General features: G+C 73.0%; 43 protein-coding genes, 3 tRNA genes and 1 pseudogene (2 of these 47 running past the window's edge). 21 read left to right on the forward strand and 26 right to left on the reverse strand.

The window, feature by feature from the left end:
- Nucleotides 1-644: the final stretch of a TIGR03013 family XrtA/PEP-CTERM system glycosyltransferase gene (locus WMF17_RS18525; RefSeq protein ID WP_437650622.1), read on the forward strand. Its footprint begins 718 nt before the window's first position; the window shows 644 of its 1362 coding nt (coding positions 719-1362); its start codon lies beyond the left edge, outside the window; it ends in the stop codon at nt 642-644.
- Between the two features lie 117 nt (nt 645-761).
- A complete protein-coding gene (locus WMF17_RS18530) occupies nt 762-2300 on the forward strand; it encodes a hypothetical protein (RefSeq protein ID WP_437650623.1) in 1539 nt (512 codons plus the stop codon).
- Nucleotides 2301-2327: 27 nt separating this feature from the next.
- Here WMF17_RS18530 and WMF17_RS18535 read toward each other — a convergent pair whose 3' ends face one another.
- Nucleotides 2328-3029: a PA14 domain-containing protein gene (locus WMF17_RS18535; RefSeq protein ID WP_437603404.1), complete on the reverse strand. Its 702-nt coding sequence runs from the start codon at nt 3027-3029 to the stop codon at nt 2328-2330.
- Nucleotides 3030-3377: 348 nt separating this feature from the next.
- On the opposite strand from WMF17_RS18535, the pseudogene WMF17_RS18540 reads away from it, so the two are divergent.
- Nucleotides 3378-3641, forward strand: a pseudogene (locus tag WMF17_RS18540) (hypothetical protein); the annotation flags it as partial.
- 14 nt (nt 3642-3655) lie between these two features.
- Complete coding sequence (locus WMF17_RS18545; RefSeq protein WP_437604275.1) at nt 3656-3961, forward strand: ATP-binding protein; 306 nt, start codon at nt 3656-3658, stop codon at nt 3959-3961.
- Here the strand turns inward: WMF17_RS18545 and WMF17_RS18550 are convergent.
- The 3 genes from WMF17_RS18550 to WMF17_RS18560 form a co-directional block, all read right to left on the reverse strand.
- Nucleotides 3920-3996, reverse strand: a tRNA-Asp gene (locus WMF17_RS18550). The genes WMF17_RS18545 and WMF17_RS18550 overlap by 42 nt on opposite strands.
- A 150-nt stretch (nt 3997-4146) precedes the next feature.
- Nucleotides 4147-4223, reverse strand: a tRNA-Asp gene (locus tag WMF17_RS18555).
- Between the two features lie 44 nt (nt 4224-4267).
- Nucleotides 4268-4339: transfer RNA gene (locus WMF17_RS18560), tRNA-Val, on the reverse strand.
- A gap of 368 nt (nt 4340-4707) precedes the next feature.
- Between WMF17_RS18560 and WMF17_RS18565 the strand changes: the two genes are divergently transcribed.
- Genes WMF17_RS18565 through WMF17_RS18575 form a run of 3 tightly spaced genes read left to right on the forward strand, consistent with a single transcriptional unit; the run spans nt 4708 to nt 7653 of the window.
- On the forward strand, nt 4708-5691 hold the full coding sequence (locus WMF17_RS18565; protein WP_437603405.1) for an ATP-grasp domain-containing protein: 984 nt from the start codon (nt 4708-4710) through the stop codon (nt 5689-5691).
- On the forward strand, nt 5688-6815 hold the full coding sequence (locus tag WMF17_RS18570; protein ID WP_437603406.1) for a carboxylate-amine ligase: 1128 nt from the start codon (nt 5688-5690) through the stop codon (nt 6813-6815). Before WMF17_RS18565 ends, WMF17_RS18570 begins: the two co-directional genes overlap by 4 nt.
- 43 nt (nt 6816-6858) lie before the next feature.
- Nucleotides 6859-7653 carry a hypothetical protein gene (locus WMF17_RS18575; RefSeq protein WP_437603407.1) on the forward strand — a complete coding sequence of 265 codons (795 nt, stop codon included), beginning with the start codon at nt 6859-6861 and terminating at the stop codon, nt 7651-7653.
- Between the two features lie 42 nt (nt 7654-7695).
- On the opposite strand, the gene WMF17_RS18580 is transcribed toward WMF17_RS18575, so the two are convergent.
- Both WMF17_RS18580 and WMF17_RS18585 read right to left on the reverse strand, forming a co-directional pair.
- Nucleotides 7696-9123 (reverse strand): serine/threonine protein kinase, encoded by a 1428-nt coding sequence (locus WMF17_RS18580; RefSeq protein WP_437650624.1) that lies wholly within the window; start codon nt 9121-9123, stop codon nt 7696-7698.
- A gap of 173 nt (nt 9124-9296) precedes the next feature.
- Nucleotides 9297-9428, reverse strand: a complete 132-nt coding sequence (locus WMF17_RS18585; protein WP_437650625.1) for a hypothetical protein — start codon at nt 9426-9428, stop codon at nt 9297-9299.
- Nucleotides 9429-9622: 194 nt separating this feature from the next.
- Between WMF17_RS18585 and WMF17_RS18590 the strand changes: the two genes are divergently transcribed.
- Both WMF17_RS18590 and WMF17_RS18595 read left to right on the forward strand, forming a co-directional pair.
- Entirely contained in the window at nt 9623-11269 is a 1647-nt protein-coding gene (locus tag WMF17_RS18590; protein WP_437650626.1) for a hypothetical protein, read from the forward strand.
- 73 nt (nt 11270-11342) lie between these two features.
- A complete protein-coding gene (locus WMF17_RS18595) occupies nt 11343-11930 on the forward strand; it encodes a GNAT family N-acetyltransferase (protein ID WP_437650627.1) in 588 nt (195 codons plus the stop codon).
- A gap of 671 nt (nt 11931-12601) precedes the next feature.
- On the opposite strand, the gene WMF17_RS18600 is transcribed toward WMF17_RS18595, so the two are convergent.
- The 6 genes from WMF17_RS18600 to WMF17_RS18625 form a co-directional block, all read right to left on the reverse strand.
- A complete protein-coding gene (locus tag WMF17_RS18600) occupies nt 12602-13873 on the reverse strand; it encodes an outer membrane protein assembly factor BamB family protein (protein WP_437603411.1) in 1272 nt (423 codons plus the stop codon).
- Nucleotides 13860-15215 (reverse strand): tetratricopeptide repeat protein, encoded by a 1356-nt coding sequence (locus WMF17_RS18605; RefSeq protein ID WP_437603412.1) that lies wholly within the window; start codon nt 15213-15215, stop codon nt 13860-13862. The genes WMF17_RS18600 and WMF17_RS18605 overlap by 14 nt, the downstream gene beginning before the upstream one ends.
- On the reverse strand, nt 15184-18408 hold the full coding sequence (locus WMF17_RS18610; RefSeq protein ID WP_437650628.1) for a sulfatase-like hydrolase/transferase: 3225 nt from the start codon (nt 18406-18408) through the stop codon (nt 15184-15186). Before WMF17_RS18610 ends, WMF17_RS18605 begins: the two co-directional genes overlap by 32 nt.
- Nucleotides 18409-18710: 302 nt before the next feature.
- Entirely contained in the window at nt 18711-19187 is a 477-nt protein-coding gene (gene greA, locus WMF17_RS18615; protein ID WP_437603414.1) for a transcription elongation factor GreA, read from the reverse strand.
- 111 nt (nt 19188-19298) lie between these two features.
- A complete protein-coding gene (locus tag WMF17_RS18620; protein ID WP_437650629.1) occupies nt 19299-19607 on the reverse strand; it encodes a hypothetical protein in 309 nt (102 codons plus the stop codon).
- Nucleotides 19604-20464 (reverse strand): outer membrane protein assembly factor BamD, encoded by an 861-nt coding sequence (locus WMF17_RS18625; RefSeq protein ID WP_437603416.1) that lies wholly within the window; start codon nt 20462-20464, stop codon nt 19604-19606. The genes WMF17_RS18620 and WMF17_RS18625 overlap by 4 nt, the downstream gene beginning before the upstream one ends.
- A gap of 116 nt (nt 20465-20580) precedes the next feature.
- Between WMF17_RS18625 and WMF17_RS18630 the strand changes: the two genes are divergently transcribed.
- Complete coding sequence (locus WMF17_RS18630; RefSeq protein WP_437603417.1) at nt 20581-22089, forward strand: sigma-54-dependent transcriptional regulator; 1509 nt, start codon at nt 20581-20583, stop codon at nt 22087-22089.
- 55 nt (nt 22090-22144) lie between these two features.
- On the opposite strand, the gene WMF17_RS18635 is transcribed toward WMF17_RS18630, so the two are convergent.
- A complete protein-coding gene (locus tag WMF17_RS18635; RefSeq protein ID WP_437603418.1) occupies nt 22145-23689 on the reverse strand; it encodes an ATP-binding protein in 1545 nt (514 codons plus the stop codon).
- A 224-nt stretch (nt 23690-23913) separates the two neighbouring features.
- Here WMF17_RS18635 and WMF17_RS18640 point away from each other — a divergent pair, with 224 nt between their 5' ends.
- The 5 genes from WMF17_RS18640 to WMF17_RS18660 all read left to right on the forward strand — a co-directional run bounded on the left by WMF17_RS18640 (nt 23914) and on the right by WMF17_RS18660 (nt 33423).
- Entirely contained in the window at nt 23914-24564 is a 651-nt protein-coding gene (locus WMF17_RS18640) for a transaldolase family protein (protein WP_437603419.1), read from the forward strand.
- 6 nt (nt 24565-24570) lie between these two features.
- A complete protein-coding gene (locus WMF17_RS18645; RefSeq protein ID WP_437650630.1) occupies nt 24571-26130 on the forward strand; it encodes a methyltransferase domain-containing protein in 1560 nt (519 codons plus the stop codon).
- 148 nt (nt 26131-26278) lie between these two features.
- Entirely contained in the window at nt 26279-27280 is a 1002-nt protein-coding gene (locus WMF17_RS18650) for a hypothetical protein (protein ID WP_437603421.1), read from the forward strand.
- A 104-nt stretch (nt 27281-27384) separates the two neighbouring features.
- Nucleotides 27385-31536: a hypothetical protein gene (locus tag WMF17_RS18655; protein ID WP_437650631.1), complete on the forward strand. Its 4152-nt coding sequence runs from the start codon at nt 27385-27387 to the stop codon at nt 31534-31536.
- Between the two features lie 168 nt (nt 31537-31704).
- Complete coding sequence (locus WMF17_RS18660; RefSeq protein ID WP_437650632.1) at nt 31705-33423, forward strand: hypothetical protein; 1719 nt, start codon at nt 31705-31707, stop codon at nt 33421-33423.
- 25 nt (nt 33424-33448) lie between these two features.
- Here WMF17_RS18660 and WMF17_RS18665 read toward each other — a convergent pair whose 3' ends face one another.
- The 3 genes from WMF17_RS18665 to WMF17_RS18675 form a co-directional block, all read right to left on the reverse strand.
- Nucleotides 33449-33691 (reverse strand): hypothetical protein, encoded by a 243-nt coding sequence (locus WMF17_RS18665; protein WP_437581061.1) that lies wholly within the window; start codon nt 33689-33691, stop codon nt 33449-33451.
- 53 nt (nt 33692-33744) lie between these two features.
- On the reverse strand, nt 33745-35037 hold the full coding sequence (locus WMF17_RS18670; RefSeq protein ID WP_437650633.1) for a hypothetical protein: 1293 nt from the start codon (nt 35035-35037) through the stop codon (nt 33745-33747).
- 138 nt (nt 35038-35175) lie between these two features.
- The gene (locus WMF17_RS18675; RefSeq protein ID WP_437650634.1) at nt 35176-36543 is read right to left on the reverse strand and encodes a hypothetical protein; all 1368 of its coding nucleotides are present in this window, start codon (nt 36541-36543) and stop codon (nt 35176-35178) included.
- A gap of 294 nt (nt 36544-36837) precedes the next feature.
- Between WMF17_RS18675 and WMF17_RS18680 the strand changes: the two genes are divergently transcribed.
- Entirely contained in the window at nt 36838-38757 is a 1920-nt protein-coding gene (locus WMF17_RS18680; RefSeq protein WP_437650635.1) for a L,D-transpeptidase, read from the forward strand.
- Nucleotides 38758-38941: 184 nt separating this feature from the next.
- Complete coding sequence (locus WMF17_RS18685; RefSeq protein WP_437603427.1) at nt 38942-39967, forward strand: tetratricopeptide repeat protein; 1026 nt, start codon at nt 38942-38944, stop codon at nt 39965-39967.
- A gap of 84 nt (nt 39968-40051) precedes the next feature.
- Here the strand turns inward: WMF17_RS18685 and WMF17_RS18690 are convergent, their stop codons facing one another.
- From WMF17_RS18690 to WMF17_RS18725, 8 genes are all read right to left on the reverse strand, one after another.
- Nucleotides 40052-40531: an ATP-binding protein gene (locus WMF17_RS18690; protein WP_437603428.1), complete on the reverse strand. Its 480-nt coding sequence runs from the start codon at nt 40529-40531 to the stop codon at nt 40052-40054.
- Entirely contained in the window at nt 40528-41112 is a 585-nt protein-coding gene (locus tag WMF17_RS18695; protein ID WP_437650636.1) for a SpoIIE family protein phosphatase, read from the reverse strand. Before WMF17_RS18695 ends, WMF17_RS18690 begins: the two co-directional genes overlap by 4 nt.
- Entirely contained in the window at nt 41109-41894 is a 786-nt protein-coding gene (locus WMF17_RS18700) for an anti-sigma regulatory factor (protein ID WP_437603430.1), read from the reverse strand. The genes WMF17_RS18695 and WMF17_RS18700 overlap by 4 nt, the downstream gene beginning before the upstream one ends.
- Complete coding sequence (locus tag WMF17_RS18705) at nt 41875-42270, reverse strand: STAS domain-containing protein (RefSeq protein ID WP_157906757.1); 396 nt, start codon at nt 42268-42270, stop codon at nt 41875-41877. The genes WMF17_RS18700 and WMF17_RS18705 overlap by 20 nt, the downstream gene beginning before the upstream one ends.
- 23 nt (nt 42271-42293) lie before the next feature.
- Nucleotides 42294-43643, reverse strand: a complete 1350-nt coding sequence (locus WMF17_RS18710; protein ID WP_437650637.1) for an STAS domain-containing protein — start codon at nt 43641-43643, stop codon at nt 42294-42296.
- A gap of 546 nt (nt 43644-44189) precedes the next feature.
- Nucleotides 44190-44873: a hypothetical protein gene (locus tag WMF17_RS18715; protein ID WP_437603432.1), complete on the reverse strand. Its 684-nt coding sequence runs from the start codon at nt 44871-44873 to the stop codon at nt 44190-44192.
- Nucleotides 44874-45078: 205 nt separating this feature from the next.
- A complete protein-coding gene (locus tag WMF17_RS18720; protein ID WP_437650638.1) occupies nt 45079-47442 on the reverse strand; it encodes a DEAD/DEAH box helicase in 2364 nt (787 codons plus the stop codon).
- A gap of 120 nt (nt 47443-47562) precedes the next feature.
- The gene (locus tag WMF17_RS18725; RefSeq protein ID WP_437603434.1) at nt 47563-48096 is read right to left on the reverse strand and encodes a hypothetical protein; all 534 of its coding nucleotides are present in this window, start codon (nt 48094-48096) and stop codon (nt 47563-47565) included.
- 227 nt (nt 48097-48323) lie between these two features.
- Between WMF17_RS18725 and WMF17_RS18730 the strand changes: the two genes are divergently transcribed.
- The gene (locus WMF17_RS18730; protein WP_437651360.1) at nt 48324-49799 is read left to right on the forward strand and encodes a hypothetical protein; all 1476 of its coding nucleotides are present in this window, start codon (nt 48324-48326) and stop codon (nt 49797-49799) included.
- A 15-nt stretch (nt 49800-49814) separates the two neighbouring features.
- Here the strand turns inward: WMF17_RS18730 and WMF17_RS18735 are convergent, their stop codons facing one another.
- Entirely contained in the window at nt 49815-50693 is an 879-nt protein-coding gene (locus WMF17_RS18735) for a hypothetical protein (protein WP_437603435.1), read from the reverse strand.
- Between the two features lie 325 nt (nt 50694-51018).
- On the opposite strand from WMF17_RS18735, the gene WMF17_RS18740 reads away from it, so the two are divergent.
- The 3 genes from WMF17_RS18740 (at nt 51019) to WMF17_RS18750 (ending at nt 55793) form a co-directional block, all read left to right on the forward strand.
- On the forward strand, nt 51019-52449 hold the full coding sequence (locus WMF17_RS18740) for a TolC family protein (protein ID WP_437650639.1): 1431 nt from the start codon (nt 51019-51021) through the stop codon (nt 52447-52449).
- 134 nt (nt 52450-52583) lie between these two features.
- Nucleotides 52584-54173: a 3,4-dehydroadipyl-CoA semialdehyde dehydrogenase gene (locus tag WMF17_RS18745; RefSeq protein ID WP_437650640.1), complete on the forward strand. Its 1590-nt coding sequence runs from the start codon at nt 52584-52586 to the stop codon at nt 54171-54173.
- Between the two features lie 63 nt (nt 54174-54236).
- Nucleotides 54237-55793: a protein kinase domain-containing protein gene (locus WMF17_RS18750; RefSeq protein WP_437603438.1), complete on the forward strand. Its 1557-nt coding sequence runs from the start codon at nt 54237-54239 to the stop codon at nt 55791-55793.
- Between the two features lie 28 nt (nt 55794-55821).
- Here WMF17_RS18750 and WMF17_RS18755 read toward each other — a convergent pair whose 3' ends face one another.
- A protein-coding gene (locus tag WMF17_RS18755) for a dynamin family protein (RefSeq protein ID WP_437603439.1) crosses the window boundary here: on the reverse strand, nt 55822-57671 show its 3' portion. The gene runs 856 nt beyond the window's last position; the window shows 1850 of its 2706 coding nt (coding positions 857-2706); its start codon lies beyond the right edge, outside the window; it ends in the stop codon at nt 55822-55824.

Genomic DNA, 57671 nt, shown 5'->3' on the forward strand with positions numbered 1-57671 from the left:
GCGTGCGCGAGCTGAAGCCGAGCCAGATCATCTTCTCTCACGGGTTCAGCGTGCGGCGCCGGACGCTCGTCGCGAAGCGGATCTTCGACGTCGTGTGCGCGACCGCCGGGCTCGTGATCGCATTGCCGCTGATGGCGCTCACGGCCATCGCGGTGAAGCTCGATTCCAGCGGTCCGGCGCTCTACTCGCAGATCCGGACAGGCGCCCTCGGGAAGCCGTTCAGGATCCACAAGTTCCGGTCGATGCGCACCGACGCCGAGAAGAACGGGGCCGCGTGGGCCATCGAGAACGATCCGCGCGTGACCCGCGTCGGGCGGTTCATCCGGAGGACGCGGCTCGACGAGCTGCCGCAGCTCTGGAACGTGCTCGTCGGGGAGATGAGCATGGTCGGGCCGCGGCCCGAGCGCCCCGAGTTCATCGAGGCGCTGGAGAAGCAGATCCCCTTTTTCCGGCAGCGGCTCTGCGTGAAGCCGGGAGTGACGGGGCACGCGCAGGTGCGCTGCCGTTACGGCGCGTCCGCCGAGGACGCGCTGGAGAAGCTCCAGTACGATCTCTATTACATGAAGAGCTTCTCGCTCTGGTTCGATATCTCCATCCTCATCGACACCGTGAAGGTCGTGCTCTGGCGCATCGGCGCGCGGTGATTGCTCGGGCTGCCACCGCGTGCAATGGCTGCGCTCTTTACCGCCGAGGCCGGTGGCGCGGCCTCTGCAGAGAACACCCGAGGGATCGGCGAGCGTCGGTCTGCGGGGGGATCAGCGATGAAGACGCAGATGAAGGCGAGCCTCGTGAGCTCGGTATTCCTGGTCCTGGGCTGCGCGGAGCTCGACCGCGCGCCGGAGGAGAGCGTCGCCGTCGCGGCGAGCACCCTGAACGGCGCGACCTTCCGGTTCATCGAGGGTGGGCCCGTGCCCTACGTGCTGGGTTACTCGCCCGAGACCGGCCAGATCCTCGGCGGCTCCCACCAGCTCCTCCTCCCCGGGCACGGCGCCCGCGAGGCGATCGACGGCGCCAACCTGCCCTTGCACCTGCACCCAGAGCTCCAGGGCGCCCGGCTCCGGCTCGACTCGACGCTGCTGGGAGGCGAGGCGCAGACGAACGCGTTCGCCTCGAACTGGTGGCCCCAGCGGCAGAACGGCATCGCCGACCGCTGGAACTCGACCATCAAGAACTACTCGGATCGGACCTCCGACCCGGACAACCTCTCTCCCGTCGAGAAATACGACGTCCTCTTCCACCCCGGGCAGACTGAGTCGCTCGCGAGCATCGCCACGTGGAGCACGGACGATCTCCGGAGGCCCCAGTACCTGCGCAACCCTCCTTATATCCAGCCGGCGGTGGTCGTGGCCGGTCCGGCCACGCGCTGGGAGCTGCAGCATCACGGGCTCTACCAGGGCGTCTATCCGGAGTACTGGTGGGGACACTGCAACGGGTGGTCGGCCTACGTCGCCGCCGAGGACGCCGTGCCGCGCCGCGACGTCCGCGTGAAGCTCGTCGGCTCCAAGGTGACCGAGTGCGCCGCGGCGGAGACCGACTGCGTCCTGTTTCGCATGGCGGACATCGAGGCGCTGATGAGCGAGCTCTACTTCAGCGACGCGGTGACCTTCTCGGGGCGCCGCTGCGAGACGCGGGCGGATCGGACGGCGCGCGACGTCTACGGCAGGCCGATCGACCCCGCCTGCCGCGACCTCAACCCCGCCACGATGCACGTCGCCATGACCGGGCTGCTCGGGGTCGGCGCGAAGCCGCTCGCCGGCGAGTCGACCCAGAAGCAGCGGCTCATGTTCATCGTCGACCACACCTGGGACTGGGAGGTGTGGAGCTTCCCCGTCAAGCAGTTCGCGATCGACACCATCGAGGAGGTGGACCCACAGCAGGCCGCGCGGCTCATGTGCGGCGGCGCCTATATGGGCGCCGACTGTTACAATTACCGGTTCAACCCTGACGCGAGGCGCTTCGTCCGCGTGGCCGCGCGCTTCTGGATGATCTCCGATTCGGTCACCGGCGAGACGCTCCTCCGCCCGCCCGCTCAGCGCGACGTCCCGCTCTCCGTCTCTGAGCTGCACTACGTGCTCGAGCTCGACAACGACCTCACGATCCTCGGGGGCGAGTGGATCAAGAACCCGTCGCTCGTCAACGGGATCAACGGCAGGGAGCTCCACCCGGATTACCTGTGGATGCCGATCCGGGCCCAGGGCGCGGGCGAGGACACCGACGATCTCGGGGGCGAGGAGGACAACCCCTACATCTCGTACGCGAAGGTCAAGGCGCTGCTCGCGCTCGCGCAGCGCGGCGGCTGAGGGGGCGCGGCCCCGCCCGCGAGGGGCTCAGAGCACCCGGGAGATGTCGAGGATCTGCCGCGCGCCCTGCGGGGGCGTCACGAAGAGCTGCAGCGCGATCTCGAAGCGCGGCCCCTGGAAGTAGCCGACCCGGATCCGGTGCTTGCCAGGCTGGAGCATCACCGAGCCCTGCGCGCTCTGCGGCTCGTGCCGGCCGTCGTTCTCGACCACCAGGTGATCGTCGATGAAGAGCCTGGCGCCGTCGTCCGAGAGCAGCTCGAACTGGTGCGCTCCGCTGCGCGCGGTCACGAACTCTCCCTCGTACGCGATCTGGAACCACTCGTTGCGGCCGCCGGGCACGCCCGGGAAGCCGCTCTGCCAGGAGCGCGGCGAGATATCGAGCCGCGACGTGTAGAGGACCGCGACCGGGCTCAGCGAGGCGGTGTTCAGGAGGTGCGACGTGCCGTTCGGCACGAAGTACACGAGGCCGCGCAGCGCGTTCACCCCGGAGGCATGGGGCCCGCCGAAGTCCGTCGCCTGACCGACCACGACGACCCCCGGCGGCGCGGCGGGCACCACGTCGATCGTGATCACCGCGCCGCTCACGAGGACCGGCTCGGTCGGCTGCGGCTGCGTCACAGCGCAGCGCCCGACGAGCACCGCGGCGCCCAGGGTGACCACCACGACGCACGCCGCCGCGGCCTTCACCGTGACGGATGTCGCCTTCCACCAGATAAGAGATCGACTCATCAAGCGCTCCGTGTCTCGGCGGCCGAGCCGGCCGCTCGGCGGCTATGCACGCGAAGACGATGTGACTTGTCAAGGAGAAGCGTCGCATTCGCGTCCGCGAAATGGATTGCGGCGGATCGAGCCACAGGCGCTGTCAGGCGGTCGTGCCACAGGAGATGACGGTCGGGCAGATCCTTATCTGCTCCCCTGGCGCGCTCTGTGCCGACGTTCTCTGGGTGTTGTCCCGGACGTGTACGAAACGTCGAAGCGCTTTGGTGCGAAGTGAAGGTGAGAGCCGCGATGCCGTGACGGGGCCCCAGCGAACGCAGCTGTCCAACGGCCTCATCCTCGCTCTCGGAGCGTCGGCGGGCGATGCGCGTGCTGGAGGCGGCGGACGGGCTGCCGATCGAGCCCAACCACGTCTACGTCACCCTGTCGAACGCCACGCCGATGATCCAGGACGGCGTCTTCCGGCTGAGCAGGCTCGTGGATCCGCGCGGGCATCGCGCGGCGATCGACGCGCTGCTCGAGTACGCGCGGCGCCTCCCCGTGGAGGAGGATCGCGCGAACCTCGTCGACGAGCGGCTCCTGCGCGACGAGATCAGCGACTTCGTCTCCTGGTCCTGGACCTGAAGGTGGTCATCGAGGTGCGGGATCAGGGCGTCGGCATCGAGCCCGAGGTCCTGCCGCGGATCTTCGACGCCTTCGAGCAGGGCAACGCGGACACGACGCGGCACTTCGGCGGGCTCGGCCTCGGGCTCGCGCGCCATCGTGCAGCTGGTGCGCATCGCCCGGAGCGTGCGCTCGGCGCTCGACCTTGTGAGCTCCGCGCGCCGGGACGTGGTGCGCTCCGCGCCTGCGGTCCAGCCGATGGCGGCCTGACGGTCGAGCGTCGGAGATCCGAGACGTGCTGGCGGGGTGGACGGGACTCGAACCCGCGGCCTCCGGCGTGACAGGCCGGCGTTATAACCAACTTAACTACCACCCCAGATGTCAGTGATCCGATCGCCCAGCGCACACCGGCGCTGCTCGGTGCGCGCTGCCCACGTGCCAGATCTCGTCGTCGCCCTGCATCGAGCGATGCAGGGCGACCGAGGGAAGCTCAGGTGAGCGGCAGCTCGGAAATACGGAAGAAAGCTGGCGGGGTGGACGGGACTCGAACCCGCGGCCTCCGGCGTGACAGGCCGGCGTTATAACCAACTTAACTACCACCCCAGACTGAACTCATCACAGCTGCCCCGGGGCCCTAACCCAGGGGGTGGGCGGGACAGGGGTCGAACCTGCGACCATCGGCTTGTAAGGCCGACGCTCTGCCGCTGAGCTACCCGCCCCGTCGGAGAGGTGCGCGACTCTACTTGCCGAACGGGTTCCGTCAAGATTTATTTTCGGACGGCCTCCGTCCCTGGCGAATCCCGTGGCCGATCGAGCCTGGGTTTGCCGCCCGAAGTCGAGCGCCTGCGAGCGCCGCGCATCCACGCGCCGAGCTCGCGGAGACGCGAGCGTTCCCCCTGCTCGTCCCGCGCACGGCCCCTGCGACCTCCATGGCGACACACCGGACGGGCGGGCGGACAGAGCCGTTGGCCGGTTCGAGCGGTCGGTTCGCGGATACAATTATAGCATAAATTTCCTGAGTATCCGCGCTACGCTGCGCGTCAACGGCGTAGCCGCGAAACTGTGTGGTGGGAGGAGACAGCAACGTATGGCGGACAAGATCGGCATCCTCGTTGGCTGGGAGCAATCGTTCCCGCAGGCCTTCCTCGAGAGGTGCAACAAGGTGCCGGGCATCCGGGCGGAGATCGCGACGATCGGCGGGACGCCCGAGCGCTTCGAGAGCCCCTACCGGGTGCTCATCGACCGGATCAGCCAGGAGGTGAAGCACTACCGCTTCCACCTGAAGGCGGCGGCGCTCGGCGGGGCGTTCGTGATCAACGACCCGTTCTGGTGGAGCGCGGACGACAAGTTCTTCGGCTACTCGCTGGCGTCGCAGATCGGGATCGCGACGCCGCGCACCGTCATGCTGCCCCAGCGCGACTACATCCCGGGGATCGTCAAGGAGCGCAGCCTCCGCAACCTCGAGTACCCGCTCAACTGGGAGGCGATCATCGACTACGTGCGCTTCCCGGCCATCCTCAAGCCCGCGGACGGCGGCGGCTGGAAGGACGTGTCGGTGGTGCGGAGCCAGGAGGAGCTGCTCGCCGCCTACAACGGCTCGGGGCAGAACGTCATGACCCTGCAGGAGTTCATCGACTTCGAGGACTACGTCCGCTGCATCTGCGTCGGCAAGGATCGCATCCTCCCGATCCAGTACGACCCGAAGGCGATCGGCCCCACCGGGCTCCGCGGCTGCTACGTGCAGCACGAGGACGAGCGGTGGCTCCCGAAGCGGCTGCACGATCGCATCATCGAGGACGCGATCAAGATCAACAGGGCGCTCGGCTACGACATGAACTCGATCGAGTTCGCGATCCGCGACGGGGTCCCGTACGCGATCGACTTCACGAACCCGGCGCCCGACATGCACATCGAGCACCTGCGGGAGCGCTACTTCAACATCGCGGTCGACTGGATGGTCACGTTCGCCGTGGAGTGCGCGCGCGGCGGCCGGCGGACGCGCGACGACTACGCGTGGTCGAGGCTGGTCCGGCCTTCCGTGCAGAAGGTGCGGCTCGGGGCCTCGTCGTGACCGCGGCCCTGGGGCTCCTCGACGGCCAGTTCACGCTGGGCATCGAGGAGGAGTTCCAGATCGTCGACGCCGAGACGCGCGAGCTCAAGTCGTACGTGAGCCAGCTGCTCGAGGGGGGGCAGGGCCACAAGCTCCTGCGCGAGCGCGTCCGCGCCGAGATGCACCAGTCGGTCGTCGAGACGGGCACCGGCATCTGCCAGGACGTCCGGCAGGCGAGGGGAGAGCTGACCGAGCTGCGCGGCAGCCTGAGGGCGCTCGCGCAGCAAGGCGGGATGCGCATCGTCGCGGCGGGGACGCACCCGTTCAGCGACTGGAAGAAGCAGGAGATCACCGACGGCGAGCGCTACCGGGGCATCGTGGAGGACCTGCAGGACGTCGCCCGGGCCAACCTCATCTTCGGGCTGCACGTGCACGTGGGCGTCAAGGACCGCGAGGTGGCGATGGCCCTCGCGAACCAGATCCGCTACTTCCTCCCGCACATCCTCGCGCTGTCGACGAGCTCGCCGTTCTGGCTCGGCCGGTGCTCGGGCCTGAAGAGCACGCGGAGCGAGATCTTCAAGCGCTTCCCGCGCACCGGCATCCCGGGGCTCTTCGAGTCGTACGGCCACTTCCAGCGCTTCGTCGACCTGCTCGTGAAGACGGGCTGCATCGACAACGCGAAGAAGATCTGGTGGGACGTGCGCGCCCACCCGTTCTTCGACACGGTCGAGATCCGGATCTGCGACATGACCACGCGCCTCGACGACACCGTCGCGCTGGCGGCGCTCATCCAGGCCGTCATGGGCAAGCTCTACCTGCTCTACCGGCGCAACCTCGGCTTCCGCGAGTACCGGCAGGAGCTCATCGAGGAGAACAAGTGGCGCGCGGTGCGCTACGGCATCGACGGGCAGCTCATCGATTTCGGCAAGCAGGAGCAGGTCCCCGTTCGCCTCCTCGTCGGCGAGCTGCTCGAGTTCGTGCAGGAGTCGGCCGAGATCTTCAGGTCGCAGGACGAGCTCGAGCGGATCCGGGCGATCCTCCACGAGGGGACGAGCGCGGATCGCCAGCTCGCGGTCTACGCCCGGACACCGCGCTTCGAGGCCGTCGTCGACGACCTGATCGAGCAGTCGAGCCTCGGCCTCTAGACGAGAATTTCTGCTCGCGCGCCGGCTCTGCTACCGTGCGGCCGTGGGAATCGCTCCGCGCCGCTGCGCTTTCGCTCTCTCGGTGGGCTGCCTGGTCGCGCTGTCTGTCACCGCGGGCTGCGCGTCGACCGAGTACGTCAACGAAGGTCCGGGGCAGCCGACGCCGCGGGCCTCCGGCGCGCTGCCCCCCGGCTCGACGGGCGTCTGCAAGCAGCCGCAGACGAAGCGGCCGCCCATCGTGAGCGAGGAGCTCTGGGCGCACACGAAGCCGTGCACGCCGCGCACGCCCGCCTCGTACATCCGCCTCGGCTACGCGAAGGACGGCGCGGCGGGCGCCGACCCGGAGGCGGAGCAGCTCGTCGAGCGGGTGCTCGCGGCGCTCGCCGAGGGGCCGAAGCCCGAGGACGGCAACAACCAGGTCACGAGCGCGATCCGCGCCGTGCGGGCCTACGCGGCGAGGAAGGACGAGCTGCGCGCCCGGATCGTGCGGGAGTCGGCCGCCGGGCAGGCGTGCGACGTGACCTACCTGCTCAACACGATGTCCGCGGCGCGGAGCAAGCTGTCCGGGGGCGAGGCCTGCACGGCCGAGGTGTTCGACCCGGAGACGCGCGGCGACGCGTGCCTCTTCGACACGAAGCGGCCCGAGGGGCTGTGGCTCTCGAGCGGCTGGTCGTGCATGACGTTCACCGGCGCGCTCGGGAACGAGGCGTCCTGCCATCAGCTCTGCGGCTACGACGACTACTGCGCGCGGCAGGTGTACTGCGCGGCCGGCGACGTCAACCTCCTGCTCTGCACGCTCGGGGTCTGCCTGCCCGAGCCGTCCGCCGGCATCAAGTGACGGCGGACGGCCGGCCTTGACCGAACGCCCGGCGGGCCGGAGCTAGTCGGCCAGGAGGGCGCTCAGCCGCTCGAGCACGCCGCGGAGCAGGTCGCGCGCGCCGCGCAGGAGCGAGCGCCCGTCGCGCAAGACGTCCTGCACCTCGCTGGGTACGGGCAGGAGGCCTGCGCGGGCGGCGAACGCCGCGCCCGTCAGGAGCAGCAGGATCGCGAGCAGGGCCAGAAAGGCGCGGCGGCGCCACGTCCGCCGGGCGCGGGGCGCCGGGGTGACCAGGGACGGCGGCGCGGACGCGACCGGCCGGGCGAGGCTGGAGGGCGGCGACTGCGACGAGGGCTTGGAGGAAGGCTCGTCGAGGGAGACGGGGAGGATGCCGGCGAAGGTGGCGGGGAGGGGCGTGTTCCCGGCCGGCGGCCGCTTGGAGCGCCGCTCGCCCCTCACCGAGGACGCGGTGCGGCTCTCCCCGCGCGACGACATGCGGCTGTCCGCGAGCTGGATCGCCGTCGCGAGCTTCTTCCGGCGCTCGGACACGATGTCCCCGAGCGTGTCGCGGACGAAGTGGCCGACGTCGCCGTCCGAGACCGCGATGCCGAGCGAGATCGCGATCTGGTCGATCGTGCGCTGGAACGAGGCGCAGTCGTTCCAGCGGTCCGCCGGATCCTTGGCCAGCGCGCGCTCGATGGCCACCGCGAGATCGAACGGGACGTCCGGCACGAGCTCCCGGAGGGGGACCGGGGCGAACCGCAGGATGTTCTCCATCGTCTTGGCGTCGCTCCGGCCGCGGAACGGGTGGTAGCCGCTGAGGGTCGTGTAGAGGAGGACGCCGAGCGAGAAGATGTCGGAGCGGCGATCGACCTTGCCCGACGTGAGCTGCTCCGGCGAGAGGTACGGGATCTTGCCCTTGAGCTGGCCGGCGACGCGCGTCTCGTGCAGCCGGCCCGTGGCCTTGGCGACGCCGAAGTCGACGATTTTTACGATGCCGTCGAACGACACCATGACGTTCTGGGGCGAGATGTCGCGGTGCACGAGGTCGACGAGCTTCCCGTCGTCGTCGCGGAGCTCGTGCGCGGCGTGGAGGCCGGCGCAGATGCTCGAGGCGATGCGCAGGAGGATCGGCAGGGGGACGCCCCCGGCCGATTTGACCTGCTTGTTCAGCGTGGAGATCGTGTCGCCGTCGACCCACTCCATCACGATGTAGAGCACGCCGTTCTCGTCGCCGAGCTCGACGATCTCGACCGCGTGGGGGTGCCGGATGCGCGACGCGAGGCGCGCTTCGTCGAGGAACATGGCCTCGAAGGCCGGGTCGTCGCCGAACTCCGGCAGCATCGTCTTGATGGCGACGATCTTCTGGAAGCCGCGGGAGCCCACGAGGCGCGCCGCCCAGACGGCCGCCATCCCTCCACGGGCGACCGGCATGAGGATCTCGTAGCGGCCCAGCGTGTCTCCAGGCTTGAGGTCCGACAAGAGCTGCACGCGGTGATCCTAGATGGGGAGGCGGAGTTTTGGAGGGGTGGGGCTCGAGTGCCGCCGTTACGTTCGTGGAGGCACGCAGCCTCGACGTCTGCCGGAGCGACGCAGCGCCATCGCGCTCGCACGTCACGAAGGAGGTCCCGCGAAGCCAGGGTGCCACGAAGGGGACACCGACCTCAAGTTCGGGGGCGCCAGCGCCCGAGCGGAATGATCTCCGGCGCCCGGCGGGCAGGAGCGCAGGCGCCGAGGAGGCGCGACGCGGCCGCGCGGAACGGCGGCGGCGGGTGCACGGCGCGAGAGCGGCTCATCGCAGCGGATACTACGCGAGCACGGTGGGGCAGGAAGAATGCAGCGAGCGCTGCCGGAGCATCGATGGGGCGCGCCGAGGAGAAGCGAACCGCGCGAAAGGGAAGGATTCGTAGCGAAGAGTGCGCCAGATCGCGCTGGAGACGCGGGCGCTGGAGTCGTGATACACGGGGAGCGACCCGCTCGACGAGGCCTCATGGAAGCCAATCTGCGCCCGATCCCGCCGCCGCACGACGAAGACGACGAAGATGTGCACTGGGCGCTGTCGACCGCGACGGCCCTGTGGGGGCGCGGCGAGCGTGATGAAGCGCTGAGATGGCTGCGCCGCGCCGCGGAGCAGGCCTCGGATGCCAACGCCGACCTGCGCGCCCTGGAGCTCTTCAAGGCCGCCGCGGAGGTCGCGCAGAAGATCGCGGCGATCGACGCGGTTCCGGGCTCGGCCACGGCGACGGACTCGCCGCCGGCGATCGCGGGCGCGGCGCCGAAGACGCCCTTGAGCGCGCCTCTCCAGGCGTCCGGCGCGGCGCCTGCCACGGCGAGCGCGCCGCCGCCCAGGCCGAGCGCGTCGGGGGCCGGGTCCCTCGCGACGCCGTCGCGGCCGCCGGGCGTGGAGGGAGGCCGGACCGAGCGCGGCGGCGCGGGCACGAGCGTGCCGCCGGCCGCCGCGACGCGGGCGCCCTCGGTCCGCGCGCCTGCCGACGACGCGCCGGTGGGGCCGATGACCTCGGCGATGGCGTCGTCCCGCGACGCCGGCGCGTCCAAGCCCGTCGGAGGGCTGGGCCGCGCGGTGCCGCTCGCGCCGGGGCGCGCGCCCGCGCCGGCGAGGTCCGTGGCCGTGCGCGAGGTGACCCCCACGCAGCTGTCGCCGGCCGCGCGCATGGCCGGCCCCGCGCCGGGGCTCCCGACGCGGCCCGCCGCCGGACCGCAGGCGCCCGAGGCGGCCGGCCGTGCTGTCCCGGCAAAGGCGCGCCCGATCGCCAGCTTCACGGCGACCCACTCGAGGGTGTCGTCGACCACGGCGGTGACCGAGGAGGTCCCGGCGGTCAAGCTCCCGGCCGCGGGCGCGCTCGCGGGCCAGGAGCCGGGGCAGGGCGCGTCCGGCGCTGCGCCCCGGAGCACGGCCGGCGAGCAGCTCCCGGCGGACGGGGACCCCCCGCCCGATCAGCGCGAGACGGTGCCTACGGCCATCGCCGTGGCATCGACGCGGCGGCAGGCGGTCCCGCTCGGCGCGAGCTCGTCGCAGGAGGCGACCGAGCGGCGCCCGCGGCTCTGGCCGGATGACGAGGGCACCATGCGCCGGCCGCTGACCGCGCAGGAGCAGCGGGTGCTCATGGAGCACCGGCTCGAGGACCTGGACGAGGAGACGCCGACGCTCGGCCTGGAGCAGGCGGGCGACGACGAGCCGTCCGCCGCGGCTTCAGCGGAGGCGCCGGCGGGGGCCCACGCGTCCGACGACCGCGCCGACTGGACCGACGCCGAGCCGGACGACGACGATGCGAGCGTCGCCTCTGCGGATCCGCAGGGAGACATGACGCTGGCGGCGGCGCCTTCGGGGGCGATGCAGGCGCGGCCGTCCGAGGGGACGGGGGTGGACTCGGCGTGGAGCGATCCGCCCTACGAGGGCGAATGGCAGGCGCCGCCGCCGCGGCTGCCCGCGTCGCAGATCGAGCCGCTGCCGGCGCTGCGGATGGCGGTGATCGGCATCTCCAGCACGGGGGAGCTCCGGCTCGTCCCGATGGATGCAAGGAACGCTCCGCCGCGGGGCGCGGCGCTCGGGATCCTCGTCCCGCTGAGCCCCGGGGACGGCGAGACGATCGCGCGGTTGCTCCAGCTGCGCGGCTGAGGCGTCGCGGCGCTGCGACGCGCGGGATCGGCAAGAAGTGGGGCATCCCGCGCAATGGCGGTAGCCTCGGGGGATGCATGACGAACGGACCGCCCCGAAGCGCATCCGCGTGACAGGACTGCAGGAAGCCCAGCTGCCGGCGCTTGTCGCGACGGAGCAGGCCTGCACGGCGATGTACCACGAGATCGGCGTTGACGCGGCGGAGGTCCCGGCGCGGACGCACTCGGACATCATCGCGCTGACGCGGCAGCACGACGTGCGCGTGGCGGAGGCGGACGAGGAGGTGGCCGGCTACCTGGCGTGGCGCGACGAGGCGCCCGGGGTCGCGTACCTGGAGGAGCTCTCGGTGCATCCGGACCACCAGCGGCGAGGCATCGCCACGCGGCTGCTCGCGGAGCTGGAGGAGCGGGCGCGGGACCTCGGCATGGAGCAGATCGTGCTGCGATCCCGGGAGAGGGCGAGCTGGGCGCAGGCTTTCTACAAGAAGGCGGGCTTCGCGCCGCTCGGTGACGACGCGCCCGCGAAGGTCCGCGCGTGGCGGAGCGAGCAGGAGGCCGTCGGGAGGCCGCTGACGCGAAGCGGCGAGGTCGCCCTGTGGGCGGCCATCCCGCCGAAGGCGGCTGATGCGCAGGACGAGGACGAGGCGCTGGGCGACGGCTGAGCCTTGCCGGAGGCGGCCGGTGGAGGGCCGCCGTGGGGCGGCGTGCGCCCGACGGGAAGGTGCGCGGCGGGGAGCGGAGCGCGGGCGGTCGACCAGGGTCGCCGCGTTGCCGAGCGTGCGTCCGTCGGCGGGGTTCGCTGGGTGGGGCTGACCTGGGTTCGGACATCGGCGGGGGCGCCGTGAACTGGCGCGGGTTTGCCGACGGCGCGGTGGACCGACCCAGGTTCGCCGACGGGGCGCGCTCGGACGGGTTTGGCTCTGGCCGAAGGTCAGCCCAGACGCCCGACGGCGCGAGTTGACATAATGTTTCTTATGCGATCCAAGACCGGTCCAGGGGCAGGGGGACCAGACCTTGGTTTCACGAGTAATTTCATGGCCTCAACCCAACCCGGGTCGGCGCTGGCCTGGACCCAACCAGGGTCGGCTTCGCAACCCAACCCGGGTCGGTCTCGTCGCAACCCAACCCGGGTCGGCTTCGCAACCCAACCAGGGTCGGCTTCGCAACCCAACCCGGGTCGGCGCTGGCCTGGACCCAACCAGGGTCCGCTAAATATGTGGGCCTAGCTCGCCTTTGGCGCACAACATGGGCGTACGTCGCAGGCATTTCCTGAGACGCCTGGACGCCCTCAGCGCGCCGGCTTCAGAAGAGCGCCCCGGAACTGAACGAACGCTCAGCCCTTCGGGAGCGGCGGCGTCTCGACGTCCAGGCTGAGCAGCGCGCCGCCGTTCGTCAGTACGAACGCCCGCCGACCGTAGGCCGCCGGCGTCATCGCAATGCCGCCGCCGGTCTCGATGCCGTCGATCACGGCCCCGTCCAGCGGCGAGAACAGGAAGACCCCGTAGCGCGTGGTCGTCACCAGCACCGCCCCCGCGAACGGCACCGGGGCCGAGATGCCACCGTCCGGCAGATCCCGGCGCCAGATCGTTCGGCCGTCCTCCGGATCCAAGGCCCACAGGCCGGTCAGGCCCGAGGACGCGAGGAGCACCTTCCGCTCGGGCACGATCGGACCGCCTCCGCTCCGAGGCTGGTGCGCAGGCTGATGCCACAGCACAAGCTCGGTGACGCCGACCGCCGCCTCGTTCACCCAGGCCCGGGTCCCGTTCTCGGCGTCGAGCGCGAAGATACCGCCCGCATAACCCGCCACGAAGACCACATCGCCCGAGGCAATCTGGCCGAAGACCGGCGTGGTGTCCGTGTCGAGGTACTTCGGCGTCTGGCCACCCGCGCTCTGCTCGGCCTCGGCAGCCAGGTCGACGAGCGCCCACTGCTCGGACCCGTTCTTGAGATCGTAGGCCATCACGACCCCGTCGGAGAACGCGGTGTACACCTTGTCCCGCCCGAGCGCCGGGCCGGCGTGCCCGGAGATCTCCATCCCGAACGCCGGCGTCCGGTGCTGGTGCCAGCGCATCGCGCCCGTCGCCGCGTCGAGCGCGATCAACGTGTCGTTCGAGTTCGTCACGTAGAGCACGCCATCGCGCAGCACCGGCCGCCGCGAGACCTTGGCGTTGGTCATGAAGCGGTAGAGCAGCTGGCCGTCCGAGGCGCGCACCTTGTAGAGCGCGCCGTCGTTCGAGCCGAAGTAGACCGCGTCCGACACCGCGTCGTAGAGCGGCTCGCTCTGCACCGGGCCGAGCGTCTCGAACCGCCAGATGACGTCGCTCGTGTCGGCGCGCACCGCATACAGGCCGTGATCGCTCGACCCGACGAAGACACGCCGGTGCGCCGCGTCGATCTCGGGACGGCCGCGCTCGTAGGCCTCGCCGACCTTGCGCGTCTCGGCCGTGAGGTCGCGGCGCATCGTGATGCCCAGCGCGCTCCCCGGATGGTGCAGCCAGAGCGGCGCGTCGGGCGCCGCGGCGACGCCCAGGTTGCCGCAGCCGCCGAGCGACGCGAGCGCCAGCCCGAGGAGCGCAGCGCCCACAGCGCGGCTAGTGCGGCGCATCGCCCGCCTTCTTCTCCGCGTTCTCGCGCGCCCGGCGGATCAGCTGCTCGATCTCCTCCGGCGTCATCGTCTGGCCCTTCGGGCCGCCGAACGCGGCGCGAGGCGGCACGGCGGCCGGATCGATCTTGCGCAGCATCTCCTCGACGACGGCCTCGAGGAACTGGAACGAGCGGCCCTCGGCCGACGGCGCCTGGAGCTTCTCGTGCGCGCTCTTGAGCAGCTCCTTCGCCTTGTCGCTGTCGCCCTTGGCCAGGTGGATCCGCGCCTGGTGGTACAGCGCGAGCTCCTTGTAGCCCCTCATGTCGATCGCCTCGAGCTCCTTGAACGAGGCGAGCGCTCCGTCGAGATCGCCCTTGCCCTCCCGCGCGAACGCGATGCCCTCGATGGCGCGCCCCTTCACGTCGGGATCGGCCCCCGCGAGCGGCGACGAGACCACGGCGCTGTACGCGTCGAGCGCGTGCGCGTAGTCCTTCTTGTCGAGCAACACCCCGGCCTGCCCGAGCTTCGCCAGGATCGCCGCACCGGTGCCGCCGTGCTCGTCGATGACCTTGTTGTAGGCGGCGAGCGCGGTGTCCGACCGCTCCTCCGCGGTCTTGAAGGTCCTCGTGGCGTCGAGCTCCTTCTCCTCCTCGCTGCGCGTGTCCTCGGCGACCACCCTGCCCCGATCCGCAGCGACGGCCGCCACGAGCGCCGACGACGACACGGCGTCCCTCTTCTCGGCCCGCGACAGGTAGAACAGCAAGCCGCCGGTCGCGACCACCGCCGCCAGCGCGCCCCACTGGACGATGTGGAAGTTGCTCTTGAGCCACCGGCCGGCGCCGCTCGTCATGCGGCTGAGCGCGTCCTCGACCATCTCGCCCGGCAGCAGCTGGACCGGGCGACGCCCCGCAGCCTGCTCCCTGCGGCGCGCGAGCAGCTCCTTCGCGCGGGCGTTCTTGTCCTTGGGCAGATCGTCGCCGGCCGCCTTCTTCTTGCGACGGCGCACGGTGGCCTCGTCGCGGCGACGGGCCGCGCGGTTCGGCGCCGCCTCGACCGCCGCCTCGCCCGCAGCCTCCGCCGGCGGCGCCTCGTCCGGCTCGTTGACGCCGAGCGCATCGGCGACGCGCTGCGCGGCGTCGTCATCGCCCTCGCCGCCGGCCTCCTTCACCGGAGCGTCGCGCGGCGGCCGCTCCGGAGCCGCCTCCGCAGCCCCGACCTCGTCGCCATCGCTCCGCGTGGCTTCGTCCTTGTCACTCCCCGCGGATTTCTCTTCGGCCTGCTCTCGGTCCTTGTCCGACACGCGGCGGACTCTAGTCTCGCGGCTTGCGGCGTCAATCTGGCCGGTGAGCGGCAGGCGCTTCATCCCCCGAGCGCGGCGGCGGCGCTCGCCGATCGCGGGCGTCGCGGGCGCCGCCGGGCGACCAGGGCGCAGGCGGCGGGGGCGGGATCTCGTCGCTCAGCGGGACGACGGCGCACGCGAACACCTCGACGTTCTGGGTCGCGTACACCACGAAATCGGCGTAAGAGCCCGGCTTCGCGCCCACGGCGAGCGGCAGCGTCGCGAACGCCTCGGTCGGCTCGCTCCCCGGCGGGATCACGAGCGTGACCGCGCGCTCCGGATCGAGCTCCGGCGCGCTCGCCGGGACGAGCGACGCGCCGTCCCGCTTCGGCGGGCGCGCGCCGCGCCTGGGGCTGCCGAACCGCACCTCGCCGGGGCGGCCATCGTCGGTCCGCGCGCGGCAGAGGACGCGCACGCCCTTGCCGTTGCCCGCCTTCGGGATCACGACGCCGAGCCCCACCCCGCTCTTCGCGAAGCGGCGCAGGCGGCCGAGATCACGCTCCCGCGGCCCGCCGAGCAGGTCGAGGATGTCGGCCCGGAGCGCGAAACCAAGCCCCCCAGGCAGCGGATCGGGCGTGCCGAGCATGCGCAGGAGCGGCGTCCACAGCTCCGGGCCGGCGCCGAGCTTCACCAGCGCCTCCGCGATCGCGACGCGCGCGGTCTGGTAAGGCTCCTGGCTGAGCCGCTCGGCGAGCGCCGGCCGCGCGGCGTCCTCGCCGATCGCCGCGAGCGCGGCGGCGGCGTACGGGCGGAGCCGCACGTCGCCGAGCGCCGCGATGAGCGGCGGCAGCGCGGCCTTCACCCGGATCTTGGCGAGCGCGTCGACGATCTCGCGCGCCCGCTCGAACGACGTCGTCTCGCCAGCGTCGGCGCCGCCGTCCTGCTCCGGGCCCCGGACCACCTGCCTGAGCCACGCCACGAGCACGTCGTCGCCGCGGCGATCCCCCGCCTCGGCGAGCGCGAGCGCCGCGAGGCGCCGCCACTTGCGGTCGCGATCGACGACGAGATCGCGCGTGAGCGGCGCGCCCTCGCCGAGCCGCGTGAGCGTGAGCGCCGCCCACCGCCGCACCTCGTCGTCCTCGTCGCGCACGAGCGCGAGCCGGAGCGACGGCGCCGCCTCGGAGCGGCGCAGATCGAAGAGCACCTCACCCGCCTTGCGGCGGATCGCCACGTCGGCGTCGTCGAGCAGCGCCGCGACCTCCACCACCGCGTCGGCGTCGCCCGCGATGCCGCGGCGGAGCGCGTCGGGCCAGCCCTTGCCCTCCCTCCGGAGGCCGCGGACCTCGTAGCGCCCGTGTGACGCCTCGACGGCGCGCAGCTCCGACCGCATCGCGCCGAGCTCCGCCGGACGCAGCGCGGAGATGTCCTGCCGCTGGCCCGGATCGGTCGCCACGTCGTAGAGCGCGCACGCGCCGATCTTGCGCGCGCAGACGAGCCGCAGCGTGCCCTTGGCGAGCAGCGTCTGCGTGTCCGTCTCGGCGAACGCGAAGCCCGGGAGCGACGGAGGCCCGCCCGGCGACGCCTCGCCCTGCTCGGCCGCCGCGTCGCCGGAGGCGAGCAGCGGCCCGAGATCGGCGCCGCGCACGCGCGCGGGCCTCGGGATGCCGAGCCCCGCGAGCACCGTCGGCAGCAGATCGACGAGCTGCACCGGCGCCCGCACCACGCGGGGCGAGAGCAGGCCGGGCGCGCTCACGATGAGCGGCACGCGCGCCTGCTCCTCGTACACCGTCGTGCCGTGGTAGCGCCCGCCGTGCTCGCCGAACTCCTCGCCGTGATCGGCCGTGACGATCACGACCGCGTTCGGCCGCTCCTTGCGGATCTCGTCCACGATCGCGCCCACGCCCGCGTCCGCCACGGCGATCTCGGCGTCGTAACGGTCGATGTCGCGGTCGCCGAGCGGGTGCTCCGGGTGCGCCTCGTACGGCTCGTGCGGCTCGAAGAGGTGCACCCACATGAACGAGCGCTGCTCCGGCCCGAGCCCGGCGAGGTAGCTCCGCACCTGCTCCAGCCTGAGCTGCGCGCTCGCGAACTCGATCTTCTGGTACTCGAAATCGAGCGCCCGATCGCGCAGCGCGCCGAAGCGCTCGCCGTCGATGAAGAACACCGCCGGCGGGTAGAAGCCCGCCGTCTTGTAGCCGTAGCGGCGGAGGTGCTGCGCGAACGTCTCGGAGTCGTCCCCGAGCCCCTGCAGCACGAGCGGGCGGATGTACTTGCCCGTCATGAGCGACGAGACCGCGTACGACGTGTGCGGCGTCGGCGTGTACGCCGCCTCGAAGCGCACGCCGTCGGCCGCGAGGCGATCGAGGTTCGGCGTGATCTTCCTGTCGTAGCCGTACGCCCCAACGTGATCGGCGCGCAGGGCGTCGATGCTGATCAGCACGATGTCCCGCCCCCGCAGATCGATCGCGTGCCCGCTCGCGCGCTCGTCGAGCGGCGCGGCGTCGAGCGGCTCGGGAGGCGACAGCACGGCGGCGAGCTCGACCACGTGGCCGAGCAACGGGCCGTGCGTCGCGTAGATCAGCCGGATGTTGTCCGCGAGCGCGAGCCGATCCGCCGCGCCGGGCGCGAGCGCGGCGCCGAACGCGAAGAGCACGAGGGCGAGCGCCGCGCGCACGAGCCTCGGCGAGCGCCGCTCGCGCCCGTCGCCCTGGCGGGCCGCCCGCGTGGGCAGCGCCGGCGTGGCGAAGGTCGCCGCCGCGAGCGTGAGCGCCGCGAGCCCGAGGTGGAAGGCGAGGTAGAGCCGCGGCAGGATGCGCACGTTCGCGACCTCGAGCAGGACGACCGCGCAGGCCGCCGCGAGGACGAGCCACCTGCCGGCAGTCGCGGAGCGCGCTCGCTTCAGGGCGCGGGCCACGGACGGCGCCGCCGCGAAGGTCACGCCGGCGGCGAGGAGCGACAGCGCCGCGACGAAGGGCGCGCGCCGGCCGCCCTCGAGCATGCGCCCGGCCGAGACACCGAAGGCCACCGCGCCGCCGAACGCCCCGGCGAGCAGCGCCGCCGCGGCGCGGAACCCCGTGCGCTCGGAGCGCGTGACGATCTCGAGCACCGCACCGAGGAGGGCGGCGCACGGCGCCGCGGCCGCGAGCGCGAGCGGCAGGAGGTCGCGCACGGCGCGGCCGAGCTCGTAGAGCCCGAGGAGCTCACGCCACCGCAACGCCCCGACGACCAGGAGCTCGGCGAGCGCGAGCGCCGCGAGCGCGAGGTAGGCGTCCGCCATGCGCCATCCGACCTCGGTCTCCAGCTTGCGCGGAGGAGCGTCGGAGCTCCCGCTCGGGAACGTCGCGCGGCTCGGCGCCGGCGCCGGCGTGGACGGGCGCGCCGGCCCGGACTGAAGGCGCGGCGCCGAGGGAGCCCGGTGCCCCGGCGCTCCCGGCGCGACGCCCGCGAGCCCGTCCGCGGCGGCGGTCGAGTCGGGCCGGCTCCCGTGGGCGGATCGACCGGGGGCTGCGGACCCCCCGGGAGGCCGGCTGGAGCCCCCATGGCCCCGCGGGCGCATCGGAGCCGCCCCGTTGCGATCGGTCATGCGTAGGAGACTTCGAGGATCTCGTAGGTGCGCGGCCCGGCCGGCATCATCACGCGGACCTCCTCGCCGACCTCATGGCCCAGCAGCGCGCGCGCGAGCGGCGAGGCGATGGAGATGCGCCCGACCTTGAGATCGGCCTCATCCGGCCCGACGATCCGGAAGCTCTGCTCCTCGTCCGTGTCCACGTTCGTGAGCTTGACCCTGGCGCCGAACTGGACCTTGCTCCCGCTCAGCTTGGACGGATCGATCACCTCGGCGCGCGAGAGCGTCTGCTCGAGGTAGCTGATGCGGGCGACGATCATACCCTGCCGCTCCTTGGCGGCGTGGTACTCGGCGTTCTCGGAGAGATCTCCGTGCTCCCGGGCCGTTCCGATGTCCTTGACGACCTGCGGCAGGTCGCTCTCTTTCAGCCGTCGCATCTCTTCGCGGAGCCGCGCTTGTCCCTCGGGCGTCATCGGTACTTTCTCGGACATGGTGGGGACGCTTTTAGCATGGCTCCCGGCCGGTCGACGACGGCGCGAGACGCGCCGATCGCTCAAAGCGCCGGACGCCCGGGCCGCAGCGCGCGCTCCGCCCCCGCCGGCCTACCCCCGCCAGCGCACGATCTTCCGCGGGGGCCGCCGCGCGTGGGCGTCCGCTGACTTCGTCGCGCTCCGGACGAGGGCCGCCGCGGTCCGGGAGAGCTCCTCGGGGTGCGGCCCGCCGTGCGGGACGGCACCGGCATCCACGGCCGCCGTGGCCGCGCCGGTCGCCTCGACGACCCGCACCTCGACCGGGACGTCCGCGTCCGGGAGCCGCACGAGACCGCGGTAGACGAGCTCGCCCGGCAAGTCGTCGGTCTGCTCCAGCACGTAACGAGCGCCGGAGGACGGCCGCCCGACGGCCTGCGTCACAGCTGCGGCCCCGAGCGGGCCGGGCCCGACGCCGCCTTGGCGGGCGCGCGGCGCTGCCCGCCGGGGCCCATCTCGTCGAGGAAGCGCCGCGCGGTCACGGCGAACGGGCCGCCCCAGTCCCGGATGACCGACTCGAACACGGCGCGCGCCTCGTCCGGCTTCTTCATCTTGAGGAGCGTCTCGCCCTTGAGGACGAGCGCCTCCGGATCGAGCCCGGAGCCGGGGAAGGTCCGCAGCGCATAGTCGATCCGCGCGAGGGCCGCGTCGAACACGTCCTCCTTGAGGTAGTAGCGGGCCACGTAGAGCTCGTGGCGCGCGAGCCGCCCCGTCACGACCTCGAGCATGTAGGCCGCGTCCTCGCGGTAACGGCTGCGCGGGAACTGCCGGAGGAACGTGCGGATTTCCCTGTGGGCCTCGATCGTTGTCGCCTGGTCGCGCTCCTCGGCCGGCGGCAGGAAGACCGTGTCGTCGATGTCCAGGTAGAGCGCCTTGGCCATCCGGTACTTCGCGTACTCGACGTTCCGATCCGTCCGGTGCTCCTGGATGAACGCGCGGTACGCCGAGATCGCCTCGGGGTACTTGCCCTGCTCGAACTCGAGGTCGGCGATCCGGAGATCGGCGAGCCGGGCGTAGCGGCTGTACGCGAAGCGGCGCTTCACCTCGGAGAAGAGGGCGCGCGCGTCCTCCCAGTCCTTGGCCTCGAAGGCGGCCATCGCCTCGTTGTACGCGGCGCGCGCGTCCTCGGTATATGTGAGGGTGGCGGTGCGGCCGTCGTTGAGTTCGAAGTCGCAGCCCACGAGCCCGCCCAGGGCAGCGAGGCACCCGGCAAGGGCGAGGACAGCGGCGGAAGGTCTCATCGGGCACGCCTCGTACCCAATCCGGCGCCGGCGCGCCAGGGCTTCCGCCGCGGGCTGCGCCGCCCGCCCCTGCTCCCGCGTCGTGGCGCGCGGGTGAGCTGGGGTATGGTCCGCCCATGCCCGCTTCCCCTCCAGCGCCCCCCACCCCGACGCTGCACCCGGGAGGCGCCGCCTCGCCCACGATCCTCATCGTGGACGACGAGCGCAACATCCGCCGCACCCTCGCGCTCGTGCTGCAGGGGGAGGGCTACAGGGTCGCCGAGGCCCCGAGCGCCGAGGCGGCGCTGGAGCTGCTCGCGCACGGCGACAGCCCCGTCGACCTCGCCCTGGTCGACCTGCTCCTGCCCGGCATGAACGGCCTCGACCTCCTCCAGCGCGTGCGCCAGGACGACGCCACCCGCGAGCTGCCGGTCATCGTGATCAGCGGCCACGCGACCGTCAACGACGCGGTGAAGGCGGTCAAGCTCGGCGCCTGCGACTTCTTCGAGAAGCCGCTCAACCGCGAGCGCGTCCTCGTGGGTGTCAAGAACGCGCTGCAGAACTCGCGGCTCGCGCGGGAGGTCGAGGATCTGAAGGCGCAGGTGCAGTCGCGTTACGAGATGATCGGCCAGAGCGCCGCGATGCAGCGGCTGTTCAAGGAGATCGATCGCGTCGCGCCCACGAAGGCGAGCGTGCTCATCACCGGCGAGAGCGGCACGGGCAAGGAGCTCATCAGCCGCGCCATCCACCTGCTCTCGCTGCGGGCGCGGGGGCCCTTCGTCCGGGTCAACTGCGCCGCGATCCCGCGCGAGCTCATCGAGAGCGAGCTCTTCGGCCACGAGCGCGGCGCGTTCACCGGGGCGAGCGGGCCGAAGCGGGGCCTCTTCGAGCAGGCCCACGGCGGCACGCTGTTCCTCGACGAGATCGGCGACATGGACCTCGCCGCCCAGGCCAAGGTGCTGCGCGCATTGCAGTCGGGCGAGATCTGCCGCGTCGGCGGCGAGCACAGCCGGCACGTCGACGTCCGCGTGCTCGCCGCGACGAACAAGGACCTCTCGCGCGAGGTCGCCTCGCTGCGCTTCCGCGAGGACCTCTTCTTCCGCCTCGCGGTGTTCCCGATCAAGAGCCCGGCGCTCCGCGACCGCATGGACGATCTGCGAGCGCTCGCCGACGCGTTCATGGCGGCGTTCTGCAACGAGAACGGCCTGAAGCAGAAGGCGATCGATCCGGTGGTCTACGCCGCGCTCGAGCGCCGGAGCTGGCCGGGCAACGTGCGCGAGCTCAAGAACGTGATCGAGCGCGCCGCGATCCTCTCGAGCGACGTCGTCACCATCGCCGATCTCCCGGAGGATCCCCACGAGAACCCGTTCGAGGACGACGCGCAGGGGGCCGCCGGGGAGGGCTCGATCGCGCCCCCCGCCCCCGGCGCGGCCGAGCCGCACGCGGGCGCGGCCCGCCACGAGCCGGAGCGCCCTCGCCTCACGCTGCGGGAGTTCCGCGATCGGGCCGAGCGCCGCTACATCGTCGAGGTGCTGGCCAGCCTCGACTGGAACATCTCGCGCGCGGCCGTCCTGCTCGGCGTCGAGCGCACGAACCTCCACAAGAAGATCCGCGCGTACGGCATCAAGCGGGGCGAGGCGCCGTAGCGCCGACGGGCCGCGCGCGGCGCTGCAGGCCCCCGCGCCGCCCCCGCAGCCCGCGCTACGCGGCCCCCCCGAGCGCCCTGCGGACGGCGCGGAGGAGCGACTCGGCCGTGAACGGCTTCCCCAGCACCGCGGCCTCCGGCCGGGCGGCGAGCGGGCCGTCGAGCGCGTCGCCCGTGTAGCCGGACATGAAGAGCACCCGCATGTCCGGCCTGAGCTTCACGAGGCGCTCGGCGAGCTCGCCGCCGGACATCTCGGGCATCAGCACGTCGGTGAGCAGGAGGTCGACGCGCCCGCGCTGCGCCTCGCAGACGCGCAGCGCCTCGCCCGGCCCGCGCGCCGTCAGCGTGGTGTAGCCGTGCTGCGCGAGGATCCGGCTCGCGAGCGTGACCACGGCGTCCTCGTCGTCGGTGACGAGCACCGTCCCGCCCTCGCCCCGGCGCGGCGCGGCGTGGGGCGCGCGCTCGCGCCGAGAGGCCGCCGCCCGCGCCGAGAGCGGCAGGTAGATCTCGACGCGCGTGCCCTCCCCGGGCTGGGACGCGAGCTCGATGAAGCCGCGCCACTGCTTGACGATCCCGTACACGGTGGCGAGCCCGAGGCCGGTCCCCTTCCCCCTCGGCTTCGTCGTGAAGAACGGCTCGAAGGCGCGCGTCCGCACGTCGTCGCTCATCCCGCTGCCGGTGTCGCTCACGACGAGGCGCGCGTACCGGCCGGGCGGGATCGCCGGGTGCGCGTCGTGCAGGCTCCCCGCGGCGCCGACGCGGACCGCGCGCGCCTCGATCGACAGCCGGCCGCCGTCCTGCATCGCGTCGCGCGCGTTCAGCGCGAGGTTCATGACCACCTGCTCGATCTGCCCGGCGTCCGCCAGCACCCGGCAGCCCGATGGGCCGAGCGCGATCGCGAGCCCGACGCCGCCCCCGACGTCGGCGCGGAGCGCGCCCTCCATACCGCGCACGACGTCCCGCAGATCGAGCACGACCGGCTGCGCGAGCCCCCGCCGGCTCACCGTGAGCAGCTGGCGCGTGAGCGACGCCGCCCGCTGCGCGGCGCCCTTGATCTCGGCGAGGTCCTTCTGCACCGGGCTCTGCTCGTCGAGCTCCTCCATCACGAGGCTCGTGTAGTTCAGGATGATCGCGAGCAGGTTGTTGTAATCGTGGGCGATCCCGCCCGCGAGCCGCCCGACCGCCTCCATCTTCTGCGCCTGGCGGAGCTGCTCCGAGAGCTCGCGCCGGCGCTCCTCGGTGCAGCGCGAGGACGAGAGATCGACGATCGCCCCGACCACGAGCCGCTCCCCGCGCCGCTCCGTGAGCGCCTCGGTCCGCATCACCCGGACCGTCGACCCGTCGCGACGCGTGAGGCAGGTCTCTATCGCGCTCGCCGGCGGCGGCTTCGCGCCCGCGCCGCCCGTCACGCGCCCGCCGAGGGGGGGCTCGGCCGCCGCGAGCGCGTCCTCCCGCGAGCCGTAGCCGAGCAGCCGGGCGAGCACCTCGTTGCAGTCGACGAGGCGGCCGTCGAGCGAGGCGACGTAGAGCCCGGCCGGCGAGCAGGACGCGAGCAGCGGGCTGTGCTCCACCGGGTCTCTCGACGATCGTCCGCTGCTCATCGACGCGCTATCCGTGCCGAAACATCCGGTCGGAGGGAGATCCCCGACTACCCGAACTGAAGCGCGGACTCCCCTCGACTGCAACGCCGTTCACACCGGCAACACGCATGCGTCGCGGGCGGGACGGGCCGGCGAGCCGCGCAGCGTGGGCGGTTTCTTCTTCTCCATCCCGTCAAACTGGCCTAGACCCCGCCGGGGCTCGGGCGAGCCCTCAGGAGCGCGGCATGTTCTTCCTCGACAGCTCGAACCCGGCCGAGATCAAGGAGATGTTCTCCTGGGGCGTGCTGGCGGGCGTGACCACGAACCCCCTCATCCTCTCGCGCGACGCGGGCTGCGTCGATCTCGAGCAGCGCATCCGCGAGGTGCTGTCGGCGTCGGCCGGTCCGGTGTCGGTCGAGCTGACGAGCGAGACCGAGGCGGCGATGCTCGAGGAGGCCCGCGGCTACCACGCGTGGGCGCCCGAGCGGATCTGCATCAAGGTGCCCTTCAGCGACGTAGGCCTCAAGGTGACGCACGCCCTCGCGAAGCGCGGCGTGCGCACCAACGTCACGTGCGTGATGAGCTTCAACCAGGCGTACCTCGCGGCGCTCGCCGGCGGCGCGTACGTCTCGATCTTCAGCGGGCGCATCCGCGACATGGGCTACGCCGCGGCCCCGGTCATCGAGCGCACGCGCGTGCGGCTCGAGCGCGAGCGGCTGGGCGCCGAGATCATCGTCGGCTCGATCCGCCACCTCATGGACGTGAACGAGGCGCTCGACGCTGGCGCGCACATCGTGACCGTGCCGCCGGTCATCCTGCGGAAGATGCTCCACAATCCGAAGACCGAGGAGACGATCCGCGAATTCAACGCCGCCTGGGAGAAGCGTGCTAAGTAGCCGCGCGTGAACGCCGAGCCCGGCCGCGCGCGAGGAGAAGTGGAAGCTCGAGGGCCGCGTCCCCCCGGAGACCTGAGAGACGAGGACAACCCCGGCCGCCGCGCGCCGCTCCACGCCCCGGAGGAGGCCCCCGCCGGGCGCAAGTACGCGGTCGAGGAGGTGAACCGGGCCCTCGTCGCCGTCGCCGGCCGGCCCCGGACGGTGCTCGACGTCGGCTGCGGGATCGGGCTCAACGGCGCCGCCGTCAAGCGCACGGGCGCGCGCGTGACCGGGATCGAGATCGCGCCCGGGTCGCGCGCGCGCGCCGGGGGAGTGCTCGACGAGGTCCTCGCCGCCGACATCACGAGCGACGCCGCCGTGCGCGAGGCGCTCGGCGACCGGCGCTTCGACCTGCTCCTGTTCGCGGACGTCCTCGAGCACACCGCCGACCCGCTCGCCGCGCTCTGCCGCTTCCTGCCGCACCTCGAGGAGGACGGTCACGTCATCGTCTCGCTCCCCAACGTCGCGGCGTGGCCGGTGCGCCTCGGCCTGCTCGCCGGGCGGTTCGACTACGCGCCGAGCGGCATCCTGGACGACTCGCACCTCCGCTTCTTCACGCGCGCGTCGGCGCTCCGGCTCGTCGAGCAGGCCGGGCTCGAGGTGCTCCGCGTCGAGCAGAACCCGATGCTCGTCCGCGCCGCCAAGGGGCTCATCCTGAGCGGCCTCGGCGCCGGCGAGGACCCCGCCGATCTCGCCCGCTCGCTCCCGTACAAGGCCTACCAGGCGCTCGTCCGCCCGCTGGAGGACGTCGTGGCCGACCGCGCGCCCGGCCTCCTCGCGTTCCAGCACGTGATCGTCGCCAGGAAGCCGCCGCGCCCCCGCCGGATGCGGCTCACCGTCGGCATGCTCACGATGGATGAGGAAGAGAGCGTCGGCGCCATGATCGGCGAGATCAGGAAGGCCGTGCCCGACGCGGAGATCCTCTGCGTCGACAGCTCCACGCGGGACAGGACCGCCGAGATCGCGGCCAGCCTCGGCGCGCGCGTGCTCCGCCAGGTGCCGCCCCGCGGCCACGGCCCGGCGATGGAGCTCCTCATGTACAGCGCCGCGGCCCGGAGCGAGCTGCTCATCTACCTCGACTGCGACTTCACCTACCCCGCCGAGAACATCCCGGTGCTCCGGCGGCTCGTCGAGGAGGAGGGCGCCGACGTGGTGAACTGCGCCCGCACCCGCACCAGGCCCGCGGCCATGCCGGTCCCGAACTACCTCGCCAACCGCGCCTTCGCCGCCATGGCGCACGCGATGCACGGCATCCCCACCTCGGACGTCCACAGCGGCATGCGCGCTTACCGGTGCTCGGTGATTCGCGCGTTCGACTTCGACGGAGAGGGGGACGCGCTGCCCATCGACACGCTGCTCTTCCCGGCCAAGTGCGGCTATCGCGTGGTGGAGCTGCCCATCGAGTACAACGAGCGCGTCGGCACCTCGAAGCTGCGCAAGCTGGCTGGCACCGTGTGGACCATGATTCGCCTCCTGCGCGCGCTCCCCGTCGGCGACCGCCTCGGCGATCGCTACGAGCGCCGCTAGGCGTCACGGCGCGCGCCGTCAGGCATCACCGCTTCGGAGATCAACGGCCATGAAGCGGTGGCGACGCGGTGCGGCGTCACCTCTCCCGCGTGGTCATCCCATTGCGGTCGCCTATACTCCGCATCTTTGACTCCAGAGGAGGCAAGAGATGCGGTTTCTAAAGGTAGTTTATGTACTAGGTGTATCCGCGCTGACGGGCGCGGCCGCGGTGGCGGGGTGCGGGGGCGATGACGCCGGCGGGACGAGCTCGAATTCGCCGGGAGCGACCAGCGGCGGGGCCGAACGCGACTGCTCGCTGAAACACCCGGTCTGCACGGCGGTCACCTCGGACTGCGTTGCCGTCCACGACAATCGGGGCGCGACCACGCTCGGGCTGCGCATGGCGCAGCTCACGATCACGAAGCCCGACGTGCTCGCGAGCGGCTATGTCGCCGGCCTCGTGGCCCAGGGCCTGACGATGAATTTGCCCCAGTGTAATCTGAACGGCACGGGCACCTTTTCCTGGCTGCTCGAGTTCGACACGACGACGGGCAAGCTGCGCACCGGCGGCGCGATGCCCACGGACGACCCTCTCGAGGGCTACTGCTTCGCCAACACGACCGCCGGCGAGTTCGAGATCGCGCCGACGGAGATCGACGCCCCCCTGTCCGACGGCGCATGGAGCGGGGAGGCCGAGACCCTCAACGTCCCGATCTTCCTGGAAACGAGCCCGGAGCCGATCATCCTACCCCTGCACCAGGTGCGGCTCACCGACGCGAAGGTGTCGGCGGACAACAACTGCATCGGCCGGTATAACGTCGAGGGGCTCGAGTGGGAGAACGCCTGCCTTCCCGGCCAGGACGGCGATCCCCCGGCGTTCATCAACGGCGGCAAGCTCGCCGCCTTCATCACGCTGGAAGAGGTCGACCGGGTGATCGTCGACACTATCGACCAGAGCCTCTGTGTCGTGCTCTCGGGCGATATCGTAAAATACGGAACTGGTGAGGAGCCCAATACCTGCAAGCGCGACGAGAACGACCAGATCGTGCTGAAGGGCGACTGGTGCAGCGCGACGAACTCGCCTGCGACGGACGACTGCGCAGACGCCTATGCGCTCGGCGGCGAGTACGCTGCGAGCGCCGTCAAGATCAACGGTCTCTGCCCCCAGTAGCGCTTGCGGGCGGCTCTCCGGGGAGCGTACGCTCTGTCGTGGCGTCCTGACGCCCGCGCCCAGCGGGCTCGGCGCTGCGGGCCGCGCTCCTCGGAGGGTTCCTTATGCCCCGCATCATCAAGCATTTCTCCTCCATCCTTGTGCTCCTTGTCATCGCCGGATGTGCCGCTTCGGGCGGCGGGTGCTCCGGCTGTGGAATGACCCCCCTCCCCGCCGGCTTCAAGCCCGCGGACCGCATCGAGAACGCCGGCGCGGCGCGGGTCACGCAGTCGGGCCTCGAGTTCCTCGAGCAGAACCTGGGTGTCCTCGGGCGCGCGCTGCTCGGCGGCGGGGACAGCGGCGTGGTCACCTTCTCGATCCCCAGGTCCTCGGGCTCCGTGGCTGCCGGCATCGTCGATTACACCCTCTGTCCCGGCGGGGCCGATCCGGCGACGACTCCCCCGGCGTGCGTGGCCGAGATCGACGTGGGGCACGCGGCGTTGCAGATCCAGCCCAAGACGCCGCACAACCTGGTCATCCGGGGGCCTCTGCCGGTGCGGATGCAGCGCCTGCCCATCTTCCTAGACGGCGGCTTCCTGGGCGAAAGCACCCAGTACGTCACCCTCAACGGCAACGACGCGTGCCCGCCCGACGAGCAGACCTTCACGAACATCGGTGTCGAGGTCGACCTCTCGATCGAGATCGACGTGAACCCGCAGCACTCGCGGCAGGGCTACTCGCGCGTCAAGGTGAGCCGGCTCTGGATCGACGAAGATCAGCTCGAATCGAGCCTGCACTTCGACTGCGGGGGCACGTGGGTGGGTGATGCCCTCGACTTCGTGAAGCCGATCATCACGAGCTTCATGGGTTCCATGTCCAACGCGCTGAAGGGCCAGCTCGACCAGCAGCTCTGTCTGAAGGCCGATCCGGCGCTGGATCCGGCCTGCCCCGACGGCACGAACGACATCGGCGGCGTCTGCCGCTACGGCACGCAGGCGACCGACGAGTGCGCCTCGGTCCTGCTCGGCATCGAGGGGCACCTCGACCTCGGCCGGCTGCTCGCGGGCATCTCCCCCGGCACCCAGGGCGGGTTCGACCTCCTGCTCGCCGGCGGCGGCATGAGCGAGCGCGACGACGGCTCCGATCTCGCGTGGGGCGACCTCAACCCCGTCGGCAACGGGATCACCCTCGGCCTCTACGGCGGCGCCGAGCCGCTGCCGACATCGAAATGTGTGCCGTTGTCGGACATCAAGCTGCCAGCGGGCATCCCGATTCCCGATGAGCTCGTCGCAAACACCATCCCCGGCTGGCCCGACGACCTCCCCGGCCCGCACATCGGACTCGCGATCTCCGAGCGCTTCGCGAATTACGCCATGAACGGTCTCTACAACAGTGGACTGCTCTGCCTCGGGATCTCCACGGAGACGGTGCCTCTCCTCAACTCCGGCACGCTCGGGCTGCTGGCCGCGTCGGCGAAGGACCTCACACTGCAGCGCGAGTCGCAGCAGGTCGCGCTCGTCATCCGCCCGCAGACCCCGCCGCGGGTCACATTCGGGGATGGCACGAACGCCACCGACGATCCGCTGATCCGTATCCGGCTCGACCGGGCGAGCTTCGATTTCTACATCTGGTCGCTCGATCGGTTCATCCGGTTCATGACGGCGACGTTCGATCTCGATGTACCCATGAACCTCGCGGTCACCCCCGAGGGGCTGACGCCGGTGATCGAGATGCTCGGGGTCACGAACGGCGAGGTGACGAACAGCGGGCTGCTCCGGGAAAATCCCGAGTCGATCGCGGACGCGCTCGGCAGCCTCATCGGCGGTCAGGTCGGGCAGCTGATCGGCAGCGGCCTCCCGACGATCGATCTCGACGGGCCGCTCGCGGGGCTCGGGCTCTCCCTGATAGTCCCGGAGTCGGCCCAGGGGGCGGGCTCCCCCGGCCTGCGGAAGCTCACGAAGGGTCAGGACAACTACCTTGGCATCTTCGCGTCGTTCAGCACGGCTGCGCCGCAGCGCTCGATGCGGAGCGAGACGCAGGCCGAGCTGAGCCGCAAGGAGGTGCGGGCCGAGGGGCTCCGTCTGCCGACGATGACCCGCGACAACGGGCCCACGGCCCGGCTCGTCATGGGCTCGCCGCTCGACGACGGCACCCGGGTCGTCGAGTACTCGTACCGTGTCGACAGCGGCGTGTGGCGCCCGTTCACGCGCGAGCGCATCGTCGACCTGCGCGACGACTGGCTGCGGCTCCCGGGGCGTCACGTGATCTCGGTGCGATCGCGGATCGCGGGCGACCCGCTGTCGCTCGATCCCACGCCGGCGACCGTGGAGATGGTGGTCGACGTCGATCCGCCGGTCATCTCGGTCGGCGCGGCGGTGGACGGCTGGGTGCCGCTCGAGGTGCGCGACCGGGTGTCGGACGCCGAGCGCGCGAAGGTGCGCGTGCGGCTCGACGGCGGGGCGTGGTCGCCCTGGTCGACGGCGGCGGAGATGCGATCGGTGGACGTCGGCGACGCCGCCGACATCGAGGTCGAGGCCGTGGACGAGGAGGGGAACCTCGGCGCGGCGCGGCAGGCGATCCTCCGCGGCCGCGTCCCCATCGACCCGTCGGCCGGCTGCGGCTGCGTCGTGGCCGGCGGCCCGGGCGAGGGCCCGTCGGGCGGCCTCTGGCTCGGCCTCGCGGCCGCCGCGGCGGCCGTGCGGCTCGCGCGGCGCGGCGGCTCCCGAGGCGCCGCGCCTGCCCGGGGCGATGCGCCTTCGCGCGCCCGGCGAGGCGCGCGCGGCGTGCGGGGCGCGCTGGCCGGCATCGCCGTCACCGCGCTCCTCGGCTCGCACGCGGGCTGCTCGTGCAGCGATGAGCCGGTCGTGGAGGACCCGGCGTGCGTCGCGCCCGGCTGCATGACGCTGGAGCACGGGCTCATCGGGGCCTACACGTCGGTCGCGGTCGCCGCCGACAAGCGCACGGTCTGGGTCGCCGGATACGCGGAGGCCGACTGGCACAACGCGTTCCAGTGGGGCGACCTCGTGGTCGGCACGTGGGACGGCGAGTCGGTCGCGTGGGAAGCGATCGACGGCGTGCCCGCGGAGCCTCCGGTCGACCCGGCCAGGTTCGACGTGAGCGGGTTCCGCGGAGGCCAGACGGATCCGGGCGACGACGTCGGCCTCTGGACCTCGATCGCGATAGGTCCGGACGGCGAGCCGGCGGTGGCCTACTACGACCGGACCCACCGCGGGCTGAAGCTCGCGCAGCGGCAGGGCGACACGTGGGCCGTGAGCTCGGTGCAGCAGGCGCCGAACAGCGATATCGGCCGCTACGCGAAGCTCCTCTTCGTGAAGGGGCTGCCCGTCATCGCCTACCTCGCGATGGAGCCTGGCGAGGACGGCGCGGTCACGTCGAGCGTCCGGCTCGCGACCGGAGAGAGCGCCACGCCCGGGGAGGGCGCGTGGCGGTTCGAGGACGTGGCGACGGACGAGGCGACGCCGTGCCGGGAGTTCCTCTGCGACGAGGGGACGAAGTGCATCCGGGCCACGGGGCGCTGCGTGAAGCCGCTCGCGAGCGGCGACTGCGCGCCGGCGTGCGCCTCGGGGCAGGTGTGCATCGACGAGGGCGGCTCGCTGGCGTGCGCCGCGATCTCCGACGGGAACCCGACCGACACGTACCCCGAGGCGATCGGCGACTACATCGCGATGGCGCCGGACAACGCGGGCGGGTTCGGCCTGGCGTTCTACGATCGCATCCACGGCGACGTGGTGATCGCGTCGCGCTCGGCGGGGGCGTGGGAGACCCGGATCGTCGACGGCGCGGCGCCCGACGGGACCGACACGGGCGACGTGGGCATGGGGGCGTCGCTGTTCATCGATCGCGCCGGGGACTGGCACCTCGCCTACGCGGACGGCCGCTCGGAGGGGCTCCGGTACGCGCGGGTGAAGGGCGGCGCGGACGTCGAGCCGGCCGAGGTGGCGGACGACGGGCTCGGGATCGAGGGCGTCCCCTTCGAGGACGGGCAGCATCTCGTCGGCGACGACGCGAGCGTGTTCGTGACGGCGGCCGGGGAGGTGCGCATCAGCTACCAGGACGCGACGAGCGGGACCCTGCGGCTCGCGATCGGGACGAAGAGCGGCGACGGCCACAGCTGGCTCGTGCAGCAGATCGAGCAGGAGGGGTTCGCGGGCGCGTTCTCGCGGATCGTCGAGGTGGACGGGCAGCTGCTCATCGCGAACTGGTGGCGCGTCGGCGGCCGGACCACGAAGGGCGACGTGGCGCTCGTCGCCCCGTGAGGCGCCCGCCCGGGTCGCGGCGCTGTCCCGCGAGCGCTCCGTCGGCGGTTCGCCCTTGATCCGACGATCCGCCGACTGAGTATGCTCCGGTCGGCGCCACCAGGGCGTGGTGCGTCTTCTGCAACGATGTGCAGGCAGAGCGAAGCGTCACAGGAAAGGCTTGGGACGATGAGAGCGACGGAACGGACGAGCAGCAAGGCGGTGAGCAACGCATCCCCTCTCCCCTCCGGCGGAGCGCAGGACAGGGGCGGCGCCCCGGCGCGGCGCGCCGCGCGCCGGCGGAGGGTCGGCATCCCTTTCTCCTTGTGGGTGCTCCCCGCCGCGTCGGCGGCCGTGGCGTTGCAGCTCGCCGGATGCTGGCCGCTGTCCTACTCCGAGGACTGCGAGGACGACTCCAGGTACTGCCCCCCCGCCGGGACTGGCGGCACCGACACGCCCAGCCCCACCTGCGACGCGGATCCGACCCAGGATGCGAGCACGGTGACGGACCGGTGCGCTGTGTTCGCGAGCGCGGGCGCGGCGTCCGGAGGGAACGGTACGAGAGGGAGGCCGTACGCGTCGCTCGCGGAGGCGATCGCGAACGCGAACGGCAAGCGGGTGCTGGCGTGCTCGAGCGGGGCGTTCGAGGAGAGCGTCACGATCTCGGCGGCCGTCGAGGTGATCGGCGGGTTCGACTGCGCGGCGGGCTGGACGTGGAGCGATCAGGCGCGGAGCGCGATCGAGGGCCCCGCGGACAAGGTGGCGCTCACGCTGGCGGAGGACGCGAGCGGGGTGAGGCTGCAGAGCTTCGCGATCCGCGCGGCCGACGCGACCGAGCCGGGCGGCTCGTCGATCGGCGTGGCGGTCGCCGATATCGAGGCGGAGCTCGTGCGCGTCGACGTGATCGCGGGCGACGGGAGGGGCGGCGCGAGGGGCGAGACGCCGGCGGTGGCGCAGGACGGCGTGAGCGCGCCGGATGACGTCTCGGATACGTGCGTCGGAACCGTCTATGGCGGCGTGCCCGGCGTGACGAGCTGCGACGATGGCGAGACGCGCGGCGGCATCGGGGGACTCGGTGGAAAGATCGCGGAAGACGAGGGGCGCGGGCAGAACGGCACGGACGGCACGCCGCTACCGGGAGAGAACCCCGCGGGGGACGGCCTCGGCGGCATCGGATACGGACAGCCGGATGCGCTGAACAACTGCACGCGCGGCGAAGAAGGCGCGCCTGGCGCCCATGGCCAGACCGGCGACCGTGGCAGCGACACCCTGCTGACGCTCGCCAGCGTCAGCGGGGGCGACGGCAAAAGCGGCACGAGCGGGGTGCGCGGACAAGGTGGAGGGGGCGGCGGCGGCGCGAAGGCGGGGCAGTTCTGCGCGGCCGGCGAAGGTAGGTACGACGACGGCGTGGGCGCCAGCGGCGGCGGAGGCGGGGCCGGCGGCTGCGGGGGGAAAGGAGGGGGCGGCGGCAAGGCCGGCGGGTCGAGCATCGGGATCCTCAGCCTCGGGACCAGGCTGGTGCTGACCGAGGTGAAGATCACGGTCGGCGCCGCGGGCCACGGAGGGACCGGAGGCGACGGAAAGCGCGGCGGCAACGGCGGCAACGGCGCTGCGGGCGGCTCGGTCGGTGCGGATACAGGCCCGGGCGCCCGGAAGGGCTGCGACGGTGGCCCCGGCGGCGCGGGCGGCGACGGCGGCCCCGGCGGCGGCGGCCGAGGCGGCCATGCGGTGGGCATCGCCTACAAGGTCACGCCGACCTCCGCGCTCGCCGATGTACCGTTCGAGGGAGGCCCGGCCGGAGACGGCGGTCCCCCGGGGTTCAGCGGCGCGGATGTCAACGCCGGCGCGCCCGGGGTGACCGGCGCATGCTGGGACTTCGCCACGAACACGAGCTGCGCGCCGCAGTGAGCCGCGCAGCGGCGCCGTCACGTGCTCACACGGACGCCGAGCGGATCTCCGCCGTCGCCGGGCCGCTCACGCGCGCGCGCTCGGCGGCCACGAGCTCCAGGAGCTCCTGCCGCGTCGCCTGCCCGCTGTCGAGCAGCTCGCGCATGGCGCCGTCCACGTAGCCCTTCGTGCGCGCCAGGCGGGGAGCGCTCTCCCCGCCCTCCCGCGCGGTCAGCATGTCGTGCAGCATCCGCCTGAGCCCCGTCATCGCCTCGGTCTTCGAGCGCATCGCCATCACCTCGCCCGATCGGCCTAGCGAAGGCGGCGCGATCCGGCCAAGTTTCAGGCGCGCGGCAGCCTGCTCAGCGCGAGATCCGCGGCCGCGCGCTCGATCCCCGCGAGCGCGACCCCCGGCCCCTTCCGCGGGACGAGGACCACACGGCAGCGGCCGCGGGTCGCCGTCTCCGCGTGGGACAGCCCGAAGTCGAGCGCCGCGCCGATGGCGAAGACGAGCGCGCCCATCCCGAGCAGCTCGGGCGACCCCGCCCGCGCGCCGTCGACGAGCAGCGAGACGCCGAGGTAGGTCCCCAGCCCCAGCGCGACGAGCCCCGCGTAGAGGCCGAGCCGCGGGTAGCGCACCTCGCGCGTCGCGCGGAGGAGCGCCTCGACAGGGATGTACGTCTCCTGCTCCCGCAGGGTCCGGCCGAACAGCTCGGTCCGGCTGCGGACGGTCACGCCCCTCGGGCCGATCTCCACCGAGGCGGGCCGGCGGTACCGCAGGAGGAGCCGCCCGGCGAGCCGGGCGACATGCGTCACCAGCAGGATCCCGGTCGCGGCCAGCAGCACGAGCGCCACCGGCCCGCGCGGCGGCGGCGACAGCTCGCCCGCGAGCCGCCCCGGCGTCCGGCCGTCGGCATCCGGCCCGCCGGCCGCCGAGCCCTCGTCCCCGGTCGCCCCGGCGCCGCCCAGCGCGGCCTCGCCGTCTGCGGCCGAGGCGCCCGGCGCGCGGCTCGGCCGCCTCCCGGGCGACACCGCGTCGCGCAGCAGCGAGCGCACGATCGGATCGCGCACCTCGTCCACCAGCGCCGCGGCCTCGGCGCGCGCGTCCGGCGAGGCGCTCCCCCGCAGCGCGGCCGCGGCGATCAGCGCGCCCGCCCGGCCGAGCTGCGGCAGCGCGCCTTGGTCGGCGCGCCGCACAAGCGCGGCGACCGCCCGCCAGAGCCCCGCGGCGCGCTCGCCCAGCGCGGCGTCCAGGGCGGTCAGCGCGTCGACCGAGGTGTACGTCGCCAGCCAGACGAGCGCCTCGGCGACGCGCCCCTCCGCCTCCGGCCCCTCGGGCGGCGAGAGGGCGACCCCGCGGGCGAGCAGCGTGGCGAGGAGCACCCGGGTGGCGCTCCCCGCGCCCTCGCTTGTGCCGCGCTCGAGCGCCCGGATCACGTTGCCGAACCGGGTCTCCGCGTCGGCGACCGACAGGCCCGCGCGGTCCACGAGCTCCGCGAGTCCGCCCTCCAGGGTGGTCCGCCGCTCGTCCGCGGCGGCAAACGCCGCCGTGTGGACGACCCGCGCGAGGTCGTCGCCATGGGGGTGTCCGGCAAGCTCATCGAGCGCGGCGTGCGGAGAGTGTTCGGGCGTCATCGGCGCGGGCTGGTCGGATTAACTGAACGCCGCCCATTTGGCTAGTGTTCCGCGCGGCCCCGACGCCGCGGCCGGCGCTCCGCCCCCTCCGGCGCGGCCACCCCCCGCCCCGCGCGCCGCCTCTTCCGCGCCCACGCGCTACTTCCTCCGCGCTGCGGCCTGGTCCCGCAGCGCCTGCTCCACGAAGCCCATGATCAGCTTGAGCTGTCGGTTCGTGACGTGGAGCTTCGACCAGATGACCTTCCCGTCGGTGTTGAAGGTGACCTCATCCACCACGTCGATCGTCGTGATCCCCAGGTTGATGCTCCGGATCGCGTTCAAGATCCTCGTGAGCTCCTGCGCGTGAACCAGCGCATCTTCAGGGGATTCGTCGCCCGCCGTGACGGCCAGGTCGGCGCCCCCGTCCCGGGTCGGCGTGACGGTGAGCCGCATCCACGTGATGCTGCGCGGCAGCGCCTGGACCCCGCGGAAGGCGTTCGCCGGCGTGAGCATCGAAATGACGATGCCCGCCGTCGACGATTTATTGAAGCCTTTCATAGACTTCAACTTGGATAGTTGATCTTTTTCTTCAGCAGGAAGGACCACGAGCAGCCGCCGGTTCGGGACCATCGCGAAGATGCGCTCGCTGCGGTCGGCGGTGGCCCGGGCGGCGGGGACGGGGGCGTCCTCGATCCACGACCCGTTCGATCGCTGGACGACGACGTCGACGGCCGCGCGCATCGCCGCCTCGGGCGCCCGGTAGTCCATGACGGCGACGACCTTGCTGGAGTCGCGGAGCTGCGGCCCGGCGATGAGAAGGTGGTCGATGTCCCGGATCGGGTCGATGGTGGTGTCCTGGAAGAAGGACTGCCACTGGGGGATGGTCGTCAGGATCCGGCCGAACCAATCGCCGAGCTCGTGGCTGCGCAGCCGGTCGCCGGCGATGAGCACCTGTACGTTCGGGTCCTTCGACGCGAGCTTGCCCGGCGCGCCAGCGACGCTCAGCGGGGTGCGCAGGTTCGGTTGATCGCTGTCGTCGCCCGTGCCCCCATCCCCCGCCGCGTCCGGGCCCGCGTCGCCCGGCGGCCGGCGGCGCGGCGGCTCGGGCGCGCCGGCGTCCGGCGCCGCGGGCGCGGCGCTGGCCGACGCCGCGGGGGGAGACGGCGCGGGCGGCGGCGTCGCGCTCGCCGCGACGCCCGCCCCGCCGGGCATCGCCTCGCCGCCGGTCGCGGAGGGCGCCGCGGCGACCGCGCTGGGGTCGTCCGCGAGCAGGTCGAGGTCGATCGGGACGATCGTCTCGCCGGCGTCGTAGTCGGTCAGCTCGCCCCGCAGGGCGAACATGGCCTCGAGCCACGAGAACAGCGGGGTCGGGAGCAGCGGCAGGTGCAGGAGCAACGCGACGGCCGCCGCGGTCGCCAGCGCGCGCCTCGATGCGGCGCGGACGAGCGGGATGACCCCGGTGCCCATGCCCGCGCGCCGGGCCGCAGTCGTGTTGTTCAAGCCACGCCCCGGGGTCCGTTCCGCCACGGCGGTACCCTAGCAGCAGCCGCCCGAACGGCATCCGCGCTGCGGACGGCGCGCCGCCCGCGCGTGCGCCGCGCGTCGCGGCTGCGTGGCATGTCGTTCGCTCTGGCGACGGTCATGCGATGCCGCCTGCCCCGGCGCCCGCCGCGGTGAACCGAGGGACGCGCGCTCCGCAGAGAAGTGGATCGACACGTGAGTGACCAGGTACTAAGACCGCCGAGCCGACCCGACCCTACGGGTCGATCATCAGACCGCGAGGATCGGGAAGGCCAGTCCTCGCCCAACGCTGTGAATGCGATGAACCGCTCTCAGGCGCCCCGACCCCGCGGGCAGAACGACCCCGCACGATCGCACGGCAGCGGCAACGTCCGCACCGGCGGCGCGCGGAAGCCGCAACCTGCGCCGGACGCCGGCCGCTCCGGGGGCGGCGCCGGGCGCACCTCGTTCGTCTCGAGCGCGCTCGGGTTCATCGCCGCGGCGGCCTTCGCCGGCACGGCGGCGTGGGCGAGCGGCTGCCAGGGCGAGGCGCCTCCCGGCCCCTCCACCGAAGGCAAGTCGCCGCCCGAGCGGACGTCGTCCCTCCCCCGCCCGTCGCCCACGTCCGCCGCCCGCGCGATCGCGTCCGCCGAGGCCCCGAGCCCGAGCCCGAGCGTCGAGCCCTCGGCGGCCCCGGAGCCGCCCGCGCCCGACAAGCCCTACACGGGGCCGCTGCTCGGCTCGATCGTGCCGCAGGCGTCGGTCTACCCGACGATGGAGTTCTCCAAGCAGCGGCTCGGCTACATCCGGCTCGGCAGCAAGGTGCCTGTCGATCCGAAGCCGATCAAGGGCGGGAGCTGCGCCAAGGGCTGGTACCGCCTCCTCGACGGCGGCTACGTCTGCGGGAGGTCGGCCACGACCGATCTGTCGAACCCGCATGTCCGCCTCGGCATCACGCCGCCGAACCTCGACGAGCTCCTCCCGTACAAGTACGCGTTCAACACGACGCACGGCACGCCGCTCTACCGCTCCGTCCCCTCGAAGGACGAGATGACGCGCTACGAGCCGTACCTCGAGTCCTCGAAGCGCAAGAAGAAGGAAGAGGAGAAGAAGCGCGCCGAGGAGCTCTACGAGGAGACCGAGAAGGAGGTCGCGGCCGCGGCCGCAGCCGCTCGCCGCTCGGCGAGCCCCCCCGAGGCGGGCGCGACCCCCGTGGCCGCGGTCACCTCGGAGGCATCTGCGACGGAGGACAAGGCGGCGGCCGTCGCCGCGGCCGCGTCGCTCGGCATCGCCCCGGCGCCGGTCGAGGAGGAGCCCGAGAAGCCGTGGTGGGAGAACGTCGACGACAAGGGCAAGCCGCTCAACGTCACGCTCGCCGATCTCGACAAGGACGCCGACTCGACGGTCGCGAAGCGGATGGTGAAGGGCTTCTTCGTCGCGGTCGACAAGACCTTCGGCTGGAACGGCCGCAGCTGGTACAAGACGACCGCGGGGCTCGTCGCGCCGAGCGACCGCATGTACGTCATCAAGCCGCCGTCCTCGCAGGGCATCGACTTCCCCGAGGGCGCGAAGTCGGTCGGCTTCATCCTCGCGAAGTCGGCGAGCAAGTACCGGTTCGACGACGAGATGAAGTCGGTCTCCGTGGCCGGCTCGCTGGAGCGCTTCGCGGCGTTCGGCCTCACGGGGGAGTCCCACAAGCACAGGTCGGTCGTCTACCGGAAGACCACCGAGGGCTGGTGGATGAAGGGCGCCGACGGGACGTACACCGAGCTCGGCGCCCCGCCGCCGGACCTCGCGCCGGGCGAGAAGTGGATCGACGTGAACGTGTCGCGCAAGACGCTGGTCGCGGTCGAGGGCGACAGGCCCGTCTTCGCGGCGCTCATCTCCCCGGGGAGGCGCTCGAAGGACAAGAAGAAGGACCACCCGACGCTCACGGGGGTGTTCCGCATCCGCGAGAAGCACATCGCGACCACGATGGATGGCGACGGGACGGTCGCGGGCGACCTGCCGTACAGCATCGAGGACGTGCCGTTCGTCGCGTACTACGACGGGTCGTACGCGTTCCACGGCGCCTTCTGGCACTCCAACTTCGGCCGGGAGATGAGCCACGGCTGCGTGAACCTCTCGCCGCTCGACGCGAAGAAGGTCTTCTTCTGGAGCGAGCCCAGCCTGCCCCGCGGCTGGCACGGGGTCTGGTCGACGCCGGAGAACCGCGGGACGCTCGTGTCCATCCACGAATGAGCGGGCCACGCGCGAGCGGCCGCGGTTCCTCGCCTCGACCGGACGACCGGCCGCCTGCCGCCAGGCGAGCGCCGGGCTCGTCGCTGGAAATCCGGGCGGGTCGTGTTTGGAACAGCTTGAACGGTCGCTTTGACAGGGCTCCCTCTTGACTCTGGAGCCCCCTTCGCACACTTGTGGAGCCGCCATGGACCAGTTCTCGGCGCACCTCGATCGCGGGTGGGATCTTGTCCAGCGTGGCGACACGCGCGGAGCAGAGGCATCGGCCCGGCGGGCGCTCGAGCTCGATCCGAACTCGCCGGAGGCTCACAACCTGCTCGGCTTCGTCGCCGCCCTCGAGGGCGAGGGCGAGGAGGCCATCGAGGCGTACCGCCAGGCGATCGCCCTCGATGACACCTACCTGGAGGCGATGCTCAACGCCGCCGAGGTGTACATCCACCCGCTCGGCGATTTCGATCAGGCGATCGAGATGTGCGACCAGGCGCTCGATCTGGCCGAGGTCGATGAGGAGATCATCGACGCGCTCCTCCTCAAGTTCGACGCGCTCCTCGGCAAGGGCGATCTCGACGAGGCCGCTCAGGTCGCCGCCAGGATCCCCGAGGGCCCCTACGACAACCCGAACCACACGTTCCTCGTGGGCCGCGCCTTCTACGAGATCGGCCAGGCCGACAAGGCCGCCGCGCTCATCGAGGAGGCAGCGCTCAAGGATCCGCGGCATGCCGAGGCCCACTACTACCTCGGGCTCATCCGCGACGAGCGGGGCGATGTCCGCGGGGCGACGCAGGCCTTCCTGCGCTCGCGCGAGCTCGACGTCGAGCTCGGCATGCCCCCCTGGGCGCCGAGCCGCGACGGCTTCATGGCGCTCGCCGAGAAGACGATCGCCGCGCTCAACCCCGTGCTCCGGCGCTACGTCGAGGGGGCGGAGCTCTACATCTCCGACGTGCCCGGGATGGAGCTCGTGGCCGAGGGGGTCGATCCGCGCGCGCTGGTCCTCCTCGACGGCCTCGACGCCGACGAGCGCGAGCGCGGCCTCCGCGGCAGCGCCGAGGTCCACCCGTGCGCGCGCGTCTTCGTCTACGCCCTCAACGTCGCGCGCCTCGCGGGCAGCGTCGAGGCGCTCGACCGCGAGATCAACCTCGCGCTCGAGCGCGAGATCACCGCGACGTTCCTCGAAGCCGAGCAGAACGAGCGGACCGAGAAAGAGCTCAACTGACGCCGGCGGCCGTCCGCACGTCCGCACGCGAGAACGGCTGCGGGCGCCTGCGCGCCGCGGCGTCAGGGCGACCGGCGTCGCCGCTCACTTCCACTTGATGGCGATCACCTCGGTGCTGATGCCAGGCGCCGAGCGGATGACCACGGAGCTCATCAGCCGGTGCACGGCGCCGAGCCCGAGGCCGAGCCCCTGACCGGGCATCCTCGGCACAAGCCGCGCGGAGTTCGACGAGGACGGGCTGCGATCGCTCTTCGGCCCCACGTCCTCCAGCATCGCGATCTTCGGATCCAGGCCGGGGCCGGAGTCGCGCACGATCACCTCGACGCCCCAGCGGCCGCTCCCCGCCTGCGCGTCCTCGCGGATCGCGCGGATGCTGATGCTGCCGCCGCCGCCGTGGCGCACGGCGTTCGACACGAGCTCGGCGATCGCGATCGCGAGCTCGTGCTGCGCGCGCTCCGAGAGCCCCGCCCAGCGCGCGATCTGCGCGCCCTCGGCCGCGCAGGCGAAGCGATCCTCCTCGCGCGTGACGGGGATGCTGAAGGCTGGCGGGGTCCGCTGCGTCACGCCGCGCCCCTGTCGCGGAGCACGGCGACGACGCACGTCGCATCGTCGAACGACTTCTTGTGGACCTCCACGATCCGGCGCGCCATCTCCTCCGGATCGAGGTCGCGGAACGCGCCGAGATCGAAGCCGCTGGCGATGCCGTCCGAGTGCAGCAGGACGACATCGCCCGTGGCCACAGGGAAGCGAAAGCTGCGGAGCCGCCGCACGCGCCGCCCGAGGATCCCGGCGGAGCAGAAGATCGGCATGGCCGTGCGCGTGATCGCCTTCATCGCGATGTTGCCGACGCCCGAGAACTCGAGCTCGCCCGCGCTCTCGTCGATGCGCAGGAGCGCCGCCGCCGCGCCGCGCGTCGACGCGATGTGCTCCCCTGCCCCTGTCAGGAGATCCTCGAGCGGCATCGAGGCGTGGTCCTCCACGTAGCGACAGAAGGCGGAGGCCGCCTGCGCCGCGTGAGGACCGTGGCCGAGCCCGTCCGCGAGGCCGATCAGCACCCAGGGTGCCTGCCGGATCACCACCACCTCGTCGCCGGCAACCTCTTCGCCGGCCGCGACGCAGCACGCGGTCCCGATCGCGATCGTCATCCGAGATACTTCCTGACCGTCACGGTCGTCCCCGCGCCGGGCGCCGTCTTGACATCGAACGCATCCATGAGCGCCTTCGTGCCGCGGAGACCCGCGCCCATGCCGTGGCGCGAGCGGTACTTGCCGCTCAGGATCTCCTGCAGGTTCGAGATCCCGGGCCCGTGGTCCTGCGCGATGATCTCGATCGCCCGCATCGGCGAGGTGAGCGAGCGGACGACGATCTGCCCGTTGCCCGCGTACCTGACGATGTTGCGCCCGAGCTCCGAGATCGCGGTGACGATCTTCGTCTGCAGGACGTCGCCGACGAGGTGCTCGATGCAGAGCTCGCGGCCCGCAGACCGCGCGCGCAGCACGTCCTCCTCGTTGCGCACCTCGATGGTGATCTCGCGCGGCGCCGGGGCCGCGTGATCGAGCTCGCCGAGCTCGGTGATGCACCGATCGAGCTGCGCCTGGTCGCGGACGAACAGCTTCACCCCGCGCTTGACCTCGACGAGCAGGCGCCGCAGATCGCCCTCCCGCGCGTAGAGCGGGTCGACCTTCGCTTGCCGAATGCCGCAGTCGATCACGCTCTTCCTCACCGCGGGCGAGAGGAACTGCGCCAGCACCGTCTCGATCTGATCAGTGATCGAGCGGCCGACGATCTGCGGCGACGACGGCACAGGGCCGCGCGCCGACTGCGGCGAGCTCGGCAAGCGCGTCGACACCGGTCCACCGGACCGGCTCGACGGCGGCCCCGTGGCGCCGCCGCTGGAGGGCGGTCCGTCACGAGGAGGGATCTTCATGCGACACCTCGTTCGTGAGCTCCGGCGGCATCATGTCGTCCTCGGCGGACGGCGCGAGCATCTCGACGGCGCGCTCCAGGTTCAGCGCGGTCACGACGCCAGGGATCTCGAGATCCATCTCCACGAGGGCGATCGCGACCGCGGGACGCAGGCCGCACACCGCCGTCCGGACACCCATCAGCCGGGCCGTGAGCGCGATGTCACGGATGGCGCGGGTGAGATAGCTGTCGAGAATCTCGACGCCGGACAGGTCGACGATGAGACCGCGGGGTGAGCGCGCTTCGATCGACCCCGTCACGTCGTCGCGCAGCTGCTCGACCTGGCCGTCGGTGAGCCCACCCTGCACCGAGACGATTAAATTCCCGAAGAGGCCCACGATGGGGACCCTACCCGCTTGCATCAAGTGGACGTCTCCTTCCTCGCGCTGAGCTGCAGCTGTGACGTGGTCATCGGACCGCTGCCCGACGGATCGAATGCGGCCTGCGTGCCACCAGAGGTGAACGGCTGTCCTGCCGGCCTCTCGTCGCCGTTGGCCGCGCCGCGACGGCCGCCCATGAGGGACGAGAGCGTCGGCTTCTGGCCGGCGAGCGCCAGGCTCTCGCGCAGCGCGTGCTTCAGGTTGCGCGCGGCGCGGACGGTGCCGAGGTTGATGCCGAGCTCCACCATCGTCTGCGCGACCGCGGGCCTGACCCCGGTGATGCGACACCGCGCGCCGAGCAGCTCGACGGCCTTCATCAGCTTCATGAAGTGGTCGGCCGTCTGCGTGTCGATCACCTCGACGCCCGTCACGTCGATGATGACGTAGCGCGCCTGGCGACGGACGATCTCGTCGAGCAGCCGCTCCATGATCTGCGCGCTCCTGCGCGAGTCGACGACGCCGATGATCGGCAGCGCGAGGACGTCGTCCCAGAGCTCGAGGATGGGCGTCGAGATCTCGTCGATGGCGTAGCGGAGCCGCTCGACGAGCTCGCTCTTGGCGCTCTCGCTCTCGACCAGATCGCGGTTCTTCCCCTCGAGATCCTCGATGAGGCGCTTCTTCTCGGTCGCGTCGCGGAAGACGGCGACGGCGCCGGAGATCGAGCCGTCCTTGCCCCGCATCGGGCTCGCGCTCACCGTCAGGAACAGCCCCGTCGCGGGGCCGGCCTCGATGCGCGCATCGGCGAACACCGGCGGCAAGCGGACCGAGCGCGGCTCGGCGTCATCGCCCTGCGGCCCCGAGGCGGGGGCGAGGGTCGGCATGGCGCTGCCCGGCATGCCCTGATGCCGGCGGGCGAGCCGCGCGTCGTGCTCGGCGGACCTCCGCGCGAAGAGCTCCACCTGATCGACCGTGTCGCCGCGCAGCGCGCGCGCGAGCGGGTGCTCGGACGCAGGCCAGGGCGTCGCCTGGTCCGGGAAGAACAGCGTGGCGTCGCCGGGCCCCGGGTCGTCGCCCGATGCGAGGTCGAGCGGCGCGCGGCCGAGCATGTGCTCCGCGGCCGGATTGCGCATCAGGAGCTCGCCCTTGTGGTCCACGACGGCGACGCCGTCCGCCATGCTGTCGAGCACGAGCTTGAAGATGCCAGCCTGCCGCCGCAGCTCGTCCTCCGAGCGGGCCAGCTGCTCGCTGCGCTCGCGCGCCTCGCGCATCGCCCGGTCGAGCTGCGCGGCCTGCTCCTTCGCCGCGCGCTCGTGCCCCTCGATCTGCCGATCGAGCGTCACGATGCGCTCCGTGAGCCTCGCAACCTCTTGCCGCAGAGCTTCTTCGCTCATCGCGAACTCTCCGTCCTGAGCCCGCGCTCGCCGTACGCAGCGCTGGGCAGCGCATCTCTCCGATGCGCGCCGCGGCGAGCCGCCTTGCAGGCTCGCCCGAGATCTGCGCACCGGGAGGATGAGCCGCGCGGGCCGGACGAGACGGCCGCGGAGTGCGCCTGGCGCTCCGCCGTCCTGTCCGTCCTTTGCACGCTCGTAACGCTCATGTCTTCTCCTCGCAGGGTGCCCTCGCCCGCACGGGGACCGTGTCCAGCACCAGTCGAGAAACACAGCTTATCGCTAACCGGGCAACCTACCGTCAAGCTTCGCGTCGGCCGTGCGTGTCGCTTGTGGCGACGGCATCCGCCGTCGCCCAGACGAGGTAGCCCGTGCCCATACAACCTCGCCCTGCTCTGCGTCACGACGGACGTCCTCTGCCGCACCGCAGCGCGGCCGGGATCGGTCGCCGAGCACCTGGGCTTCCGCTTCGAGTGAGCGGATGGAAGGTCCGAACGCACGTGAGGTTCCTCGCGTGGGGCGCTCTGCGCGGAGAAGCGCGCCGGTCGATCAGTCGCCGAGGCTCTGGCGCTCACGCCGGCGCTTGGCCTTGCGCTTCGAGTCGGCCGGGCGCCGCGGGTCCGGCCCGCTCTCGCCGGTGGTCGGCGCGCCGGCGTCGAGCCAGCGCCACAGCGCCATCTGGTCGGCCGTCGCCCCGTGGCGGATGGCGCGCTTCAAAATTTTCTTCGCGAGCACCAGCTTGCCGCACCGGGCGAGCGCGTGGGCGTAGCTCGCGGCGATGTCGGCCTCGCCCGTCTGCGCCTCGGTGGCCTGCGCCAGGAGCGGCAAGGCGTCCTGGGGGCGGTTCAGGGCGACGTCGTAGAGGTGGCCCAGGTTGTGGGCGTACCACGGGTTCTCGGGCGCGATGGCCAGGGCGCGCTCGTAGGCGCGCGCGGCGTAGCGGTAGTTGCCGAGCAGCGACTGCGCCAGGCCGAGCACCGCCCACGCGCCGTCGTCCTCCTCGTGGAACTGCAGCACGCGGCGCGCGAAGAGCGCGGCGCGCCACGGGTCGTGCTCGACGCCCATCTCCGCGAGGTGGCGGTGCGCATAGAGCCACGGCTCGCTGCCGGGCGCCGTCGCGCGGGCCAGGCGCGCGAGCAGCGGGAGGACCCTGTCCGCGTCGAGCTTGTCAGCAAGCGCTCGATCGATGTCCCGTCGAAGCCGGTCGATATCCTCCGCTCCACTTCGCGCCATCCGTTCCGTGATACGACCAGTGGGCGAGCTTGGCTAGCGCGTTGCGCGCCGGGAGGCGCCGCCTGAACGGCGTCGCACGCGAGCGCCCACCGACGTACGCCGGCGGGCGGAGTCTGGCGCGCGCGGGGACAGCGGGGAGCGCCTGCGCGGAGCCCGGTCCGCCGCCTCGTCACGGCGGACCGACACGCCCGGCGGCGCGCCGCGCTCAGGCGTCCTCCGTCACCTCTTCGGCGCTTGACGTGCGCTCCCGAGCCTGCTCCGCGCGCGCCTCCTTGCCCGCGATCGTCGCGCCGTTCAGCGCCGCCACGACCCGCGCGAGATCCGCCTTCGGGACGCTGACGAACGCGTTGCGCTCGCGCACCCGGATGCGCCGGATGTCGCCCTTGGACATCCCGGCCTGCTCGATGAGCACGCGCTGGAAATCAGCCGCGCGCGCGCCGTCGCGGCGACCCAGGTTGATGAAGACCTCGACGAACTCGCCGTCCGTCTCGTCGCGCGAGGGCTCGGCGCGCGGCGCCTCGCCGGGCTCGCCGCTCTCGATCTCGACCGCGGGCTCGCCGGGGGGCGAGGGCGCAGCGCTGCTCACGCGCTCGCGATCGCCGCCGCGCGACGCGGGCGAGCCGGGCGGCGGGGACGGCGGCTCGCCGAGGATCGGCTCGTCGTCGCCCTCCTCCTCCGGCGGCTGCCACATGGTGAAGTCGGCATGGCGGGAGAACGGCTGGCCCGGCGCACCGCCCTGAGGCCGGCCAGGTGCGGCGGCGACGCCGGCCGCGGCAGGGCCTCGGCGCGCCGACAGCAGCGTCGCGGTGCCGGGGCGGTCGCGCAGGCGCTCTGCCGGGCCGCGACCCGGCGCGCCCTCGCCCCGCGGCGACTCGAGCCGCATCAGCGGCTCCGGCCGCGTGAGCGGCTCGACCGAGACGGGACCCTCGTCGCGCGCCCTCGTCACCTCGGGCCGGCGCGGATCGAGCCGCAGATCGTCCCCGGCCGGCGCGTCCGCGCCGCGCGGCCCGCGCCGCCCCTCGTCCCGCCGGAGGCGCAGCGATCTGCGATCGCGCTCCCGCCCGCGGTCCCGATCGCCCTCGCGCGCGGGATCGCGCTCGCTGCTGCGCTCCGTCTCCGGCGGACGCGGATCGGCGGAGTCGGCCGCGCGCGGGATCGCGTCGCGCGGCGCGCGCCCCTCGCCCCGCGCGCTCGCGCGCGCCGCTGGCTCGGGCCTTGTCGAGGGCTCGGCGCCCTCGCGCGCCGCCGCGCGCTGCGGCTGCTGGGCGCGCCGCGCCGCGCTCGCTTCCTCCTGCGCCGTCGGCCGCGCGCCGAGGTGGTCGCGCAGGAGGCCCGCCACGATCGCCTCGGCCTGGTCGTGCGTGAGCAGCCGGCGCGCGAGCGAGAGATCGGCGGGGTGCGTGCCCTTCGGCAGGAACGCCTCGGCGAGCATCGCGACGAGATCGGCCTCGGCGCGCGTCTTGAGCTCCCCCTCCGTGGGGAGCTGCTTCTCGAGCGGCCGGATCTTGTACGTCAGCCGGAGGATGTAGAGCGGCCCGACGTCCTGCGGCGTGATCAGCGCGATCGCCGTGCCGGTGCGCCCCGCGCGGCCGGTGCGGCCGGTGCGGTGCACGTACGCCTCGGCGTCCTGCGGGAAATCGTAGTTGATGACGTGCGTGAGGTGCGAGATGTCGATGCCGCGGGCCGCCACGTCGGTGGCGACGAGGAAGCGCAGGCGCCCCTCGCGCGTCGCGCTCATCACCTTCTCTCGATCCGACTGCGGCAGATCGCCGTTCAGCCAGTCGGCGTCGTAGCCCTGGCGCTTCAGCGCCCCGGCGACGGCCTCCGTCTCGTCCTTTGTGTTGCAGAAGACGACCGCGTTCTCGGGGTTCTCGACCTCGATGATGCGGATCAGCGACGTCAGCTTGTCGCCCGTGATGAGGTAGACGTAGTGCTGGATCTGGAGCGCGCCGACCGCGTCGCCCGAGAGGGTGATGAACTCGGGCGAGCGCAGCTTGCTGCGCGCGATGCGCTCGATGTCGGGCGGGAGCGTCGCCGAGAACAGGAGCGTCTGCCGCTCCGGCGGCAGCTCGGCGAGGATCGCGGTGAGCTCGCGCTCGAAGCCCATCGAGAGCATCTCGTCGCACTCGTCGAGCACGAGCAGCCGGATGTGCTTGGCGACGATGGTCCCGCGGCGCAGGTGGTCGAGCACGCGGCCCGGCGTGCCGACGATGACCTGCGCGCCGGCGGCGAGCGCGTCGATCTGCCGCTGCATCGGCGCGCCGCCGTACACGGCGACCACCTTGATGCCCTTGCGCTTGCCGAGGCGCTCGACCTCCGCGGAGACCTGGACCGCGAGCTCTCGCGTCGGGCACAGCGCGAGCACCTGCGCCTGCGCGAGCGAGCGCTTCACGGCGTGGTCGACGATCGGGAGCCCGAAGGCCGCCGTCTTGCCGGTGCCGGTGCGCGCCTGCACCACCGCGTCGCGCCCGCGCGTGACCGGCTCCCACACGGCGAGCTGCACCGGCGTCGGGTGGACGTAGCCAATCTCCGCGAGCGTCTCGCGCAGCTCGGACGACAGGGGCAGCACATCGAATGTGGGAAGCGGCTGGGGCTTTTCGCCGGTCGGCGCTTCACCCGCCACTGCGGCAGGGGGAGAAGGAACGGTCATGTCGGTCATATCGTCCTGCGTGATCGCCGCGTCGGGGTATTATCTCGGGGACACGGGCCCAAGCTGGCCATCGACGATCGCCCGGACCCGACGCCGTAGCGGAGCCAGATCGCCTGCCTCGCGCCGCGCTGCGTGCTCCTCCGCATAGCGGAGCCGCTCGATGGCGTCGAGAGCGCGCTCGTTCTCCGCGGAGCCCCGGCACGAGACGGCGACTCCGTCCCGGTAGGTCCACGCCGGAGCGAGCGTGCTCCGGAACCGGGCGAGGGCGGCGTCCTCCCCGTCGGTCCCGGGGGCGGCCTCCCTGGCGCGCTCGACGGCCCGGACCAGCGCCAACAGGCCCTCCTCGCAGCTCCCGTAGGGCGACGGCCGGGCCGGCAGGAAGAAGACCTGCCGGATCAGCTGGAGGGTGCACGAGACGATGATGAGCGCGGCGAAGCTGTAGTAGGCGACCAGGGCGATGCGCCGGCCGCGGGCGCGAGGCCCGCCGGGGCGCCGCCGCCCGCCGGGCGATCGCGCCTCGGTCCCTGGCACGGCCGGGGCAGGAGCGATGGGCGCGGGTGCTTGGGCGGGCATGAGAGCTGCGATTCCTTGGGCGGGAAGTTGTGCGCGGGTGGCGCGCGGCCAGGCGCGCGGGCCGCTCTATGATGTCGCTCAGGTTGCGAGCCGGGGCGCCCTGGAGCCGGGCCCGGCCAATGCAGGTCGGGCTCGCTTCCGCGGTCCCTTCCGTGCGGGCCAGTGCTATCACCTCGCCGCGGGCGCGACGAGATGCTGTTGGACCGGAGCAGCGCGAGGTGACCGAGATGACCGCGGCGCGCCGTGCCGCCCGCCGCCCCGCTGCGGCGCTCGCCGCGGTGGCCCTCGTCCTCGGCCCGCCGCAGGCCGCGCCGGCCCAGCCGCTCCGGGACAACGCCTACACCATCGACCTCTTCCAGGGGCCGATCCTGGCGCCGCTGCGTGTGACCGGGATCGCCGGCGCTTACGCCGGTTACGCCGAGGGAATCGCCGGTATGGTGGCCAACGCCGCCGCGCCCGCGGTCCGCGAGCCCTTCAGCGTGAAATGGCTCGAGGCCGACGTCGCCGCGTCGATCTCGATACCCATCGAGCTCTTCGAGAACAACGACTTCGATAACAGCGGCGACATCGACCTCGACTACTCGAACTTCGTGTACCTGACCCTCGGCGGCCAGCTCCAGGCGGGCGATTTCGGCGTCGGGGTCAACGCCGAGCTGCAGCGGTACTCGCTGAGCGACGCCGACGGGGTCGAGACCACGGTCGTGACCGGCAAGTACCATTTCCTCGGCGGAGTCCGCCTGCTCGGCGACGCGCTCGTGCTGGGCGCCGGCGCCCGCGCGGTGACGCTCAGCCTCGGCGCGGAGCAGAGCGACCTGACGATCGCGGGCATCTCCCCGGAGCTCGGGATGCTCCTCCGCCCCGACTGGGCGTCCTACCGGCTCGGCGCCACGTTTCGCTTTCCGGTGAACGCGGGCCGGCTGCTCGGCGAGGACGTGGTCGTGGACGGGCAGGTCTGGCGCGCCGGCGGGCTGATCCTGCCGGACGAGGTCGTCCTCCCGTGGGAGCTCGAGATCGGGCTCGCCGTGCAGGTCGGGCCGCGCCCGCTCAACCCGGCGTGGATCGACCCGCGCGCTCAGGAGCGGGAGCTCCGCGACGCGATCGCGCGCAGGCGAGCCGCGCGGGAGGCGCGGCGGGAGCGCCAGCTCGGCGCGATCGTGGAGCCGGAGGAGCGCGCCCGGCGGGCGCGGATCTTCGCGCTGGAGCGCGCGCGCGAGCGCGAAGCCGACGAGCGCGAGCTCGCCGCGGGGCCGGACGTCCTCCAGAGGGAGCGGCGCGCCCGCTACTGGAACTGGCCGCGCGAGCACCTGCTCATCACCGCGGAGCTCCTCGTCACGGGCGCGGTGTCGAACGGGGTGAGCCTCGAGCATTTTCTGGCGCAGCACCAGCCGGAGAGGGAGAACGACGCCTCGGTGGTGGGCACCTCGGGCGCGCACGTGAGCTTCTCGCCGCGGTTCGGGATCGAGACGGAGCCGATCCCGGGCCGCGTGCACACGCGGTTCGGGAGCTACTACGAGCCGAACCGCTACGGCCGCCTGGGGAGCGGGCGCCTGGGACGGCAGCACTTCACCTTCGGCGCGGACATCCGCGTGCTGTCGACGACCCTCTGGGGGCTGCTCCCCGAGGTCGCCTACACGCTGCAGGCGTCCATGGACTTCGCGCCCCGCTACGACAGCGTGAGCGCCGGCATCGGCGTCTGGCACTGAGCGCCGCGCGGCGGCTCACGCCGAGAGCGCGCGCTGGCGGTGCTCCGCGAGGAGCACGCGGAGGTGGCTCATCCGGGCGGGGTCGCGCTTGCCGAACTCGTCGAGCGCCGCGGCGACCGCGACCGGAGCGCCGCCGCGGGGCTCCTTCCGGAGCGCCCGCGCCGCCAGCGCGAGCGCGCGCGGGCGCAGCACCTCGTCGATGCAGAGCCGCACGGGCGGAGGCCGCCACGCGGCGTCGCGGTACCCCCCCGGCCGCGCGGGCTCCAAGACGGACGCGAGGCCGTCCGCCTTGGCCTGCATGGCGGAGAGGAGCTCGCGCTCGATCGCGCTGCCCTCCTCGCGATCGCCGGAGCGCTCGATGGTGAAGATCGCGTGGGGCGCGCCGCGCCGCGCGCCGCGGAGCCAGTCCTTGCGCCAGCGCACCGCCGTGGCCCGGCTGATGGTCGCCTCGCCGCGCGCGACGAGGCCCGTGAAGGCGCTGAGCATCAGCACCTCGAACGGCGAGAACGCATCGCGGCCCTGCGCGCCGGCGATGCGCGAGAGGTTCGCGGCGACGGCCGGGAGCCCCGCGTCGATGGCGTCCGCCGAGCAGAAGAGCGTCGAGCCCGCGCTCGTGGGGCGGAACTCCGTCAGGCTCACGCCCTCGCCGGCGCCGTACCATCCGAAGAGCGTGCTCACGGTGCCCCGGCGGGCGCCGTCGGCGGAGCAGTACGACCACGTGGTGCCCCAGAGCTCGAACAGCGAGCGCACGATCCACCGCGAGAGCTTCATGCCGACCGCCAGGATCGCGACGAACAGCGTCGCGGAGACGAGGGAGCTGTCCGCGGACTCGGCGAGGCCGGTCAGGAGCAGCAGGTAGAGCGCCGTGTACGCAAGCAGCAGGCCGCTCGTCATCGCGCTCAGGAACAGCTCGATCCTCGGCGAGGCGCCGTGCTGTCTGGACCGTCGCCACACGGCGCGGCGCGGAGGCTCGCCGCAGCGGGCGCAGGGATCCGCGGCGCCGCATCGCCGCCTCTTTCCGCAGCCGAGGCAGATGTCATTCGGGGGCAACCGGCTTGGCATCGGTGATCCAGAATAGTGGCGCATCCGTGTTCCGTCGCCATCACTTGGCCTGCCCCCTGGCCCTCACCTACGGTTTCGCACACGCGCGCAGGCCCGGACAGTGCCCCCGTCCGCTTCGGGCTTGTCGTCGCGCGATGGACAGCGCATCGAGTCGCGCATGCCCCGTCGCCGGCTCCGCATGGTCGCTGTCCGCACCCTCGCCTTCCTCGCCCTTCATCAAGGCGTCGCCCTCGCGCAGCCGGCGCCTCCCCCGGGGCGGCCGGGCCAGCAGGCCCCGGCGGCGGCGGCCCCCGCGGCGGCGCCGGCGCTGCGGCGCATCGAGGTGAACGACCCGGCGCTCGCGCCCGTCCCGCCGCCGGCGCGCACGCTCACGAGCTGGAACGAGGCGCGCGCGATCATCGACCAGCGCTCTGTCGATCTCGTCGTCGCCGTGCAGGAGGTCGCCCGCGCCGAGGGCATCGCGCGGCGGGCGCTCGCCGCGGCGCTGCCGAGCCTCGACGCGACGGGCAACCTGACCCACCACCTCGCGGGCGACGAGACGATCGTTGGCGCACCGGCGGGCCTGACGCCCCAGGGGACCAGCGCCTCGGCGTCGCTGAGGCTCAGCCAGCCGATCCTCGCCCCGCGCGCGTGGTACGGCATCGGCACCGCCAACCTGTCGGTCGAGGTCGCCAAGCTGAGCCTGGAGGATCGCCGCCGCGTCACGATCGGCGCGGTCGCGGACGCCGTCGTCTCGATCGTCACGGCCGAGCGGGTCAGCGAGGTCAACCGCGTCGGGCTGCGCAGCGCGCTCGAGCTGCTCGAGCTCACGCGGCGCCGGGAGCGCCTCGGCACCGGCACCAAGCTCGACGTGGTCCGCGCGGAGCAGGACGTCGCGCTCGCCCGCGCGACGCTCGTTACCGGCGACGAGTCGCTGCGCAGGTCGCGCGAGGCGCTCGGGGCCGTGCTGGGCGAGCGCGGCGAGGTCGGCGTCCCGCAGACCTTCTCGCTCAACGGGATCGCGGCGGATATGCAGTCGCAGTGCGCCAAGGGGCGCTCGGATCAGCGCGCCGACGTCCGCGCGGCCCGGGCCGAGCTGGAGATCGCCGAGCGCAACCTCACCGACGCGAAGCTCGCGTTCGCCCCGTACGCCGAGCTGTCGAGCACGCTGCAGGCCCAGACCCAGTTCGGGAACGATCAGGGCATCAGCCGGCGGTCGTGGGACTGGTCCATCAGCGCCGTGCTCACCATCCCCATCTGGGACGGCGGCGCGCGCTACGGCGATCTCCGGGTGAACCGGGCGCTCGTCGAGCAGCAGCGGGCGCGCATCGGCCTGGCGGAGCGCGCGGCCGAGCTCGATTCGACGCAGGCGGTCCGGAGCGTCGCCGTCGCCGAGCAGGCGCGCGCGGTCGCCGAGCAGTCGCGCGACCTCGCGCGCGAGACCGCGCGCCTCACGCAGGTCGCGTTCGAGGCCGGCACTGTGACGAGCTTCGATCTCGTCGAGTCCGGCCGCAGGCAGCGCCAGGCCGAGATCGACCTGGCGGTGCGGGAGTTCGAGGTGGTGAAGGCGAAGATCTCGGCGCTGCTCGCGTCCGCCTCCTGCAAGTAACCTCGCGCAGGGAACGAAGCGACGCGAGGGCCCGCGCGACGCGGCCGAGCGCGTGCTCCGCGCGACCGGCGAGGCGGCGATCCGTCCCGCGTGGGGGTTGTGCCGAGCGACCGCGCGAGTAGGCTACGCGCCCCATGGAGCGGCTCGAGAGCTACGTCGAAGGGCAGTGGATCGCCGGTCAGGGAGCGCCGCACGCGCTCGTCAACCCCGCGACCGAGGAGCCGCTCGCCGAGACGAGCACGGACGGGCTCGACCTCGCGGCCGCGGTGGCGTTCGCGCGCGCGCAGGGCGGGCCTTCCCTCCGCGCGCTCACGTTCGCGGAGCGCGGCGAGCTGCTCCGCGCCATGTCGCGCGCCGCGCACGCGCACCGCGACGCGCTCATCGACGTCGCCATCCAGAACGGCGGCAACACCCGCGGCGACGCCAAGTTCGACGTCGACGGCGCGATCGGGACGCTCGCCTACTACGCCGACCTCGGCGCCCAGCTCGGCGACGCGCGGCTGCTCGCGGACGGCGAGGGCGTGCAGCTCGGGCGCTCGCCGCGGTTCTTCGGCCAGCACATCCTCGTCCCGCGCCCCGGCGTCGCGGTGCACATCAACGCCTTCAACTTCCCCGCGTGGGGGCTCGCGGAGAAGGCCGCCTGCGCGCTCCTCGCGGGCATGCCCGTCCTCACGAAGCCCGCGACGAGCACGGCGCTCGTCGCCTTCCGGCTGATGAAGATCTTCACCGAGCGCGCCCCGCTCCCGCGCGGCGCGCTCTCCTTCGTCGCCGGCCCGCCGGGCGATCTCCTCGCGCAGCTCGGCGGCGAGGACGTCCTCGCGTTCACCGGATCGAGCGCCACCGGCGCGGCGCTCCGGCTCCTGCCGGGCCTCGCGCGGGAGAGCGTCCGCGTGAACGTGGAGGCCGACAGCCTGAACGGCGCGGTCCTCGGCCCCGACGCCGCCCCCGGCTCCGAGACGTACGCGATGTTCCTCCGCGACGTCGCGCGCGACATGACCCAGAAGGCCGGCCAGAAGTGCACGGCGATCCGGCGCATCTTCGCGCCCGCGGCCGTCGTCGACGCGGTGCGCGACGACCTCGTCGACCGCCTCCGCGACGCGCGGGTCGGCGATCCCGCGCAGGACGGCGTCACCGTCGGTCCGCTCACCACGGCCGAGCAGCTCCGCGGCGTGCGCGCGGGCATCGAGCGCCTCGCGGCGGGGGCGTCGGTGGCGCTCGGCGGGACCGGGCCGTTCGAGAAGATCGGCGTTCCCGACGGAAAGGGGTACTTCGTGCCGCCGACGCTGCTCGTCGCGCGCGGCCCCGACGGCGCGCCCGCGGCGCACGAGCACGAGGTCTTCGGCCCGGTCGCGACGCTCTTTCCTTACGACGGCGGCGCGGCGCACGCCGTCGCCCTGCTGCGCCGGGGCCGCGGGAGCCTCGTCTGCGCCGTCTACAGCGACGACCGCGCCTTCGCGGCGGAGGTGCTGCTCGGCGTCGCGCCGTACCACGGCCGCGTCCTGCTCGGCAGCGAGAAGGTCGCCGATCAGGCGCCCGGCCCCGGCACCGTGCTCCCCCAGACGATCCACGGCGGCCCGGGCCGCGCGGGCGGCGGCGAGGAGCTCGGCGGTCTGCGCGGGCTCCACCTCTACTCGCAGCGCACGGCGGTGCAGGGATCGCGGCCGATCCTCGAGGCGATCCTCGGGACGAAGGGCGACCCCCGGCCCGCGCCGGCGAGGCCGTAATCGCGAACGCCTGGGGTAGCCCTTCTAGAAGGACGCAGAGGACTCTATGGTGCAGTCTCGCTCATGAGCGCGGGCCCGGAACTCATCGGCCGAACCATCGCGGGGCGCTTCCGCGTCACGGGCTTCATCGGCGAGGGCGCGATGGCGGCGGTCTACCGCGGCGTGCAGGACGGCGAGCCGCGCGACGTCGCCATCAAGATCATGCACCCGCAGCTCCTCGGCGACGAGACCTTCATGACCCGCTTCTACCGGGAAGCGAAGGCAGCCTCGCGCCTCCGCCACCCGAACACGGTGCAGATCCTCGACTCGGGGGTGGAAGGCCACCTGCCGTACATCGTGATGGAGCTCGTCTCGGGGCAGGATCTGTTCGAGGTCCTGCTCGCCGAGCGCCGCCTCTCCGAGGCCCGCGCCGTGCGGATCCTGATCGGCATCGCCGACGCCCTCGCCGCCGCGCACGCGCGGGCCATCGTGCACCGCGACCTCAAGCCCGAGAACGTGATGATCCTGCGGGATCCGGCGGATCCGTCGGTCGAGCGCGTGAAGGTGCTCGACTTCGGGATCGCGAAGATGGTCGAGGGCGGCGCCCGGGCCGGCGACGACGGGCCGAACAGCGCGCCGATCAGCGTCTGGGGCTCGGTCACGACGGTCGGTATGGTCGTCGGCACGCCGGCGTACATGTCCCCGGAGCAGTGCCGCGGCGACCCCGTCGACGGGCGCAGCGACGTGTACGCGTGCGGGATCCTCCTGTTCCTGCTCGTCACCGGCCGGCTCCCCTTCCCGCCCACGTCCCTCGTCTGGGAGGTGGCCATGGATCACCTCCGGAAGCAGCCGCCCGCGCCGAGCCTGTTCCTGCCGCAGATCCACCCCGCGCTGGAGGCGATCATCCTCACCGCGCTCGCGAAGTGGCCGAGCCAGCGCCAGCAGGGCGCGCGCGAGCTGCGCGAGGAGCTCGAGCGGCTCCTGCCCCACCTGTCGGACGCGCTGCTCCCCGCCGCCCAGACGAGCGCGCTCGCGGACGCACCGACCGTCGAGTCGGCGATGCCGGTGTCGATCCGGAGCACGATGACGGCCGCGCCGCCGCTGCGCGAGATCGATCTGCCGCCGCCGGCGCAGCGGGGCGAGGTGCTGGCGAAGGCCATGTTCCGCGAGGGCGCGCTCACGGAGGGGCCGGCGTCGAGCGCGATCTCGTCGCGCGCCGCGACGCTGCCGGGCGGCGCCCTCCGGCACGACCCGCCCGCCGGGCCGACGCCCGAGGACCTCTCGCGCACGCTCCCGCAGGCGCGGCGGATCGGCACCCCGTCGAGCGATCCGCCGGCGAGCGACGTCGTGATCCACGATCGCAAGGACTTCGCTCCGCTCTTCTCCCCGTCGGGCGCCCGCGCGCCGTCCCCCCGGCCGGAGGCGCCGCGCGGCCCCGGGGCGCCCGTCGCCGCCGCGCCGCCGCCGTACCCCGCGCGGCCCGCGGCCGAGCACGTCATCGAGGTCACGCCGCTCGTGGCCCGGCGGGATCGCCGGCCGCCCCCGCGCCCGACCGACCTGTGGCTGGTCCGGCTCGCGGTGCCGCTGGCGCTCGTGATCGGGCTGGCGCTCGGGGTGCTCGCGTTCTTCCTGAGCCGCTGACGCGGCGCTCCCTCGAGCCCGGCCGCGCTCAGGCGCGCGAGGCGTGGACCGGCGGCTCGCGCGCCTCGAAGGCGGCGCGGAGCGCCTGCGCGCGCAGCTCGACCGCCGCCGAGGCCGGCGGCGGCACGGGCGCCTCCGCCTCGGCCGACAGCGCCATCGCGAAGGCGTCGATCGCGGCCTCGACAACGCCCTCGATCGAGCGCGCCGCGAGCTCATCGGGGGCGTCGTGCACCGCCACCATGCCCATCAGGACTGCGCGCACGTGGGCCGCCGCCCGCGGCGACGGCGCGGCGCCCGCATCCTCCACGCCGACCTCGTTGTCATCGTCGACGCCGCGCGCGCGGCGCGCCCCCGGCTCCGCGCCCGCGTGGGCCGCCCGCGCGATCTCGGCCGACAGCGGCCAGCTCAGCCGCGTCACGAGCCGCTCCTGCACGTAAGCGCGGACGCTGGCGTCCGTGCGCTTGCGCTCCTCGGGCAGCGCCGCGATCGGGCGCAGGTCGGCCGCGAGCTCCCGGCGCGCGGGCTCGAGCGCCTTGTCGATCGCCGCGGCGATCGTCCGCCGCTCGCGGCGCAGGTAGGCCGCGCTCGCGCGGAGCCGGTCGGCCTCGGCGCGCGCCCTTCGCCCGGCCTCGCGGTCCTCCGCGGCGCGGGCCGAGGCCGCCTGCGCGAGCTCGGCCGCGATGCGGCCCGCCTTGCGCCGGAGCGCGCGCTCGCGCAGCGCGTCGCTCGCGTCGACGATCTGCTCGGCGAAGAGCGCCTCGACCTCGGCCCACCCCGAGGCCGCGAGCGCCGCCTCGTCGCCGAGCCGCCCCTTCAGCGAGAGCCGCGCCGAGAACGCGATCGGCGGCGTGAGCGAGGTGATGGCGCTCGCCGCCAGGCTGTCGCGCACGTGCGCGAGCACCGTCTCCAGGGCGTCGGGCTTGAGCCGATCGGCCTTGTTCGCGAGGATCTGCACCGGCACGCCGAGCGCGCTGATCTCGGAGAGCACCCGCCGCTCCGACTCCTTCATCGCCTGGGGCGCGTCGAGCAGCCAGATGACGACGTGGGCCTCGTCGAACGCCCGCCGCGCCTCCGCGATGTGGTCCGGGTCCGGCGCGTTGAAGCCGGGCGTGTCGAGGATCTCGACGCGCTTGAGCCGCTCGATCGGCGCGTAGATGAAGACCCGCGCGACCTTCGCGCCGGAGGCGCCGAGCGCGCGCAGCGTGTCCTTCACCGCCGCGTGCGGCACGACGCGGTCCTGGCCGCCGCGCACGACGATGCGCGCGAACGGATCGGGCGCCCAGGCGACCCAGTGGAGCGTCGCGGTCGTCGGCAGGACGCCGGTCGGCGCCACGTCCTCGCCGAGCAGCGCGTTCAGGAACGTGCTCTTGCCGGCGTTGAACTCGCCGAGCACGGCGGCGCGGAGCGGGCGCTCGCGCTCCACCGCGAGGGCCTCGGTCGCCGCGAGCAGGTCGAGCCGATCGAGGCGCTTGGCCGTGCGCGCGAGCTCGCGCAGCACGTCGCCCCACGCCGCGGCGGCGGCGCGGGACCCGGCCGCGCCCTCCGCGGGGGAGAGCCACGCGCGCACGATCGCGCGGCGCATGTCGTCGGCCCACGCCGCGCCCTCGCCGGTCACCGCGTCGAGCGCGTCGAGCGCCTCGCCCCCCTGCCCCTCGGACGCCATGGCCGCGGCGTCGCGCAGCCGGACGAGGTCGGGCGGGAGCGGCGGCGCCGTCGCGCCGCGCAGGTCCACGCCCGCCGCCCGCGCCGCGAGCGCGTCGAGCGCGCCGAGGTCGCGGGTCTCGACGGCCATGCGGAGCAGCGCCGCCGCGGCCGTGCGATCGCCGGCGGAGAGCCCGCGCGCGAGCGCTCGCCGCGCGTCGTCGCGCCGCCCCTCGG

The sequence above is a fragment of the Sorangium sp. So ce362 genome (assembly GCF_051519845.1).
Taxonomy (GTDB): domain Bacteria; phylum Myxococcota_A; class Polyangia; order Polyangiales; family Polyangiaceae; genus Sorangium.

Coding starts and splice junctions, on each gene's coding strand:
- WMF17_RS18605 (WP_437603412.1), bottom strand. CDS start 15,215: ATGAAGCGCCTGCCGCTCACCGGCCAGATTGACGCCGCAAGCCGCGAG.
- WMF17_RS18630 (WP_437603417.1), top strand. CDS start 20,581: ATGCCCGCTTCCCCTCCAGCGCCCCCCACCCCGACGCTGCACCCGGGA.
- WMF17_RS18725 (WP_437603434.1), bottom strand. CDS start 48,096: ATGCCCGCCCAAGCACCCGCGCCCATCGCTCCTGCCCCGGCCGTGCCA.
- WMF17_RS18585 (WP_437650625.1), bottom strand. CDS start 9,428: ATGAGCCGCTCTCGCGCCGTGCACCCGCCGCCGCCGTTCCGCGCGGCC.
- WMF17_RS18625 (WP_437603416.1), bottom strand. CDS start 20,464: ATGAGACCTTCCGCCGCTGTCCTCGCCCTTGCCGGGTGCCTCGCTGCC.
- WMF17_RS18655 (WP_437650631.1), top strand. CDS start 27,385: ATGCCCCGCATCATCAAGCATTTCTCCTCCATCCTTGTGCTCCTTGTC.
- WMF17_RS18730 (WP_437651360.1), top strand. CDS start 48,324: ATGACCGCGGCGCGCCGTGCCGCCCGCCGCCCCGCTGCGGCGCTCGCC.
- WMF17_RS18745 (WP_437650640.1), top strand. CDS start 52,584: ATGGAGCGGCTCGAGAGCTACGTCGAAGGGCAGTGGATCGCCGGTCAG.
- WMF17_RS18600 (WP_437603411.1), bottom strand. CDS start 13,873: ATGCGCCGCACTAGCCGCGCTGTGGGCGCTGCGCTCCTCGGGCTGGCG.
- WMF17_RS18665 (WP_437581061.1), bottom strand. CDS start 33,691: ATGCGCTCGAAGACCGAGGCGATGACGGGGCTCAGGCGGATGCTGCAC.
- WMF17_RS18595 (WP_437650627.1), top strand. CDS start 11,343: ATGCATGACGAACGGACCGCCCCGAAGCGCATCCGCGTGACAGGACTG.
- WMF17_RS18640 (WP_437603419.1), top strand. CDS start 23,914: ATGTTCTTCCTCGACAGCTCGAACCCGGCCGAGATCAAGGAGATGTTC.
- WMF17_RS18740 (WP_437650639.1), top strand. CDS start 51,019: ATGCCCCGTCGCCGGCTCCGCATGGTCGCTGTCCGCACCCTCGCCTTC.
- WMF17_RS18715 (WP_437603432.1), bottom strand. CDS start 44,873: ATGGCGCGAAGTGGAGCGGAGGATATCGACCGGCTTCGACGGGACATC.
- WMF17_RS18565 (WP_437603405.1), top strand. CDS start 4,708: ATGGCGGACAAGATCGGCATCCTCGTTGGCTGGGAGCAATCGTTCCCG.
- WMF17_RS18750 (WP_437603438.1), top strand. CDS start 54,237: ATGAGCGCGGGCCCGGAACTCATCGGCCGAACCATCGCGGGGCGCTTC.
- WMF17_RS18680 (WP_437650635.1), top strand. CDS start 36,838: ATGAACCGCTCTCAGGCGCCCCGACCCCGCGGGCAGAACGACCCCGCA.
- greA (WP_437603414.1), bottom strand. CDS start 19,187: ATGTCCGAGAAAGTACCGATGACGCCCGAGGGACAAGCGCGGCTCCGC.
- WMF17_RS18535 (WP_437603404.1), bottom strand. CDS start 3,029: ATGAGTCGATCTCTTATCTGGTGGAAGGCGACATCCGTCACGGTGAAG.
- WMF17_RS18635 (WP_437603418.1), bottom strand. CDS start 23,689: ATGAGCAGCGGACGATCGTCGAGAGACCCGGTGGAGCACAGCCCGCTG.
- WMF17_RS18700 (WP_437603430.1), bottom strand. CDS start 41,894: ATGAAGATCCCTCCTCGTGACGGACCGCCCTCCAGCGGCGGCGCCACG.
- WMF17_RS18610 (WP_437650628.1), bottom strand. CDS start 18,408: ATGGCGGACGCCTACCTCGCGCTCGCGGCGCTCGCGCTCGCCGAGCTC.
- WMF17_RS18710 (WP_437650637.1), bottom strand. CDS start 43,643: ATGAGCGAAGAAGCTCTGCGGCAAGAGGTTGCGAGGCTCACGGAGCGC.
- WMF17_RS18590 (WP_437650626.1), top strand. CDS start 9,623: ATGGAAGCCAATCTGCGCCCGATCCCGCCGCCGCACGACGAAGACGAC.
- WMF17_RS18695 (WP_437650636.1), bottom strand. CDS start 41,112: ATGACGATCGCGATCGGGACCGCGTGCTGCGTCGCGGCCGGCGAAGAG.
- WMF17_RS18530 (WP_437650623.1), top strand. CDS start 762: ATGAAGACGCAGATGAAGGCGAGCCTCGTGAGCTCGGTATTCCTGGTC.
- WMF17_RS18650 (WP_437603421.1), top strand. CDS start 26,279: ATGCGGTTTCTAAAGGTAGTTTATGTACTAGGTGTATCCGCGCTGACG.
- WMF17_RS18735 (WP_437603435.1), bottom strand. CDS start 50,693: ATGACGAGCGGCCTGCTGCTTGCGTACACGGCGCTCTACCTGCTGCTC.
- WMF17_RS18685 (WP_437603427.1), top strand. CDS start 38,942: ATGGACCAGTTCTCGGCGCACCTCGATCGCGGGTGGGATCTTGTCCAG.
- WMF17_RS18670 (WP_437650633.1), bottom strand. CDS start 35,037: ATGACGCCCGAACACTCTCCGCACGCCGCGCTCGATGAGCTTGCCGGA.
- WMF17_RS18660 (WP_437650632.1), top strand. CDS start 31,705: ATGAGAGCGACGGAACGGACGAGCAGCAAGGCGGTGAGCAACGCATCC.